Consider the following 57671-nt stretch of genomic DNA (forward strand, 5'->3'; position numbering starts at 1 on the left):
GCCTCTTTCGCTTGGCATCATTTTGAGTATGTAAGGTCTCGCGCCGCTGGGTACCTGACCGCTGGAAAGCTTCGAGTGCATCCTGAGCTTGTTTCAGATCAGCCTGGATCTGGCTCAACGCAGCCTCTGCCAGTTTCTTAGCATGCTGGCGTTCCTCACGCTGACGGTTCACTAAGCGCGCTCTGTCGCCCGACAGTGTTTGTGACTTGGAGTTGACCGCGTACAGTTGAGTCCTAACCTTACTGAGCTCATCTTTCTGAAGTTTCAAAGCAACCAGCGCTTGATCTCGTCTTTCTACCGCAGCTTCACGATTGCTGTGCAGAACCGTAAGCTCGGTCTCAGCATCTTCCAATAGCTGTTCGAGCTTCGATTGATCGGCCGCTTCAGTAGCATCAAGCACGTCCAGATCGAGCTCAATCCCATAGAAAGAGTCCGCGACCGCCGCTAGCTGTGGTGTCAGATCGCTGCGCTGCAGGAGCGCTGGATTGATCACCTTCGCCACATTACCGACCCACTCCGGATGATTGGCCCGTAAGAAGTGGAGGAGGGTGTCAGGCTCAGGAGAATGTGCACATTCGATTTCCTGTATCGAAGCGTGCTGGGCGGATAACTTTTTGTCTATCGCAGTAATGTTCTCCTCGGCCTTGTCGACCGAGGTCTGCCCGTTGTTAGCTTCTTTGTCGTGCGCCTGGACAGCCAATTGAAGCGTAGCCGCCGTATTATTAGCCTCAGTGATCTCCGCGTCTTTGAGCTCTATCAGCTGCAAAATCTCAGGATCATCAGATGGGCGCTCAACTCTGTTTCTCGCAGCCCCCACCTCCTGATTCAGTTGAGAGACGATCTCGGAAAGGCGTGACTCTTCAGGTTTGAGTTCTGCGGCCAAATCCTCCAGATCAATCTTCAGTGTCTCCTGGAGGAGAGTCAGCTCGCGCTGGAGGCCCGCCATGACCGAGCTCTGGTTGTTGTTTGCAGCTCTCTCGACGCTCACGAGCCGAGACTCTTCTTCATTGATCAGCCTTTCATAGCGAGCGCTGATATCGTTATACGCTCCCTGCAACAAGTTCAACTGCGCTTGTGCACTTGTCAAGTCGTTCTTGAATATCTCGAGTTGCCCAGTCCGTGAACGCTTGTGATCGATATCTTGGCTCGCGAAGTCGGCGCGCTTGCTTTCTATGGCAGCCAGCTGTTCTTCGTGGTGCTTGATACGGATATCCAAGGAGGTTAGGCGCCCCTGGATCTCGCTGGCTCGCGCGCTGTGATTTTCCTGCGCCTCTGTCAATTGACCCTGCAATCGGGTTTCTTCAGCGCGACGGGCGGCCAGCGATTCAGTCAGATGATCCTGAAGGAACAGGAACTTTTCTTTTATCTCGCTGATTCCCTCAAGCGTGGCATCAATTTCCCGAACAACCTGCTGAGCACCTTCAACCAAGGGCTCAATGCCCATGATCTCTTTGTAGGCGCGGTGATCCCGTGGCCAAGTCTCAACCTTGCTTCGCTCTGTGTGGATGCCCACAGAGGGTTTGCCTTCAAAGACCCAGTCGGATACTACTTGGCGAAGGTCATCAAAATCGGCCTGACGGGAAAACATTCCCCGAATAAGTTTTTCCAGATGGCGCAATGGCTGACGATACTTAGTGAATCCGTAGTCGTCCGACATACCCAGCAGGTAGCGCCGATGATTGCTGTCGGCATGTGCCGGCTGCCAATACTGGATGATGCAGCGGTAATCCTGATAGGTCTCAACCTGCCTGTCGGCGCAGGAGATGGTGAGCTCACTGAGGCGCCGGCGAAAATCCTTAGTGAGCACAAACTGTTTGTCTTCATTCACGAACATCTCGCGCAAAAAGCCATGCTTCACGAACCGGAAATAAACTTTGTCCCCCGAGCTATTCCCATATGCGACCACCATCCTTCGCCCACCGTCTGGCCGCTCGTATTCGAATGCGATGTAGGAAGTCGGATTGGGCAGGTAATACTCGATGAATGAGTCTTTGCCGCGAGATACCAGAGCCGTTGGTTCCACGCCTATGAACAGCAGAACCAGCGAGAGTAACGACGTTTTTCCTTGGCCATTACGGCCAGTTAACGCGGTGCCACCATCGATCCCCATGGTCTGAAGTCGACCCTTCGAAAGGGAGTCAACCAGGTGGATATTTATCAACCTGAAAAGCTCACCTGACGGACGCTCAAAATCCACATCTAGGGCTACATCGTCTGCAGGCGGTGGCGCGTCAGAAGACATTGCTAATTCGATAGGTGGGCCTGTGGCTATGTCAAGCGACAGGGTGGCCTGATTCTGTTCTTCGGTACTCATCATGATGTCCTAGAGGATTGTCCGGTTAATCCAATTACTGCTGGCGAAGATCGGCTCAGATCTGTGGTCGCGAACGCCGGCACATGCAGCTGCTCGTGACGAACACCGATAATCGCGCATGGCTGCGCTTTAACACCATATCAAAAGTCGGTGTTTGTCCGCGTCTGCTAAAGGATATTCCGCAGTGATTCAGAAATTTCCGTCCAATATTTAGGAAACGCTGACAGAGTGGCTTCTTGGGGCGCGCACTCAATTTAACATAATATACATTATGCGAAGTGTCGGATTGAGACCTATGGGTCTTGGCTCGCATAAATTCGGGAAACGTTACGGTACCAAAACGATTACGCCAGGATTGCTGCCTGTGCCGGTGGCGCGCTCTGAAACGAGAATCACCGCTGCCCACTGTCCGATCTGCTCGTAATACGCCTGCGTGCCGGATGCTACTCTCGGCCATGACGCTGTCAGTGGCATTCGCCTTGCGGTTCTCACTCGCCATGGGCCAAACAGTCCATGCATTTTTGCACAATATATCGGCTTATTTAGGCGTTCATATTTGTTTTATGCATGCATATACTCGATTCAAATCTGGTCCTGAACCAGATCAGTCCCGACAAAAATAAACAAGGGAACCCACCGTGAAACCATTCCTGCTTGCCGTCTCGCCATCATCAGGTCCGCGCAACTATCCCGTACTCGCCGAGTGACTGCTTGGTACTTGCGACCCGCGCCGATCGATACCTTGATTGATGGAGAGAACAATGAATACCAACAGCCACCCCTTCCTCGCCGCTCGCGACCTCCTGCTTTCCCACCGTACCGATTACGCTGCGGCGATGCGTGACTTCCGCTGGCCACAACTGAGCGAGTTCAACTGGGCGCTGGATTACTTCGATGCCATGGCACAGGGCAATCACGCCAACGCCCTGTGGATCGTCGAAGAAGACGGCAGCGAGCGGCGCTACAGTTTCCAGCAACTGGCCTCGCGCTCCAACCAGGTTGCCAATCACCTGCGCGCGCTCGGCGTGCGGCGCGGTGAGCGCATCCTGCTGATGCTTGGTAACGATGTCGCCTTGTGGGAAACCATGCTGGCCGCTTTCAAGCTCGGCGCCGTGGTCATCCCCGCCACCGCCTTGCTCACCCCGGATGACCTGAGTGACCGTATCGAACGCGGTCAGGTTCGCCACCTGGTAGTCGGCAGCGCCCATGTCGACAAGTTCGTCGGCCTGGATGACAGTTGCAGTCGCATTTGCGTCGGCTCGCCTTCCGCCGGCTGGATTCCGTACAGCGCTGCCAGCGAATACGCCGAGCACTTCGAAGCCGAGGGCAACACCCTGGCCACTGACCCGATGCTGCTGTACTTCACCTCCGGCACCACCTCCAAACCGAAGATGGTGCTGCACAGTCACCAGAGCTACCCGGTCGGCCACCTGTCGACCATGTACTGGATCGGCCTGCAGCCGGGCGACCTGCATTTGAATATTTCCTCCCCGGGCTGGGCCAAACATGCCTGGAGTTGTCTTTTCGCGCCGTGGAACGCCGGCGCCTGCATTTTTATTCACAATGTCACGCGCTTCAGCGCACCGGTCCTGCTTGGTGCCCTGGAGCGCTACGGCGTTACCAGCCTGTGTGCACCGCCCACCGTCTGGCGCATGCTGATCCAGGAAGACCTGGCCAGTTACAAGGGGCGCTTGAACCTGCGTGAACTGGTGGGCGCCGGTGAACCGCTGAACCCGGAGATCATCGAGCAGATCCTGCATGCCTGGGACTTGCCGCTGCGTGACGGCTTCGGCCAGTCGGAAACCACCGCCCTGGTCGGTAACACACCCGGCCAGCGGCTCAAGGCGGGGTCCATGGGCCGCCCGCTGCCGGGCTACCGAATTACCATGCTTGACTCCGATGGCGTACCCGGCAATGAGGGTGAAGTAGCCCTGCCGCTGGACGTGCGACCACTGGGTCTGATGTTGTGCTACGAGGACAGCCCGGAAAAAACCGCCGAAGTGATGCGCGACGGTCACTACCGCACCGGCGATACCGCACAGATCGACGCAGAGGGCTACATCACCTTCGTCGGCCGTGCTGACGACGTATTCAAGTCTTCCGACTACCGCATCAGCCCCTTCGAACTGGAAAGCGCGCTGATCGAGCACCCGGCGGTGATGGAAGTAGCCGTGGTACCGAGCCCTGATCCGGTGCGCCTGGCAGTGCCCAAGGCCTATCTGATCCTGGCCCATGACTTACCGGGCAGCTACGAACTCGCCGCCAACATCCTCGCCTTCGCCCGCGAGCACTTGGCGCCCTACAAGCGGGTGCGACGTATCGAATTCGTCAACGAACTGCCCAAGACCATCTCCGGGAAGATCCGCCGGGTGGAACTGCGCCAAATGGAAGCCCAGCGTCGCCAGGGCGACGCACGAGGCCCGCAGGAATACTTCGAAGAAGACTTCCCTCAGCTCAAGGGCTGAATCTAGGGCCGGTGCGCCGGCCCTCCCGAATCAAAACCCGACCGCTCGGCCAACCACACCGAAGGGCCTCGCTGCAGCCCGTTATTTCTCAGCATTTCGCCGTTAGCGCTTCAGCCACTGTTGCCGGCGATGGTGATGTAATCGGTGTAGAGCTGCGGCGCGCCGGAGAAAGACGCCAGTTCACGCCATTCCTCGTACATGCGTTCGCTCTCCTGGTGCTCGCGTACGAAGGTCAGGGCTTTTCCCGTCGAGACGTCCAGCTCCGGATGGAAGGCGTTCAGGGAATCCAGGCTTTCGATTTCCAGCATGACGGCGTACTGGTCCAGGCGGCTGCCGCCCTGCCCCTTGAGCATGTGAAACTTCCAGCCCGGGTAGTCTTCAACGCGGTGAATGTTGCCGGTGATGAAGTCCTCGAAGGTTTCCGGCGCCAGGCCGAGCGCGACGCCGTATTGCCGCCTTCGGTTGGTGCGCGCCTGGCGGTCGAATTGGGCGTGCGGCAAGGCTGGGAGCGCTATATTGGTAGCTGTGGCGACATGCCGGGTTGGCGCGTTTCAGCGCCCCGGCTCCGGTCGATGTCCTGCCGCGCGAATACGGCTTTACCGTTGACCATGTCCGTGCTCGCGCCAAGGCGCTGCTGGCACGGCCTTAGTTTGCCGGAACAAACCCGGAAAGAGGCTCAATCGTGAATAAACAAGACGCCGCGTTCTGCAGTCTCCTGAATAAAATCGCCCAGGGCAAAAGTGAGATCGAGGATCCTGCCGAAGTCGATACGCTGGAGCGGTTGATCAGCTTCAACTATGCGCAAGCCATGGCCGACGTCAGCCATCAGCGATTGGTCTACAGCCATGCGCAAATGACCGTGATGGGAAGAGCTTTCCTCGCGGAATGCAAGGCAGCGGAACATCCCCTCGGATAGAGGGACTTTTATCCAAGTGCCCTCTCTCAAATCCGCGCTACGCTATGTCAGCGGTCGCCATGATTTCTCCGGGCATTTCCGGGAGCTGCGAGCCGTGTTTGAGATATCGAGTCATGAGCCAGATCAGACGCGTAGTCAATAGTCGTGCCCAGGCGCTTTGCAGGCTGTGTCTGCCGGTGTGGCTGCTGGCCTGCAACGCGTATGGCACGCCCTTGCCGATTGATTTTTTTATCCTCGACGCCCCCCCACTGACCCTGGTCGATGATGCCAAGGGCCACGGCATTGTCGGTGACGTGGCCCTGCTGGCCATGGCCAACGCTGGCTATGCCGCCCATATACAAGCGCTTCCCTGGGCCAGGTCGCAAAAATACGTCAGCGAGAAGCAGGACCTCTTGATTGCCCCCCTGTCGCGCACGCCCGAGCGCGAAGATCACTTCACCTGGATCGCTCCGGTGATGACCATGGATCGCGCTTTTTTCAGCCTTGAGCACCGGGTGAGCAGTTTCGCCGAAGCCAAGAGGACTTACCGTGTGGTCGGCGTGGGCCTGGGCAGCGCGCAAGAAGAAATCCTCCGCACGCAAGGCTTCAGCAGCGCGCAGATCCATCCGTTGACCATCGGGGAAAACCCCGCGCAAATGCTCTTGAAAGGTCGTATCGATGCCTGGTTCAACGGTGTCCCCGAGAGCCAATACATCTGGCCAAAAGTGTCTCGACGCAAACTGCTCATGAGTCCGGTCATGAGCAGTGTCGACCTCTATCTGGCCTGCTCGAGGCAATGCTCCGCGGAACTGGTGCAAAGCCTACGCGACGCGGTGGAAAGCCTTCGCCGTGACGGAACCCTGGCACGGATACAAAACAGCTATTTGTCGCAATAGTGCACCCAGAACTCACGGAGCCTTCTTGCGATAGGCCATCGAGTCGTCGATTCTCTTGAGTATGTAGTCCCCCGCCGCCACCGGCGGATACAGGCTCAGCGTCGAATCGATGCCCAGTTCACAAGGATCGACCAGGGCGCCATAGGTCGGATCATAGAAGGTCGCGATGGAGTAACGCTCATGGCCCGAGCGATTGATCACCCGATGCAAGGTCGAGCGAAAACGATTGTTGGACCAGCGCGCCAACAGGTCACCGACATTCACCACCAGGCTGCCGGGAATCGGCGTGGCATCGATCCAGCGATTGGAGCCCAGCTCCCGGACCTGCAAACCACCGCTGTTGTCCTGATACAGCAAGGTGATGCAACCGTAATCGGTGTGAGGCGCAACCCCGAATTGATCGGCATCGGCCTGGGCCGGTTGCGGCGGGTAATAAACCATCTGGGTGCGCTGCAAAGGCTTGGTGTATTTGTCGATGAAGAAGTCTTCGTCAATCCCCAACCCCACCGCCACCACCTTCAACAAGTCTGCGCCGGCCTTGCCGATTTCCTGATAGTACTCCGCCAGGACCTCGCGCAACGACGGCATGAACGCCGGCCACTGGTTCGGGCCGCGCAGCGCCTCGCCGGCGAGTACGCTGGGATCGTCTTCGGCCAGCTCAAGGCCGATACTGAAAAACTCCTTGTGATCGGGTTTGCTGGCTTCGTACATGGTCGCTCCGCCCAGTGCGTGCCAACCACGATGCCGCTTGTTGACGGCCGCCTCGCGCTTGACCTCGGTCGGATAGGCAAAGAACTGCGCGGCGGCCGACATCGCCCTGTCGATCACCGGCTGCGGCACGCCGTGATTGATGATGTAGAAGAAGCCGATATCGCAGCAGGCGCTTCTAATGGCGTCGGCGGCTCGACGAATACTCGCCTTGTCACCTTCGCGAACACCGGACATATCGATCAGAGGCAGGCGGATACTGGTAGACATAGTCACTCCTTGGGCCGTGGTTGAGGGGACATGACACACTTATGAGTCAGCTGTATATACAGCTATAAGCATTTACCGTGCCGCCCCTCTCGCCCAGCACCACTGCACCGCAGGCCAAAGCGCCTGCTCCCTGTTCAATAACGCTGATGGAGGTGACTCCTCCGCGATCATTGATTTCCTTATGCCCCAACAGTGCGCAATGAGCACGTATCAGGTGCGTCTTTCGGTTACATCCTCTGAGACAGCAAGGCCAAGCTGTGTCGGGCGATGACAGCGTTCTCGTCAGTCGCTATGACCCACGCGGAGACTTTGCTCCCCACCTCGGAGAGACAGGCAGACACCGCCAGATCAGGCGTTTCGCTGCCTACGATTTTTCGAGCCACGCCCAACCAGGCACACCCCTCGAGAATCCCATCACGCACCTCATGCGCGTGCTCTCCGATGCCACCGGTGAACACCAGCGCGTCTACACCACCGAGCACCGCGGCCAGCGCGCCGATTTCCTTGACCACGCGGCGCACAAACAACGCCACGGCCTGTTTGGCGGAGTCCGATCGGCTGGCCAACAGCGTACGCATGTCACTGGCCATGCCACCCGAGACACCGAATAACCCGCACTCGTGATACAGCAGGTGTTCGACTGCCTGCACGCTCATGCCGCGCTCACGCAGCAGGTACAGCACGATCCCGGGATCCAGGCTTCCCGGTCGGCTGCCCATGAGCAATCCGTCCAGCGTGGAGAAGCCCATGGTCGTGGCGCGACTGGTCCGGTCATGCAACGCGCATAAACTGGCGCCGTTACCGAGATGGGCGACGATCGTCCGCCCTTGTGCGGCATTGCGGTCGTAATCAGGCAAAACACCGGCAATATATTCATAGGACAAGCCGTGGAAACCATAACGGCGCAGACCCTGCTCGCTCAGGGCCCTGGGTAGCCCGTAAAGGGTTTCCAGCGGATCGAGCGTGTGGTGAAACGCGGTGTCGAAACAAGCCACCTGGGGCAGCTCGGGATACTCATCAGCCAAATGCAGCATCGGCGCCAGGCACAGTGGCTGGTGCAACGGCGCCATCGGCGTCAGCGCCTGCATCTCGCGGATCAACGACGCATCGACCCGCGCCGCCACCTCCGGACGGTTGCCGCCATGCACCACGCGATGGGCCGCAGCGGCAATACGCCATTGCGTGTGGCTGTCGATCCAGCCCATCAGCCGGCTCAAGGTGGCTTTATCCATGCCATCATCGGCACTCGGCCATTGTTCCTGCTGCTGCGCCTGGTGCCGGGAGTCCTGGTAACTCAAGCTCGCCCTGTTCTGGCATACCTCGACACTGCCATGGCCCAGGCAGTGAAGCGCGGACCTGTTGGCGTCATACAGGGAGAACTTGAGCGTTGAAGAGCCCGCATTGAATACCAATAGCGCGGGGCAAGGATTATCCGCCATGACGTACTCCCAGCGTTGACGGGCCAGCTACCTGCCAGGGCCGCAGCCTCAGCTTTCGGTTGCCGGCGTCCATTGCCATTGCGCCACTTCCGGTAAATCCCGGCCGTGTTCGATCAGGTACAACGCATGCTTTTCCCGGGAGGCCCAATAACGCGCACGCGCCGTCTCGACCTGCGGTTGCAAGCGCGGGACCCGTTCAATCACATCCAGGGCCAGTTGGTAACGATCCAGCTGGTTGATCACCGTCAGGTCAAAGGGCGTGGTGGTGGCGCCCTCCTCCTTGAATCCCCGGACATGAAAACGTTCCTGCTGTCCGCGACCGTGCAAAAGCCGGTGGATCAACGATGGATAGCCATGGAAGGCAAAAATAACCGGTTTGTCGCGGGGAAACAGCTCCTCGAAAGCCCCATCCGACAGGCCATGGGGGTGTTCGCTAGCGGGTTGAATCACCATCAGGTCAACCACATTGACCACCCGGACTTTCAGATCCGCTACGTAATCGCGCAGCAAGGTCACCGCCGCCAGGGTTTCCAGGGTCGGAACGTCACCGGCGCAGGCCATTACCACGTCCGGGTCCTCGTCGTCATGGCTGGCCCATGCCCAGCGCCCGATGCCACGCAGGCAATGGCTGGTGGCCGATTCGATATCCAGCCACTGCCAGGCCGGCTGCTTGCCGGCGACAATGACATTGATGTAGTTGCGGCTGCGCAGGCAGTGATCGGTCACCGACAACAGGCAGTTGGCATCGGGCGGCAGGTAAATGCGCACCACCTCGGCTTTCTTGTTGGCCACCAGATCGATGAATCCCGGATCCTGATGGGAAAAACCATTATGGTCTTGCTGCCAGACATGGGAAGAGAGCAAAAGGTTGAGCGAAGCAATGGGTTTGCGCCAGGTCACGCCGGCGGCGGTTTTCAACCATTTGGCGTGTTGATTGACCATCGAACCGACGATATGGATGAACGCTTCGTAGCAGGAAAACAGCCCGTGACGCCCCGTGAGCAGGTAACCCTCCAGCCAGCCTTCGCAGACATGCTCACTGAGTATTTCCATGACTCGCCCATCGGCGGCCAGGTGATTGTCTCCAGGCTCCAGATCCGCCATCCAGGTCTTGCCACTGACCTCATAGACCGCGTCGAGCCGGTTGGAAGCGGTTTCATCCGGGCCAAACAGCCGGAAGTTCGCCGACTTCAGGTTGCATCTCATGACCTCTTTCAAAAACACCCCCAGCACACGCGTCGGTTCCGCCTGCAAGGCCCCGGGCGCTGGCAGCTTGACCGCATATTCCGAAAAACGCGGGATATCCAAAGGGTGTAGCAGCAACCCACCGTTGGCGTGGGGATTGGCGCTCATGCGTCGGTGTCCGCCAGGTGCCAGCTCGGCAATCTGGGGAAGCAAGGCGCCGCTGGCGCTGAACAGTTCCTCCGGGCGGTAACTCTTGAGCCATTCCTGAAGTTGCATCAGATGCCGGGGTTGCTGCAGGTCTGCCAGCGGTACCTGATGGGCACGCCAGGTACCTTCGACAGGCAAGCCGTCGACAAACTTGGGGCCGGTCCAGCCTTTTGGGGTGCGTAGCACCAGCATCGGCCAGAGCGGACGCTCCGGCACCGACTGCTCCGGCTGCCGGCGCGCGGTACGCTGGATTTCGCGCAGGTCCGATAAAATGGTGTCCAGGGTCTTGGCCAAGGCCTGATGCACGGTCTCGGGATCATCACCCTCGACAAAATAAGGCTCATAGCCATAGCCGTACATCAAGGCGCTGAGTTCTTCCTCGCTAATGCGCGAGAGCAGCGTGGGATTGGCAATCTTGTAGCCATTGAGGTGCAGAATCGGTAGTACAACGCCGTCGCGCCGGGGGTCGAGAAATTTGTTTGAATGCCAGCTGGCCGCCAGCGCGCCGGTTTCGGCCTCGCCATCACCAATCACACAGGCCACGATCAGGTCCGGATTATCAAAGGCCGCACCGTAGGCATGCGCCAGGCAGTAGCCCAACTCCCCGCCTTCATTGATGGAGCCGGGCACTTGCGCCGAGACATGGCTGGAGATGCCATAGGGCCAGGAAAACTGTCGAAACAGCTGCAGCAGCCCGTCGGCGTTTTGCTCCACCCGCGGGTTGAGCTCGGTGTACGTCCCTTCCAGATAAGCCTGCGCCATGATGGCCGGTGCGCCGTGGCCCGGGCCGGTGACAAAGAGCAGGTTCAGGTCATGAGTCTTGATCAGGTGGTTGAGGTGCACGTAGATCAGATTCAAGCCCGGACTTGTTCCCCAGTGCCCCAGCAACCGAGGTTTTACATCGGCCAGTGCCAGGGGCCTGCGCAACAGCGGATTGTCCTTGAGGTAAATCTGCCCAACGGCCAGATAGTTGGAGGCCCGCCAGTAGGCATCGAGACCTTCCAATTGATCATTGTTCAGAAAATCACTCATGAGAAACTCCGATGGGTCCGAGCACGAGCATTTACTATCCGGAGCCGGAGCACTTTGCTGCTTGATTTACATCAAGCCAGTCGGCTTCCGCGGCTCATTATCAAGCCAGCAATTCCGGGTGTAATGGATGCGTCACATCATTGGCTTGCACTGCCTTTTGTGTCTGCTCATGCACATTACTGGCCGCAGGAGGCAGTTTGAGTGCAAGCACATTACAGGCCGGATTATCGAGAATGCCCTCAGCAGTGCTCCCGATAGTCGAACTGAGAAGATGGTGATTGGCCGAGCCGATGATCAGAAGATCATAGGCATTACGCTGGACATACCCACGAATGACGTTGGCCGCAGCTCCCACCAGGAAATGCCGGTGTTCCTTGGCGAACCCATATTCGCTCGCCAATGCATCGAATACGTTCCTGCGCGCCTCATAACTCGGCAGCTCGCCACTAGAGGAGGCTGCTGCGAAACCCTGACAGCCCACGGCATTACAGTTGTAGACCGTAATCAGATGCAACGAGGCATTACGGGCATCCGCCAATTGCCGGGCCATACGGATGACCTGGTCATTTTCCGTGGCGCGGCCTTCACCCTCCAGTTCAATATCCACGGCGACCAGAAACTTGCGCAGACGCGGGGCTGGTGCTTGCTTGATATAGAGTACCGAGGTCGGACTGGCGCACAACAAATCCCAATCGAGCGACGATAGCACCAGACGCTTCAAATGAGCTTCTTCATGCAAGTCCTTGATAATCAGATCAGCGTTCATCTGCCGGGCGTAGGTCGCCAGCTCGAAAGCGGACGGTTTGCCCCAGATAACCTCGTACTGCACTTCAATCCCTTTTTCGCGCAACAATACCGCTTCACTGTTCAACCATTGCCGATAAACATCCATCATGCCGTTGCGGGCTTTGTCCAGATTGACTGAATGGCCATGCCCAACCACATCAAGTGCCGCTGCGTGGACGAAAGCAACCAGATGCAAGGCCACATTGAGCGTCTGCGCCAGTACCCCCGCATATTCCAACGCGGGGGTGTGCACCGGCTGGGAAGGTGCGATAAGCAGTAAACGCAATGATCGGATCATGACCCACCTCGGCATTTGGCAGTCCTGCCGTTGAATGACCCATGTACGCCTGTGGTGCGTCATGGCCTGCCTTCATCGTGGACCCAAAGCAGTGGGCGAATTTGATCTCCCTCAACAAGCACGCGGTTGTAGAGCGCCGTCCGGAACAGAATCGATCGTGTATCACAGTGTGTCTCAAGCTTGGGTGATACAAGTGTTTACACCCTCACGGCAATCTTGAAACAGGCCAGATACGTTTCTGCGTTCAAATGAGTGCCAGCCAGAACACCTGACCTTCGTTTGAAAGGACACCGGAACATGAAGACGCCCCTGTTGAAACAGCCATCCGAGAAAAGTCGTCGCCTGGTTGGCTCGTCCATCCTCGCGTTCACGCTGATGCAGTTCGCTGCGCTCGGTATTGCCCATGCGCAAACCAACACCACAGCAGCCCCGGCAACGATGAATCGCGGCAGCACCGGTACCTCCCAGTCCTCCTCGTTCGGCCCGCTCAGGCATATCAACGCCGGTTTGCTGGACGTGGCCTACGCCGAAACAGGTCCTGCCGAAGGCCCGGTGGTCATTCTCCTGCACGGCTGGCCCTACGACATTCACAGCTATGACGAAGTAGCCCCCTTACTGGCGGCAAAGGGCTACCGGGTGCTCATGCCCTACGCCCGCGGCTACGGCGATACGCACTTCCTCTCCGCCAACACCCTGCGCAATGGCCAACCCACCGCGCTGGCCAGTGATGTCATTGACTTCATGGATGCACTGAAGATCAAGCAGGCCGTGCTCGGCGGCTACGATTGGGGCGCACGTTCGGCGGACATCGTCTCGGCGCTCTGGCCGGAACGGGTGAAAGCGCTGGTCTCGGTCAGCGGTTATCTGATCGGCAACCAGGAAGCCGGCAAGACCCCACTGCCGCCCAAGGCCGAGTTGCAATGGTGGTACCAGTACTACTTCGCCACGGAACGGGGGCGTGCCGGTTACGAAAAGAACACCCACGACTTCGCCAAGCTGATCTGGCAGACGGCCTCGCCGAAATGGGCGTTCGATGACGCCACCTTCAATCGCAGCGCCGCCGCCCTCGACAACCCCGACCACGTGGCCATCACGGTCTTCAACTACCGCTGGCGCCTCGGCCTGGTTCAGGGTGAAACGAAATACGCTCCCCTGGAACAAAAGTTGGCCAAGGCCCCTTCCATCGGCGTGCCGACCATCACCCTGGAGGGCGACGCCAACGGCGCACCGCACCCGGCCGCCGAGGATTATGCCAAGCGCTTCACCGGTAAATATGAGTATCGGCTTATCCAGGGGGGTATCGGCCACAACCTGCCGCAAGAAGATCCGCAGGCCTTTGCCAAGGCCATCATTGACGTCGATCATCTGTAATAGCCGTTTGAAGTGACGGGGAGGCGTTTTTCCCCCGGCCTTTCATCGACTGTCAAGATAACGGAACAGTTCTTCCTCCTGATCAAAATGCAAGCGCAAGAGGGTATCCAGGCGAATCAACTGATGTTGGATCTCATCAGCGCAAGCCGTTGCATGAGCGGCACTGAAATCGACGCTCATGCGCGCCAGCAAATGGATAAGGCGAAAAATTTCCCGATGCGCGTGACTCATGGCCGACAAAGGGTCCTCCCCCCGCAGGCTTCGGGTCAACAGCGGATACAGGGTGTTTTCATCTTCCCGTTCATGTCGGACCAGGGTGACTTGCAGTTTTTCAACCAGCGCCAGCAAATCGCTGCGGGCCTGCTCAAGCGGGCGCTGGGCAAAGTCGCCGGCCAGTTGATGCAGGTCGCTCAGGATAGTCGCCAGTTGCGTGTGTTCGTCCTGGAGGTGATCGATATGTGCCGCGGCAAGCTTTCGTTGACCGGGTCCCCACGATGCCGCCAGTGCACGCAACGCATTGATGATGATCAGCACGTCGATGCCTTCCTGCACAATGGCACCGGCAAGCGGCGGCAGATAGCCGCAGGCGGCGATGGCCATCGCCAGCAATGACATGCCCATGCCGACCTGTACACCCCGGCGGGCAATCTGGCGGGTCCGCCGGGCAATATCCAGCGCCTCGACCAGCCGGTCCAGGCGATCCACCAGCAACACGACACCGGCGGCTTGCGCGGAGGCCGTGGCACCGGCCGCGCCCATGGCCACGCCGACGTCGGCTGCCGCCAAGGCCGGGGCATCGTTGATGCCATCACCGACCATCAGCGTGCTGGCACGCCGGCAGCCCTCCTGTACGGCACGTACCTTGTCCTCGGGGGCCAAACCGGCACGCAACTCGTCGATACCGGCTGACAAGGCGATCATCTCGGCGGTTTCCAGGCGGTCACCGGTGAGCATGACGATCCGCTCGATGCCCCTGTGGCGCAATCGACGCAACGTCTGCGGGGTTTCCCGACGCAGGTTGTCCGCAAACACCAGCAGCCCGGCGAGTGCTCCATCCACCTCGATGAAGCTTCCACTGCACGCCAGGTAATCCATGTGGCGCAGCATGGCGACGGCCCAGTCAGTCATGGGCACTTGTTCATGGGCAAAAGACAATGTACCGAAGCGCACCCGCTGGCCATCGACCCGCCCACAAAGGCCCGCCCCCGGGCTTTCTTCTACTTCCCGGGGGACGCTGAGTGGCAGTCGGCGCTGCTGCGCCGCTTCGACAATGGCCTGGCAGATCGGATGCGTCGAAGCCTGCGCCAACGACGCGGCCAGGCCCAGCAGACGCTGCGGATCAAGCAGTCCGTTGACTTCGATCGACTGCAGCCGGGCATGACCGCTGGTCAAGGTGCCGGTCTTGTCGAGAAACACTTGCTTGACCCCCGCCAACGCTTCCAGGGTCGCCCCGTCCTTGATCAGGATCCCGCGCCGCGCCGCCCTCGAGATGCCGGACATGATGGCAATCGGCACCGCCAGAATCAAAGGACAAGGTGTGGCCACCACCAGGACCGCCAGGGCGCGCAATGGATCGCCGCTTATTTGCCAGGCTATTGCGGCAACCAGCAACGTCAGCGGAATGAAGAGCAAGGCATAGCGGTCGGCCAGGCGCACGTAGGGTGCGCGCGAGCGGCGTGCCGCCTCGGCCAATCGCACAACCCCGGAATAGGTGCTCTGCGCGGCCGTTCGCGTGGCCATCAGCAGAAAGGGGGCACCGACATTGGACACGCCGCTGGGCAGCAACTGGCCTTCCCGGCGGGTGACCGGCAACGACTCGCCGTTGAGCGCCGACTCATCGAGAATAGCCACGGCACTCAACAGGCGACCGTCGACCGGAACCACCTCGCCCAGGCGTACCAACAATGTCTGCTGCGGCTGGATCTGCTCGACAGGGACTTTGCGCAAATCATCCTGTTCCTGCAGCCAGGCAAAACGTGGCGCCCGGTCGACCAGCGCGCGCAATTCGCGTTCGGCGCGTTGCTTGGTAAAGAACTCCAGGGTGCGCCCGCTAGCCAGCATCAAGGCAATCACCGCCGCCACCAGCATCTGCTGAAAGGCCAGGGCGGCGGCAATCGACAGCAGCGCAATGAGATCGACGCCGACCTCGCGCCGGACCAGGCGCCCGGCGATCTCGACCAGCAGGACCAGGACCATCAACAGGCTGCCCGCGGCCCAGCACATCGACGCCCAGCCGGGCTCATGGGCTAAATGCGCGATGCCCCCGCCCAGCAGCGCCAGGCCGGTGATCAGCAACAGCAACGGGTCCAGCCACTTGCCTGGCATCGAAGTGAATTCCTCAAGTAATCACTCTTATCGCTCAACACCCACTGCCGATGATTGATAAAACTCAAATGATCGACTGCATTCAGGCGTAGGAATGACAGCAAAGGCCATATGGGCCCACGACGCCGCATGGATCGCCGCCCGAGCTCGCGCCCGGCCTGATGATCGATGTGGTGCTTCGCGGCAATGCACGTCGGCCACTCCACCTTTACCGGATGACGCTCATGAACACACCTTCGCCAGACCTGCAGGATAAGCTTTATGGCTCCCACAGCCACATCGCCCAGGCCTCTATCGCCCCGCTCCTGCGTCAATACGCGGAGCCTTTGCCGGAGCTGAATTCAGCCGCCTTCGGTGAAATGTTCGACCGCTATGCCGATGCGCGCGTGGTGATGATTGGTGAAGCCAGCCATGGCACCAGCGACTTCTATCGAATCCGGGCGGCGATTACCCAAAGGTTGATTGAGCAACATGGCTTCAGCATCGTTGCGGTTGAAGCCGACTGGCCAGACGCCAGCCATGTGGACCGTTATGTCCGGGGACTGGCGCCCTCGGCCTGGAAACGCCATATCTTCAGTCGTTTTCCGACCTGGATGTGGCGTAATACCGATGTAAGAGCCTTCACCCACTGGCTGCGCCAGTACAACCACACGCTGGCCCCTGGGCAGCGCGCCGAGTTTCGCGGTTTGGACGTTTACAGTCTGCGCAACTCCATCCACGAGGTGCTCGATTATCTGGACCGGGCCGACCCGCAACTGGCCCATGAAGCACGGCGGCGCTATGGCTGCCTGACGCCCTGGCAGGATGATCCGGCGCTCTACGGTCATTTTGTCGAGCGCGGCGGCCTGATGCCCTGCGAGCAGGGCGTGGTCGAACAGCTCAATATCATGCTGGCCGAACAGTTGGCCGGGCTTGTCGAGAACGACGAGGGGTTCTTCAATGCGGCGCAGAACGCCCGGGTGGTGCGGGCGGCGGAGCAATACTACCGGGCGATCTATCATGGTTCGAGTGCCTCCTGGAACCTGCGCGACCGGCATATGTTCGATACATTGCAGGCGTTGCTCGAGCACCGCGGGCCCCAGGCCAAGGCCGTGGTATGGGCGCACAATTCCCATATCGGCAATGCCGCCGCCACGGAAATGGGCTGGAAGGGGCAGTTCAATATCGGTCAACTGTGTCGCCATGCCTACGGGCGCGATGTCGTCCTGATCGGCATGAGTACCGACCGTGGCCAGGTGACGGCCGCCGATGACTGGGATGGCGCCATGCTCGTCAAGCAGGTCCGTGCGTCTCGTCCAGACAGCTGGGAACATCAGTTCCTCAAGGCCGGTGTCGCCGCGTCTTTGACCGACTGGCGCAATCCGCAACGCAAGGATCTGCGGCAAGCCCTTTCCGAGCCTCTGCTGGAGCGGGCAATCGGTGTGATTTATCGACCCGAAACCGAGCGTGGCAGTCATTACTTCGAAGCGGTGTTGGCCGAACAATTTGACGCCATGATCTGGATTGAACAGACACAACCGCTGATTGCACTGCCACTGCCGAAAAACCAGGAACTGGAGCCAGGGGACGATACCTATCCGTTTGGTGTGTGAAACCCATCAAAGGATGACCGCCACCTCCCGCAGATATTTCTCAAACCAGCCGCCAGCCAGCCTGGCGACTTCCTCGAGGGCACCGGCCTCTTGAAAAAGATGCGTGGCCCCCGCGACAACCTCCAGGCGCTGCTCACAGTGCAGGACGTGACTGCTTTGAAAGTTCAGGCTGAATACCAGGGGATCCTGTGCTCCAACGATCTGCAAGGTCGGGGCCTTCACCCGAGGCAACACCACGGTTGCCAGGTCGGTCCGACCTCCCCGACTGACCACCGCGTGTACCCGATCCGGGCGTTCAGCTGCCGCCAACAGTGCCGCGGCTGCACCAGTACTGGCGCCAAACAGGCCGATCAGCAAACAATGCAACGCCGGGTCCCGGTCGATCCAGTCGATCACTTCTACCAGTCGGCTGCCCAGCAAGGCGATATCGAAACGCAGTTCACGGGTCAGGTTGTCCAGGCGTTGCTCCGTCTCCGTGAGCAGGTCGAGTAGCAGCGTCCCCAGCCCCAGCCTGGCGAGGGCTTGTGCAACCTGCCGATTACATGGGCAGGTGCGGCCGCTGCCACTGCCATTGATGAAGACCACCAGACCGATTGCATTTATCGGTAGAAGCAAGTCGGCTGACAACTCGACATCCATCAGGTCCAGCATTCGAAACCGAGACTCAAGCATCGGAGTGCTCCCCGCAGCAGCTGCCGGAGGCGGATTCCCGCCGCCAGGCCCGCTGCAACAGATCAATGACCTGTTCATCCGACGTCTGGGAAAAATCGTTGTACCAATAGCCGATCGACATGAGCCAATCGGGGATCAGCGGGCATATCACTTCATTGCCTTCGCAACGCAGGGTCTCCACCGTTTCAAACGGTGCCACCGGCACGGCAACGACGATATGAGACGGCGCCTGCAAACGTACGGCATCGATCGCCGCCCGCATCGAGGCTCCTGTCGCCAGGCCGTCGTCGACCAGAATCACCACCTGATCCCTGAGCTGCACCGGCGCACGCGTTGCCCGGTAAACCTGCTCGCGACGCAACAGCTCCCGTGTTTCCCGGGCGACCACCGCGTCGAACGCGGCCGGGGCGATCGGGTGGGCCCGCAGCGTGTCTTCATTGAGAATCCGTATGCCGCCGCTGGCTATGGCACCCATGGCGAACTCGGGATGTTGCGGAATCCCCAGCTTGCGCACCAGGATCAGGTCCAGGCGGACGTCCAGGGCGGTGGCCACTTCATAGGCCACCGGCACACCGCCACGGGGCAAGGCCAGGACTATGACCTCGGGCCGATGGGCGTATTTGAGCAATGGCTCCACCAGGCTACGACCGGCAGCAGCCCGGTCGGGCAAGAGGGTTTGCGATGAGAGACTCTGGGTCACTGGAAAACCTCCTCAGGCGATTGCGCCTGGCGGCTCGTATCCAGGAGGTTCCTTTTCCGGAATATCGGTCATGGTCGCTTCGGTCAACAGCAGGATACTGGCAACCGAAACAGCATTTTCAAGGGCGATACGCACCACCTTGGTTGGATCGATGATGCCCGCCTCGTACATATCCACATAACTATTGGCGGAGGCATCGAAGCCAATGTTGCCGGGCTCCGCGAGCATTCGCGCAACCACGACCCCGGCATCTACCGCCGAGTTTTCAGCAATGGTCCGGGCCGGCGCTTCAAGTGCCCTGCGCAGGACCTGCAGGCCGGTCCTGAAGTCGCCATCATGCCGTGCCTCCTCGGCGGCGAGAATCGGCACTGCTTTGAGCAGGGCCAGGCCGCCACCCGGAACAACACCCTCGGCGATCGCTGCGCGGGTCGCGGAGATGGCATCGTCCAATGCATCCTTGCGGGCCTTCATCTCGGCTTCGGAAGGTGCACCGACCCGGATCACCGCGACGCCGCCCGAGAGCCTGGCCAAGCGCTCCTGGAGCTTTTCACGATCGTAATCGCTGGTGGTCGTGTCCATTTGCGCCCGAATCTGTTGCAGTCGCGCCTCGATAGCCTCGCGTGTCCCTGCCCCCCCGATCAGCGCAGTGCTGTCTTTTTGCACCACGACTCGATGCGCACGCCCCAACTGGCCCAGTTCCACCTGTTCGAGGCTGATACCCAGCTCATTGGAAACCACGGTTGCGCCGGTCAGGACGGCAATGTCCTGGAGCATGTCCTTGCGCCGATCACCGAAGCCTGGCGCCTTGATCGCCACTGCGCGCAGCACGCCACGGATCTGGTTGACCACCAGCGTGGTCAGGGCCTCGCCCTCGATATCGTCTGCGATCAGCACCAGCGGTTGGCCACTTTTGGCAACCAGCTCAAGTAATGGCAGCAGGTCCTTGAGCACACCGATCTTATGGTCACAGAGCAGCAGATAGGCATCATCGAGCTCGACTTGCATCTTCTCGGTGTCCGTCACGAAATAAGGTGAGACATAACCGCGATCCAGGCGCATGCCCTCCATTACCTCGACCACTGTTTCCGTGGTCTTGGACTCCTCGACACTGACGACGCCTTCAATGCCCACCTTCTCCAGGGCGTCCGCCACCAACTGACCGATAACGGCATCGTTATGAGCCGACAATGTGGCAACCTGGGCCTTTTCCTTGGGTGTACTGACCGGTCGCGACTGGCCCACCAGCGACTGCATGACCAGGGACAGCCCCAGGTCCATGCCGCGTTTCAGGTCGATCGCGCTGGCACCGGCGACGACATTGCGGATGCCGTCGGCGAGGATTGCATGGGCCAGTACCGTCGCGGTACTGGTGCCATCCCCGACCGCATCGCCTGTACGTTCCGCCGCCTGACGCAGCATCTGCGCCCCCAGATTCTCTTCCGGGTCCAGCAGGTCGATGCGTTTGGCGATCGTCACGCCGTCATTGCAGACGGTCGGGTTGCCCCATTTATTCTGAATCAGCACCGATTTCGATTTAGGTCCAAGGGTCACCCGGACAGCATCCGCCAACTGTGTTGCCCCACTCAGGATCTTCTCGCGGGCTGCGGCACGAAACATGACTTTACTGTGGGCCATCAGGTTGTTCCCCATGGTTGGTTCTACAACAACTGTGCCCTTGCAGCTTCCATTAAATGACGGGGGCAACGTTGACGTAGATCAACAAAGGCATAACGTCGCGCAGTCCTCGCGCGCAGTGCCCGACCCTGCGCACGGCACCACCCAGCCTCCGGATGAACGAACCGCGGCGCTTGCCCTTCAATTGATAAAAATCAACTTGCACCACCAGAAACCGAGTCCAAATAAAGTCTTGAAATCCACCGGACTTCAAGCGAGCGCAAGGGATTGGGTTTCGATTTGAAGTCACCGCTACGCGTGAAATCCTTATCCATCTCGTGCGAGGAAAAGACCATGGACAAATACCAGGACAGTCAGAAAAACAAACTGTTCAAAGCGCCAACTCACGATCCCTATTGTCTGCAGCGAGTCGAAGGCTCTGCCCTGTGTCCGCACTGTGGCGCGGTCTATCAAGCCGGTAACTGGACCTGGCACACCCCTGAAAACACGGTGGTTGCCGACGCGAAGACGGTGACCTGTCCAGCCTGTCGACGGACTGAGGACAACATGCCCGCGGGCACGCTGACGCTCTCAGGCAGCTTCCTGCCAGGTCATCGAAACGAAATCGTCCACCTGATCGAACATACCGAGAAAAAGGAAAAAGCCGAGCATGCCCTGGAGCGCATCATGAAACTGACCGACTCGGATGGCACCCTGGTGGTGACCACTACCGGTATTCATCTTGCCAACCGTCTGGGCCATGCGCTGAAAGATGCCTTCAAGGGTCATGCCGACTATCACTATGGCGATAACGAGTATCGATTGAGCGTCAACTGGTCACGCGATGAGTAGCACCTGGCGAGGTTGTATCTGATAGCCAATACAACCTCGCCACCCCGTTATCCCCTGTCGGAGCCATGCCACTCACGATGCGCCAGCCAGAGGCCAGGCAGCATGGGCAGCCAGAAGGTCAGGCCACGAAACAGCAGCGTGGCGGAGAGCGCTACCGCGATGCTCACCCCGACCCAGTGCAACGTCACCACGGCAGCGGCTTCGAACGCCCCGAGACCACCCGGCACAATCCCGATGCTGCGCAACACACTGGCCAACATGAAGCCGGCAAACAAGCCCAGCGGCGGTGCCGATACGCCCAGGGCCCGGACCAACAGCCACAACGTGGCGCTGTCCAGCAGGATAATGGTCAATTCCAGCAAGGTGATGCGCCAGAGCAATGCGCGACTGCGTACCAACTGCCTGTCCGCGCCGGTGAGCAACGAAACGCTCTTGGCGACAATGGCAAAGCGCTGACCCGGCACACGGGCCGCCAGATCGCTATTGCCGGCCAACATGGGGGTCACGACGGCCAGCGCCAGACTGACCGCAACAAATACCAGGCAGGTGATCATGACGGTCGCGGTCCCATGGCCCTGAAACACCACCACCAGCAACGCCAGGCCGACGGTGAGCACATAGGCCAGGAAGTAGGCGGACAGATCCAGCACCAGGCAGGCCAGAACCACCGGCTTGGCGAATCCGAGCCGCACAAAGGAGGCGACCACCGCGAAGGCCCCGCTGACGCCGGAGGATGGCAGGGCCTGGTCGACGAACAACTTCATCAGGCTGAGCTTGCCCGCATCCCAGAGTGACAGGTGTTGCCCCCCGGCCTTGAGCACGACACGAAAGATCTGTCCCTGTGCCGCATAGGTCAGGGCCTGAAAGCCGAAGGCGGCGACCAGCCATAGCGGTTGCGCCCGGGTCAGCAACCGTGCAAAGGATTCGACTTCAGCGAACCGCAGCGCAACCGCAATGACTGTCGCGAGCATCGCCGCGCCCAGCAACCAGGTTATCCAGAGCGCAAAACGACTGTAATGCTGACCTTCTTCGGGCTCTTGCGACTTGGTAAAAGCTGGAGTGGGCGGTTTAACAGACATGCCATGCCCCTGGGCAGTTCAGCGGATGACTTGATTCTGGCCCAGTATCGGCGAGTGTGCTTGATCCATATCAATCACGAAAAACACCATAGGCCAGCACCTCGCCCTCAACGCTGATGGCCACCTCATCGCCCGGACGAGGGCATAAATGGCCGGGCAACCGGACAATCAGTGTTGTCGATACGGTCGTATCGTCCGCGAGACACAGGTGCACACAGGCATCGTGCCCGTAGTAGTCCACTTTCAGCACCCTGCCCCGCGCCCGGCCAGCCCCGCTGCCCAGGCCGTCATGCAGCGCTGCGAGCCTGATCTGCTCTGGCCGCAGCAATACCTGTGCCGGCCCGTCGGGCATTGCCACCATCAGGCGCAAAGAGCCGAGGGCGCACGCGACAGCAGTGCCATTGACGATCCCCGGCAACAGCATGGCATCGCCGACAAAACGCGCCAGTTCAGGACTCACCGGCATCCGGTACAACTGCTCGGGGCTCGCCACTTGTACCAGCTCGCCCTTCCATAACACCGCGACCTGGCTGCCCATCGACAACGCCTCGGACTGATCGTGGGTAACTAGCAAGGCGGTGGCGCCCGCGGCCGACAAGGCCTGCGCCACCGCTTGCCGGGTTTCCACGCGCAACGCGGCGTCCAGCGAGGAAAACGGCTCATCGAGCAGGACCAGGGCCGGCGCTGGCGCGAGCGCCCGAGCCAGCGCTACCCGTTGCTGCTGGCCGCCGGACAATGAATGCGGCGAGCGATTGGCGAAGTCGCCGGGCAAGCCGACCAGTTCGAGCAACTCGGCGACCCGGTGGCGGGCCTTGCGCTGCTGTCGCGACAGGCCAAAGACAATGTTCTGGGCCACCGACAGGTGCGGAAACAGCGCGCCTTCCTGCGGCACATAACCGATATGACGTTTCTCCGACGGCACATATACACCAGGGCCACTGACCTGCCGGCCATTGATCTGAATCGTCCCGGCATCCCCGCGTTCGAAACCGCAGAGCAGCCGCAACAAGGTGGTCTTGCCGCTGCCGGACGGGCCCAGGATCGCCACCAGGCTGCCGGATGCCACCGACAAATCGACGCCACGCAATACCGGGGTGTTGCCAAACGTCTTGCGCAGGCCGCGAATTTCTACATCAGCCATGTCGATCCCTATGATTGGAAGCTACCCAACACCGCCGATTTGCCGAACAACGACATCAGCAGCCAGGTGGAAAACAGTGAAATGCCGACCAGCATGGCGGCATACGGCGCGGCGGCGGCAAACGCCAGCGCCGAGGTATCGACCCAGACCTGCGTGGCCAGCGTGTGGGTGCCGATGGGCGACAGCAGCAGGGTGGCGGTCAGTTCCGTGACAATGCTGATAAATACCATCGAGGCCGCAGCGCCGATCCCCGGACCGGCCAGCGGCAGGATCACCCGCCATGCCGTTTGCCACCAACGCAGGCCCAACGAGCGGGCCGTGTCCTCGAGGCGCGGTTCGATCTGCAGCAGGGTTGCATGCACACCGACCAGGGCCAGCGGCAGGAACAGGATCGAATAGGTCAGGATCAGCAACGCCGCGCTCTGGTAAAGCGGCTGGATGAAGCGGATCGAGATCGAAATCACCGCCAGGGCGATGACAATGCCCGGGACGCCCTGCCCCAGGTAGGCGATACGCTCCAGCAAGGTGCTGATACGGCCCGGAAAACGCGCCAACAAAAACCCCAGCGGCAACGCGAGCAAAGTGGTGAGCAGCGCCCCGGCCAGGCCAAAGCCCAGGGATGCGCAGGTCGTGCTGATCAATTGCTCCGCCGAAAACTCGACCGGCGTCACGGCGGCTTCACTGTGCTGCAGCAGCCAGTAACCGATCATGCCCAGGGGAACGCCCAGGGTCGTCACGGTCAAACCGGCAAACCCGGTGCATACCAGCCACTTTGCCCGGCCCAGTTCGTAGCGGGTGGCCGATCGGCGTGTGCCACGGTCGAGCCGGTCATAACGGCTGAGGCCGCGTACCTTGAACTCTGCCACCAGGCAGATCAGGCACAGCAACACCAGCACGCTGGCGAGCAAGGCCGCACCGGCACCGTCGAAACTGGCACGATATTCAGCATAGATCTCGGTGGTAAAGGTCCGGAAACGCAACAGCGCGAACGCGCCAAACTCGGACAGCACGCTGAGGGCGACCAACAGCACCCCGCCCAGCAAGGCTGGTTTCAGCTGTGGCAGCACCACACGAAAGAAGCAACGCCACGGGCCGAGTCCGAGGGAACGGGCGGTTTCCTCCAACGCCGGGTCCATGCCCCTGAGCGCGGCCGAGACCGGCAGGTAAACCAGCGGATAGTAGGCAGTGGTGACCACCAGCAAGGCACCGGAGAAATCCTGCAGCGACAGGCTCAAGGAGACCCACGCATAGCTGGTGATGAAGGGCGGCATGGCCAGCGGCACCGCCGCGAGCACGGCCCAGGCACTTCGGCCCGGCAGATAGGTGCGTTCGACGAACCAGGCCACTGCCGTACCGATCAGGGCCGAGGCGAGCGTGGCCGCCCCGACGATCAGCAAGGTATTGACCGCCAGTTCCCCGACAATGGGTCGGAACAACAATTCGACCGCGTCATCGTAGCTGAAGCTCGCGGCCTGCTTGAGTGTGAAGGCCAGTGGCGCCAGCACCAGCAGCGCCACGACGACACAGACCAGCAAAAGTCCGAACGGCGTGTGCCGTTCGGACTTGACCGCAATGGTCGGCTTGGCCATTTACAGCAGGCCGGCCTGGCGCAGCAACTTGACCGCGTGGCTATCGTCACCCAAGGTCTTCATATCCAACGCAGGTGGCGAAAGCTGGCTGAGCGGCATCAGCAGCGGGTCCGCAGCCACGCCTGCACGCAGGGGATACTCGTAGGTCACCTTGTTGCCGGCCAGCAATTGCTGGGCACCTTCGCTGGTCAGATAGGCGACAAACCTGTTCGCTGCTTCCTGGTTGCGCGTGGTCTTCAGGACCGCGACGCCCGACACGTTGACCAGCGCCCCGACATCACCGTTGGCAAAGTGATAAAGCGCACTGTGGGTCCCTTTGTCGCCCACTTCGGTGTGCAGGCGCGCCCAGTAGTAGCTGTTGAGCAGACCGACGGCAACGCCGCCACGGTTGACGGCAGCGGTGACGCCTTCGTCATCGTTGAAAATCTGTGAGTTAGTGCGCAGGCCCTTGAGCCACTGCAAGGTGCCGGCCTCGCCCTTGACCGCCAGCATCGCGCTGACCAGGGGCAGGAAATCGGCATCGGCGGGAGCGATGGCCACCTTGCCTTTCCAGGCCGGTTCGGCCAGGTCGAGCAACGAGGCCGGCAATTCAGCCGCGCTGACCAGCTTGGTGTTGTAGGCCAGTACGTTCTCACGGGCCAACACACCGACCCAAGCGCCGCTCGGCGAGCTGTAACGCGCCGGGATAGTCGACAGGGTCGCGGGCTGTACGGGGGCCAGCAGGCCCTTCTCCTCCAGCAACATCAGTTCGGGAGAGTTTTCAGTGAAGTACACATCGGCGGGCGAGGCACTGCCTTCGGCCAGCAACTGCGCCGCCAGTTCCGGCCCCTCACCGGTGCGCACTTTGACCGAGATGCCGGTCTGCTTTTCGAAATCCTTGACCAGTTGATTGACGGTCTGCTCGTGTTGCGCACTGTACAGGGTCAGCGAGGCGGCCTGAGAGACACCACAGGTCAGCATCGCCGCTGCCAGGCAAGCGAATTGGAAAGCGCGCGGCAACCTGTTGTTGAAAACCTTGAAAGACATTCGGAATACTCCCAATACAGCGATGATTACAGGCAAAGGAGCGCATCCCGATAGAGGCTGCGCCCTGCTCGGCAGCGCTTAGCCGGCGAGCCCTTCGAACAATCCGGCACCGATGAACGAACCCTCGCGGGCACCCGGTGGGCAGGCAAAGATCGCGCTCCCCACATGGGTGGTGAACTGGTTCATGATGTCCTGGGTGGCCAGTTTCTTGTTGATCTTGATAAAGCCGCTGCGCGGGTCGCGCTGGTAAGCCACGAAGAACAACCCGGCATCGAGCATCATGCCCTGGCGCCATGGTGGCCAACGCTCTGCGTAAAAACCCACGCCGTCGTTGTAGGAGTAGGCGCGACGCAGGATCTGCGCGCCGTCGTTTTCGGCGGCGGCGGACAGCCGTGCATGGGCGTTGTCCGGGATGACCGGGTTGCCTTCCTTGTCCTGGGCCCCAAGATCCAGCGGGTCGGACTCGTGGGCCTTGCCCAGCGGCGCGCCGCTGGCCTTGTCACGGCCCACCACTTCTTCCTGGAAGCCCCGTTCCGTCCTGTCCCAGTGCTCCAGCGCGATACGGATGCGCCGCACCACGACATAGGAGCCGGCCTTCATCCAGCCGCCTTCATCGCCGACCCAGACCACCTGGTCCATCATCTGGCCGTCGCGAGTGGACGGATTGTTGGTGCCGTCCTTGAAGCCCATCAGGTTACGCGTAGTGCCACCGCCAGCCGGAGGGCTGGTAAAGCCGGACTGCATCCACTTGATCAGGGCCACGCCATCCGCCAGGGCGAGCAGTTCGCGCAGCGCATGGAAGGCCACCTGCGGATCATCGGCACAGACCTGGATGCTCAGGTCGCCACCGCACTTCTCGGCCACCAATTGGTCACCGTTGAATTTCGGCAGATCGACCAGCGCTTCCGGGCGCCGCGATGCCAGGCCATAACGATCCTTGCCGTCGCTCATGAACAAGCCCGGGCCAAAGCCAAAGGTCACGGTCAGGCGAGACGCCCGGAGCCCCTCGGCCGAACCTCCGTCCAGCGGCGCGGCATCCTTGGGTACCGCCAGCGGCTGTGCGGTCTCGCCACGGCTCATGCGGTTGGCGGCAACGGTCCAGCGCTTGAGCAGCGCGATCACATCCGCCCGCTGGGTGGCTTCCAGGTCGAACGCGGCAAACAGCGAGTGGGTCTGCTGCACCGTGACGATGCCGCCCTGGTGCACGCCATAGAATGGCTCCACCGCGGACAGCGCCCGTGGCTTCGCCAGGCGCTCGGCGGCGGCCACGCCACCGCTGCCGATCACGCCCGCGGCAACCGCCAGGCTGCTGGCCGCACCGAGGAAACGACGCCGGGACAGGCCGGGAACGTTTTCGTCGTGGCGGCTCATTTGGCCAGTACCAACATGTTCACATCGTCTTCGACGTAGTAGAAACCGTCACCGCCGGGGGTGATGACCAGGCCAAAGAGATCGCCGTTGCCAGGTGGGACCTGAGCCTTGTTGGCATCGATCCACTGGGCAAAGAGTTGCTTGCCGGTTTGCGGGTCGATCTCCACGACCTTGCCGTTCAAGCCGTTGGTGGTCAGCAGATGGCCATTGGGTGCGGTGGTCAGTGCCAGCGGACGCAGCAACATTCCATCCTTGGTCAGCGTACGGCCGACACCGGCGCTGGTGGTCCGGGTGCTGGCATCCCAGATTTCGCTGATGCGGTTGGCGAGCGTATCGGAGACGTACAGTTTGTCGTCCTTGCCCATCGCCAGGCCGGTCGGCCCAACCAGGAACACGCCTTTGTCCGCCTGGGCGCTGAAGCCGCTGCCGACCACGGTCTGGTTGGTGATCACCGGAGGCTTGCCTTGTGGGATGGACAGGTCCAGGCGCAGTACCGTCGACTGGATCACCACCGGTGGCGTGCCTTTGGCGCTGCCGATACCAAAGCCGGCATTGCTGACGAACAAGGTCGCGGTGGAGCCATTGTCGATCACCGCCATGTTGCCCCACGGGTCATTGATATTCGGCCCGGACCAGACATCGACGACCTTGCCGTTCGGGTCGAGCACCACCAGGCAACCGGCGCCCTTGGTGTCGGTGGTCCCGTCATTGCTCGGGGTGCTGCCGACGATCACCCAGCCACTCTTGAGCATGGTCATCGCGGTGCTGAGGCCTACGCCACCCGGGCACTGCGGCAAGTCATGGGGTAATTGGGTAAACAGCGACAGCTGCTTGGTGGTCGGGTTGTAATCGACAATGGTCGTGCCGACACCCTGCAGGTTGGCGGCGTTGTTGAAGTTGTCGACCAGCACGTCATCCTTCTGGATTTTCCCGGCGGACACCGGTGCCACGGCAATGGCGTAGGGGTTCTGGTCGCCATTGTCCGGGACTGTGGACGTCAGGGTCTGGTGCTTGTGGATGTTCGGCAAAAAGCCCTGGGTGTCGTCCGCGTGGACCGGCAGGACGATGTTGAAGGTCAATAGCGTGGCCAGGGCCAAAAGGCCTTTGCCCAGGCGCGGCAGGCTCGAATACGTCATGCAATACTCCTGATTTCTCGAAGTCGGCAGGCCCTGTCAGGCAGGGCCGCAGTCAAACAAAGCGGATCGGTGCGCTTGGGCGGATGCAAAGCGCCCGGCCAGCGCCCGACCTAGAGAGTGATGTTGGTGCGCAAGCCCCAGACCAGCGTGTCGCCCATTCGCAGCGTCGGATCGTTGGGGTTCTGCCCTGCTCCCGGATTGAGCGTGTACTGAATGTCCGGCTGCAGTTGCAGCCAGGGGGTCAGCTGATACTGGTAGGTCGCTTCAAGAAAAGTCTCGCCATTGCGCACGCGGTTGCCACTGTCCAGATCCAGGCCCGCGGCGCCGCTGCCGACCTTGACGTAGCCCAGCCCGAGGCTGACCGTATCGGCATCGCGGCCTTCGAAAGGCGCGGCGAGGGTCACACCGGCGTTGGCGCTGAAGCTGATCAGGTTGCGATCGCCCGGTGCGCCCATCAGGCGGGTGAACACGCCCACCGAGCGCAGGCTGTCCGGGGCTTGGCGCCAGATCATCTGGTCAGCCACGGCGTAGACGCTGTAGTTGCCCGAGTGCTGGGTCGCGGTGCCATTGCTGTTCGGATCGGCGAGCGACAGCCCGTCGGTGCCGTAGCGCTGGTCGGCGAAGTTCTGGGTGTTGTACCAGGCGCCGAGCTTGTAGGTACCCGGCAAGCCGGCGTTGGCGCTCTCCGTCTGACCCAGCGAGGCCTGGTTGACACCGTACTGCAGCTCGGCGATGTACAGCGCGCCGGTGTGCAGGTCGAAGTTGGTGCCGTGGGCGTTCTGTCGTTGCGGGTCGCCGTCGTTGGTACCGGCCGGGTTACCGTCATAGACGCCCGCGAGTACGGTGATCGCATCGGTCGGATGGACCCGTACACGGATCCCGAGGGCGGACAACGGATAGGCCGGGCCACCGGCCGGCATGTCGTAGGATGGTACCGCCGGCCAGCCGAACATGGTGTTGACGAAGGTACTGGCGTACTGGCTGACCATGAACTCCTGGTCGATGCTTTGCTGGCCGACCCGGAAGTCCAGGGCCTCATCGAGGAATTTCTGCTGGTACCAGGCTTCCCAGAGACGGGTGCCGGTGTCCGCTTCGATGCCGCTGGCGGTCTGCAGGGTGCCCAGTTTGTTCGCGCTGAGGTTTTGCCCGTGAACGTTCACGGCACTGATGTTGAGGGTGCCGCCAGCCAGGCCGAAAAGCTTGAGGGTATCGAGTTTCAGCGTCATGGTAGTGAGACCGTCGTAGTCCCCGCCTCGATTCAAGCCGCCCTTGGCATTGTTCAGGTATTCGCTGGTTTCCGTCAGGCCCAGGGTCACGCCGTAAGCCGCCAGGCTGGAGCGCAACCCGCCGATATCACCGAGCATGTTCTGCCGCGTCAGGAAACCGGTCCACTGGCCGGCAGGCGCCGCCTTGATCGCCAGATCCGCTTCGGGCAGGTCAGCGGGGTTGACGTCGTCGGTCGCGACAGATGGGTTGGCGGCCGGCGCAGCAGCTGCCGCACTGGCGGGATTGACCCATAACCAGGCGACAGAGCAGGCCAATGCGGTCGACAGGACAACACGCTGTGTGGATCGGTGGTACGACAGTGCGCGCATCGATGACTCCAGGAGGACTTGATCCTTGAAGCAGCGCGGCGCTCAGGCGTTCGCCGCGGGCAAAGGATCAAAATGAGAATCGAAATGAGAAACGCTCTCGAATTTGCGCGCATAGTAGTCCCGGAATTTTATTAATACAATTTGTTTCAGATGAAATTTTCCTGGTCAAAGATGAAACTTTTCCCCCTCGCTCCGGGCGGGAGCCGAGTGCCGGAGCACTCGGCGATTGCTTGCGGGGTCAGGGCGAATGCGAGGCCAGCAATGGGCTCACCAACCGATCCAGCAATGGCAGGTCGATTTTCGGGTCGCCCACGCTACCGTCCTTGCGCACTACACCGTGCCTGTCGATGACATAGGTCATCGGCATGCGCCAGATGCGGCCAAATCCCTTGAACTCGGCATCCCGCTGGAAGGCGGCCGGATAGCTGTAGCGTGCCATCACCTTGCGCACCATGGCCTCGTCTTCCGGCTCATCCATGCTGATCGCAATGATCTTCAGTCCCTCGCCTTTGTGCTGCTGGTAATAGGTTTCCATGGCGGGCATTTCCTCTCGGCACGGCTCGCACCAGGAGGCCCAGAAATTCACTATCACCACTTGACCGGCGAGTTTCCGAAGATCGAAGGTTTCACCGTTCAGCGTTTTCGCGGTCAGGTCGGGGGCATGCTCGCCCACATCAACCGCCCGGGCGGGCAGGCAGACCAGGCTGCAACAGAGCGCGAGCCATGGCAGTAGCTTTTTTGCGTCCATCAGGTTTCCCTCCGGGTCAGAACGCGTATCGGGCGCCGATGGTCGCGGTATAGCGCGGAGCAAGCTGCACACCGTTGACATTCTGGTACACCGGCACCTGGACGAAGCTGTACAGCGAGGTTTTCTTGCCGACCGGCACCGTCATGCCCGGGCTGAGGTAAGCCAGGGTGCCACCGGTACTGACGGTGTCGGCATTGGCCCCGACATCGCGCTCGACATGTCGGACATTCACCTGGATCTGCGGCATGACATAGGCGTTACCCATGTAACGCAGGCCGACATTCAGATTGACGCCATCGCCAGGGCGATAGTGATCGCTTGAGTCCAGCGCCTTTTGCAGCATGGCCTGGCCGAAGTAGTCCCAGTTCTTGTTCAGCGTATCCATGTAATAGACCCCCAGGATACCGTCGGTGGTCCCGGTGCCAGGTTGCAGGCCACGATCTATCGCGACCGGGCCCGGGGCGGTCGGATCGGTCGACGCGGCGGTATCGTCGTGGGCCCCCGTGGGCAGTTTCAAGCCGAACAACAGCCCCAGGTTATGCTGCGGTGTAAAGCCCTGATAGCGGCCGATGACCTTGACGTCGCCGAGACTGGAGGTCTTCGAGCTGTACTGACCACCGCCATCACCCGGGGTGGCGCCATCCGACGCCGTGCCCAAGGTGTTGTGGCTGCGAAAGATATACGGTACCTGCAGATCCACGCCCCAGCTCGCATTGAAGCTGTAGTCCAGGCCCAGCGTCAGGTAGTCATTGCGCGTGTACTTCTCCACCTCCTGTGGGTTGCCGTTGTTGGAGACCTGGCTCGCGGCAGCCGGAGAAATGCCGTGGCTACCACTGCGCAATTGGTTCTGGTTCAGGTAGTCATAACGCAGGTCGAGTTTCAGCCCCGACGAGTTACTGATACCGAGGTTGTCCCAGTCGGAACTGAGGGTGCAGCCGCAACTGGCACAAGCCAACGCGAGGTGCGGGAATAAGGCACTGACAGCTAGAACCGCGAACGGCAATACGTTCCGACGGGTACGGGGCATTGATGGCATGACCATGGGGTTGGCATTCCTGGATTGAGTTGCAACGCATAGGGGCAAACCTCCCCGGCAGGCTGGGGAGGACTTGTCATCGCAAGGAAAATCAGGAAAAAGCCGGTGGACCGCGTGGTTCGGCGACCAGCCAGGCAGTGCCGATATAAGGTGGGTAGATCGCCGGCGCCAGCACCACGTCGACGCGGCCGGAAAGCTGCCACTGAACAAGACTGGGCGGTAGACCGATGTCGACCGCATGCACGACACACAGCAGGCAATGGCATTCGTGATATTGATCCGGCGCCGAATCATGGCTGCCGGGGGGCTGGACGTGTCCGCTCATGCCGGCCATGTTGCAGTGTTCGCCCATCGCCATCGGCTGCCCATGGGCAGCCGGCAGCCAGAGCATCACGCTCGGCAGCAATGCCGCGAGCATCGCCAGGCACATGGCAAGCTGACGCAATGAGTGGGGAACCCGGGACACAGACACTAAAGTGACGTCGCTGATTGTTATTGACCGCAAGAGTGACAAACAACGGTCAGTCGCACAACTCGCCGCCATCGATTGCGGCATTGTGCCGCAGCACGCAATGCTTCGCGGAATTGCGCATCACCGCCCGGCCCCCAGTCTGAAAGGGGCTCAGCCCAGGTCCCCCCCTCCTACCGGCAAGGTTACGCCGGTGATATAGGCGGCATCGTCGGAGGCGAGGAACAATATCGCTCCAGCCTGCTCGTCGATGCTGCCGTAACGCTTCATCAGGCTGCTGTCCACGGTCTGCTCGACGATTTGCCGGTACCAGACCTGTTCCTCCGCGCTGGGCGCCTGGGTGTTGCGTGGGATCCGCCGCGGTGGTGCATCGGTTCCTCCCGGCGCCGTGGCATTGACCCGGATCCCACGGCCGGCGGTCTCGAAGGCCAGGCAGGCGGTCAGGGCATTGACCCCGCCCTTGGCCGCGCCATAGGGCACTCGATTGATCCCCCGCGTGGCCACCGACGACACGTTGACGATCGCCCCGCGGCCTTGCTCGAGCATGTAGGGCAATACCGCATGGCAACACCATAGGGTCGGGAACAGCGAACGGCGTACCTCGGCTTCGATCTCGTTTTCCTGGTAATGCTCGAAAGGCTTGGCCCAGATGGTCCCGCCGACGTTGTTGACGAGGATATCGATCCGGCCGAAACGTTCATGGGCGGCGCGCATGACTTCCTTGCCTGAAACATGCTGCTCCAGGTCGGCGGTCAGGCTGAGAACCCGCTCGCCACGCAGCTCGTGGACCAGTTCGGAACGATCCACGGCCACCAGCCAGGCGCCCTCCTCCAGCAAGCGTTCGGCCACCCGCCGCCCGATACCCTGGGCCGCGCCGGTGACCAGCGCGACCTTGTCCTTGAAACGTGGGTTCATGACGATCTCCTCAGGCGGCAGCGCCGGTAGCCAGGGTATTGGCGGTGAATTTCTCGTAGTGGAAGCTGCTCGGGGTCACGCCCTCGGCCTTGAAGTGCTGCCGTACGGCATCGACCATCGGCGGCGGCCCGCACAGATAAACATCGACCGCCCCGCCGTTGAGCACGCCCGGGGCCAGGTGCTGGGTGACATGGCCCTGGCGCGGGTGCCGGGTCTGCGGATCGGAGACACAGGTGACGAAACTGAAATTCGCCAAGCGCTCGCGAAACTCTTGCAGTGCCTCGAGCATGACCAGGTCCAGGTCGCGGGAAACCCCATAGATCAGGTGGATCGGCTGACACTCGTTGCCTTCGGCGAGTACTTCGAGCATCGACAGAAACGGCGCCAACCCGGTGCCACCGGCGATAAACAGCAGCGGCCGGGTGACAGCGCGCAAGTAAAAACTGCCCAGCGGCCCGCTCATCGACAGCCTTTCACCCAGTTGGGCGCGGCCCAGCCAACCGCTCATGAGCCCGCCCGGGACATGCTTGATCAGGAAGCTGGCGTGGTGGTCGCCGGGTAGGCTGCTGAACGAGTACGAGCGGGTCTGTTCACTGCCGGGGACAGCGATGTTCACGTACTGTCCCGGCAGGAACACCGGCGCCTGTTCGAGCTCGAAATGGACTTCCAGGGCCGCGTCGGCATGGGCAGTGATGCCCGCCAGGGTCGCGTCGAACCGCGAGATGCCGGTCTTGCAGGCGCTGGACGCTACCGGCACGGCCAGTACGCAGTCGCTTCCAGGCACCATCTGGCAAGTCAGCACCTGGCGCTGTTCGGCCTCATCGGCGCCCAGGGCTTCCTCCAGATAGTCTTCGCCCAGGTCATAGGCGCCACTTTCGCAACGGCACTTGCAGGTACCGCAAACACCGTCGGAACAGTCCATGGGCAGGTTGATCCCTTGGCGAAAGGCGGCGTCGAGCACCTTCTCGCCGACCTTGCAGTCGATGAAACGAGTGATCCCGTCCTCGAAGCTCAGGGCAATGCGATACGTCATGGGATAGCCCTCAGATATGATAAATATCAATGACTTGGTGAATATAATCGTTCTTGAGTATCACCTTCTTGCGGGTGATCAGTGGTTGCTCGCCACTGACATCCAGGCGATAGAACGAGGTCCCGAAGTAGGAGTCCGTGGTCTTGTAGCGATGGCTGAGGGTGTGCCAGTTGAAACGCAGTTCGACTTCCCGCCCGTCACTCCCCAGCACTTCCAGGTTGGCGATCAGGTGCACGGTGCGCGGTTGCGGAGTGCTGGCGCTGGAGCGTTCGGTCTTGATCCGGAACACGCGGTCTTCCAGGCCGTCGCGGTTGGGGTAGTAGATCAACGAGATCTCGCGCTGCGGGTCTTCGGTCAGGCTGTCGTGGTCATCCCAGGCCGGCATCCAGAACTCGGCTTGCGAGCTGTAGCATTGCAGCCATTCGTCCCACTGGCGGTCGTCGAGCAGCCGGGCCTCGCGATAGAGAAAATCCAGCAAGCGATCACGTGACAGGCTCATACCCGCTCCTCCTTGTCCGTGGCGATCAGATCTTTGCGCTCACGCGCCAGCGCCGTGAGCAGGCTGGCGGCCCAGTGTGCGTGCTGGCGCACGAACAGACCTTCGTCCTCGGTCTTGATGCCGCTGAGCTGCGGGTGCATGCCCATCGCCCGGGCATTCTCGTCGGCGCCCTCCAGCCATTGCCGCGCGCCGCGGCTAAGGTCATTCCAGAGAGGGATCGAGCCCTGGTAGCCGGTCTGGCAGGAACGGAACTCCTCCAGGTCATCGGGCGTGCCCATGCCGCTGACGTTGAAGAAGTCCTCGTATTGGCGGATGCGGGTGGCCCGCTCCCCGGCGCTTTCGCCCTTGGGCGCCATGCAATAGATCGTCACCTCGGTCTTGTCGACCGCGATCGGCCGTACCACACGGATTTGTGTCGAGAACTGATCCATCAGATAGACGTTGGGGTACAGACACAGGTTGCGCGTCTGATCGACGATGAAGTCGGCACGCGCCTCACCCAGACGCTCGGCCAGGGCCTGGCGATGGGCATGCACCGGGCGAACTTCCGGGTTGAGCAGACGGGTCCAGAGCAGGATATGACCGTGCTCGAAGGCATACACGCCACCCAGGCTTTTTGACCAGCCGTTGGCGTCCACGGTGCGCGTGCCCTCGGACTCATAGTTGCGGCGCTGCATGGTGGCCGAATAGTTCCAGTGCACGGAACTGACGTGGTAGCCGTCGGCGCCGTTCTCGATCTGCAGCTTCCAGTTGCCGTCGTAGACATAGGACGAGCTGCCGCGCAGCACCTCCAGACCTTCGGGGGCCTGGTCGACCATCTGGTCGATGATCACCCGGGTTTCCCCCAGGTAATCGTTCAGTGTCGGCACCTGCTCCGACAGGCTGCCGAACAGAAAGCCGCGATAGTTTTCGAAGCGGCCCAGGCGTCGCAGATCATGGGAACCGTCGCAGTCGAAGCTGTCGGGATAGGCGCCGGTCTTGCCATCCTTGACCTTGAGCAGCTTGCCGGCGTTGCTGAAGGTCCAGCCGTGGAACGGGCAGGTGAACGAGCCTTTGTTGCCTTGTTTATGGCGGCAGAGCATGGCACCACGGTGGGCACAGGCGTTGACCAGGCCATGCAGCACGCCCTGCTTGTCACGGGTGATCACCACCGGCTGGCGGCCGATGAAGGTGGTGAAGTAGTCGTTGATCTCCGGGACCTGGCTTTCGTGGGCCAGGTAGACCCAACCGCCTTCAAAAATGTGTTTCATCTCCAGCGAAAACAGTTCGTTGTCGGTGAAGATATCGCGGCGGCAACGGAAAATTCCGCGAGCGGGGTCTTCCTGAACCGACTCGCGGATCTGGCAGGCGAGTCTGTCGAGTGTGTCGGTCATGGGCTGGGCCCTCCATTGTTCTTGTCTCAGGCGCCCTCACCTTATGCCTGCCCCGACCGCCACAATATCCGTCCCCTGCAAATCGCTATCCGCCCAGCGCAAGCGCTTCCCGCCGACGACGCCAGGTGTGCGAGGGCAGCTCGCCAAAGCGTTTGCGATAGGTTTCGGAGAAGCGCCCCAGATGAACGAAGCCATGATCCAGCGCCACTTCGGTGACACTGCGGACGCCCGGTAGCTGCAACAGCGCATGCACCCGTTCCAGCTTGCGCTGGCGCACATAGTCGCGGGGGGAGATGCCGACATGCCGTTCGAACAGTAAGTACAGGGAGCGCTCGCTGACCCGCGCCACCTCGCGCAATTGCTCTATGCCGATCTCATCGCACAGATGCGCCTCGATAAATTCGCGCACCGCCTCGAAGCCGCCGGTTTCCTCGGTATCAGGACTGGCCCGTTGGACATTGCTCGCCAGCAGGGCCAACAGCTTGCTGGCCACGATCCGCTCGTACAGCGCCTGCACCTCGGGCCCCGCGCAGCTCTCGGCTTCGTGACAAATCAGCGCCAACAAGGGCACGAAGCCGTCCAGCCCGGCCAGGTTGCGGCTCTGGCTGTCGAAGCGGATGCCCTCGCGCGGGAGCAACCAGTGCTGGTCCAGGCAGGCATTTTCCAGCAAGCGCACCGGCAGTTTGACGATAAATTTCTCGCAATCGGCCGAATACGTCAGGTTCACCGGATCGTCCGGGTTGATCAGCAGGATCTCACCGGGTGTATAGATCCGCTCTGCGCCCCGGGAACTTGAGCAGCAATGCCCGCTCAGGAGGATCTGCAGGTGATAGATGGTTTCCAGCGCCGGCGACGTCACCTGGACCCGGGCGCCGTAGCTGATGCGGCAGAGGTCGAGACTGGAAAAGGTCCGGTGCTTGATGCTCGCCTGCGGGCGGCCCGTGGGCGGCAGGCGAATGCAATGGCTGCCGACATGTTGATTGACATACTCGGAGACCGCATGGGCATCGGCCTGTTCGAAAATCCGGCTGCGTTCACTCAACAAGGTGGTCATGGGAAAAGCCTCTCTTGTTTTTCTATCAAGGCTGGCTAGACGACAAAAGCCCCGCGGGCGGATGCACGCGGGACCTGTAACGCCTGAACGCGGCGAGGGTCAGGCTTCGAGCGCCCGTACCCGCTCACGCTTGTCCTGCTCCTTGGCGGCGTCGGTCGACTGCAAGGCAAAATCGAAATCGATCTCCGCATGCCGCCCGTTCGCATCGTCCTTGAAGACGATTTCGGCAATCAACTCGTCGCGGGTGGCGTAGGCAAAGTCGTCGTGCAGGTACGGGTCGCCCGCGAGGTTGATCTGCGTGGTCAGGTGACGATGACCCGGCGCGGAAATGAAGAAGTGGATATGCGCCGGGCGCTGGCCGTGCCGGCCCAACTGGTCGAGCAACTGCTGGGTCGGGCCATCCGGCGGGCAACCGTAGCCGGAAGGCACGATGCTCTGGAAGCGATAGCGACCTTCGGCGTCGGTGCGGATCCGCCGACGCAGGTTGAACTCCGATTGCGCCGGGTCGAAGTAGGAATAGGTGCCGCCGGTGTTGGCGTGCCAGACATCGACCAGCGCATGGGCCAGTGGCTTGCCCTCGAGGTCGCGGACCTGGCCACGCATGAACAGCACAGTGCCCGGATCGCGGCCGTCATCCAGCCGGGCCTCGCCCTCGCAGAGTGGCGCGCCGGCCACGTACAGCGGCCCTTCGATAGTCCGCGGGGTGCCGCCGACATGGCCGGCCTGCTCGTCTTCGGCGTCCAGCAACAGGTCGAGATAGTGTTCCAGACCCAGGCCGGCGACCAGCAGGCCGGCTTCCTGACGGCTGCCCAGTTCATTCAGGTAGTTCACGGCCTTCCAGAACTCTTCAGGCGAGATCCGCAGCTCTTCGATCAGGCGGATGCTGTCGCTCAGCACCCGGTGGACAATCTGCTTCACCCGTGGATTGCCGGCAGCCTGGTCAAGGCCGGCGGCGCCTTCGAAGAAGTTCTGGACTTCGGCGGTTTGGGAAATACGAACGGTCATGCTGGTGTTCCTCATCATTGTTCTTGTGGATACAAACCTTGGAAAATCCGGGCTCAGCGGTCGTCGTCATGGACCGATGAGGGGTGCCTGCACAGCGCCATGACCTCGATCTCCATATAGGGATAAAGCGGCAGTTGCATCAAGGTGTCGTGCAGTGCCTGGGCATCCGGCACATCGAACACACTGACATTGGCATACAAGCCGGCAATGCGCCAAAGGTGCCGCCAGGTGCCTTCCCGTTGCAGGCGCTGGGCCAGTTCGCGTTCGTCGGCCTTGAGTCGCGCGGCCTGTTCGGCGGGCATGTCGGTGGGCAGTTTGACAGTCATGCGGACGTGAAAAAGCATGGTGTGAAGGTCCTCTCGGGTCTGGAAGTCAGTGGCGGGCAAACCGCGCCAGGCGCTCTTCATCGATTGCCAGGCCGAGCCCAGGGGTTTTGGGGATCAGTAACTGGAAATCACGATAGGTCGGCGGTTCGATCAGAATGTCTTCGGTCAGCAGCAGCGGGCCGAACAGTTCGGTGTGCCACTCCAGCTTGTCGAGGGTGGCGAAAGCATGCGCGGCCGCCAGAGTGCCGATGCTGCCTTCGAGCATGGTGCCGCCGTACAGGCCGATGCCCGCTGCCTCGGCAATCGCGGCAGTACGCAGCACGGCGCGCGGGCCGCCGGTCTTGGCGATCTTCAAGGCGAAAATGCTCGCAGCGCCCATTTGCGCCAAGGCAAAGCTGTCCTGCACCGACTCGATGGCTTCATCGGCCATCAGCGGGATCGGGCTGTGGGTGCTCAAACGCACCATGCCGGCGCGATCATGGCGGGACAGCGGCTGTTCGATCAGTTCAACCCCGGCATCGGCCAGTTGACGACAGGCGTGTACCGCCACCGCCTCGCTCCAGGCCTGGTTGATATCCACCCGTACGCTGGCGCGCTCGCCCAGGGCGCGCTTGATCGCCGCGACATGGGCGATGTCCCTCGCCGGTTCGCCGGCGCCGATCTTGAGTTTGAAATGGCGGTGACGGCGCAGGTCGAGCATGCGCTCGGCTTCCTCGATGTCCTTGCCGGTATCGCCGCTGGCCAGGGTCCAGGCCACTTCCACGCCGTCGCGCAGCCGGCCACCGAGCAGTTCGGCCAGCGGCAGCCCGAGGCGCTTGCCCTGGGCATCGAGCAAGGCGGTTTCCACCGCCGAGCGGGCGAAGGTATTGCCACGAATGGCCCGGTCGACCCGCTGCATGGCCGCGTTGACGTTGCTGGCGTCCTGGCCGATCAGCAGCGGCGCGAACCAGGTGTCGAGGTTGACCTTGATGCTTTCCGGGCTTTCCCCGGCGTACGCCAGGCCACCGATGGTGGTGGCCTCGCCGAGGCCGACGACTCCGTCGCTGCAACGGATACGCAGGATGACCAGCGTCTGGCCGTGCATGGTGTGCATCGCCAGTTTGTGCGGGCGAATGGTAGGCAAGTCGACAATCTGGGTATCGAACTGTTCGATCGTTACAGCGCTCATGGCGTATCCATCTATGAGGTGTTGGTCTTTGAGCCAAGATTGACGCTCAAGGCGCCGCCGGTCCAATATTGAATAAGTCTCGCTTCATACCCAGGAGGTATCGTGGAGCTTCGTCATTTACGCTATTTCAAGGTGCTCGCCCAGACCTTGAACTTCACCCGTGCGGCCGAGCTGTTGAACATCGCCCAGCCGCCCCTGAGCCGGCAGATCCAGCAACTGGAGGATGAGTTGGGAGTGCCGCTGCTGGAACGCTCGCGGCCATTGCGCCTGACTGCGGCCGGGCGGTTTTTCCAGGAGCATTCCAGCCAGTTGCTCGAACAGCTTGAGCGGGTCTGTGACGATACCCGGCGCGTGGCCGCCGGCCGCAAGCGCTGGCTGGGCATCGGCTTTGCGCCATCGACCCTCTATGGCGCCCTGCCCGATCTGATCCGCCGCCTGCGCAGTTTCGGCGATATCGAGCTGGGCCTGTCGGAACTGATCACCCTGCAGCAACTGGAGGCGCTGAAAAGCGGACGGATCGACATAGGCTTTGGCCGGATGCTGTTCGATGACCCGGTCATCGTCCAGAAAGTCCTCCGCCAAGATCCCCTGGTCGCGGCCTTGCCGGCCGGGCATCCGTTGCTCGGACGGGCGGTCAGCCTGGAAGAGCTGGCCGCGCAGCCATTTATCCTCTACCCCGCCAGCCCACGCCCCAGCTATGCCGATCATGTCCTCGGCGTGTTCGCCGGGCATGGCCTGAGTATCCACGTAGCGCAGATGGCCAACGAACTGCAGACCACCATCGGCCTGGTGGCGGCCGGGGTCGGCATTGCGCTGGTGCCCGCGTCGGTCCAGCGCTTGCACCGGGATGACATCGGTTACACATCATTGCAGGACAGCAGCATCACCTCGCCGATCGTACTCAGTTACCGGGTGGGCGACGTCTCGGAGGTGTTACAACGCTGCCTGCAATTATTGAACAGTCATGAGGAGTAGCAATTTTCCGGGCGCGTTTCATTTGTCTGATCGCGTGGTTGCTTGCAAACTGCCAATCTGCCGTGATCTACAAGGAGCCAGAATGACCGAGCACAGCACGGGGGTCACCCTCACCGCCAAGGGCCTGGTGTTCGAGGATGACTGCGGCGAACCCTTTCTCCAGGACGACGCCGTGCGCGGGTTGCTGGAGAAGGTCTTTGCCGGTAGCGGCGTCGATATCAGCGCGATCCATACCCAGAGCCAGTACAAGAAGGCCCTGCGGCATGTGATGATCAGTTCGATCCAGGGGCCGGGCGGTATCGAGGCAATCCTGGCCATGGCGCTGCAAGGGGTCGAGTTGCTGCATCAGCAATTCGCCGGGCGCGAGGACTTCCAGTCGCGGCTGTGTGCCGGTGCGCTGCAAGGCCTGCTCAATGGCGACCCCGACGGCTTGGCCAAGGCCAAGAGGGCCAGCAGGATACTTTCCAGCGGCTTGCGGCCGGTCGCCAGTCTCCCGGACAAACAGGACCTGTAGGCGCAGAGCCTGCTCGCGAAGGAGGCGCTGCAGATCCGCGGTGAATGGCCGCTTGCAGCGATTCGCGGGCAAGCTCTGCTCCTACAAAGGTATGCGACCAGCCAGGGAGCGTCGGGCCGGCCAGGGAAGTCAACGCTTTGGCCTGTTGAGTACTTCGCACAAGCGATTCACGCACACTGAACCCACCACCGCGAGAATGATCGGCACCAGGAAATCGTGGTCGATCCGGGTGAATTCCGCCACCAGTACAATGGCAGTGATCGGCATGCTCATGGATGCGGCCAGGAACGCTGCCGCGCCGACGATGGCGAAGGCCCCCAGCGCTATACCTGGCCAGGCCAGACTCCATACCCCGCCCAGGAGAATCGCCATCAACGCCCCGATCGCCAAGGCGGGCGTCAGCAACCCGCCTTCGGCCCCCGCCCGCAAGCTGCCACAGGTCACCAGCAGCTTGGCCAGCAACAGGGCGGCCGCCAGCCCCAGGGTCAGTTCACCGTCAAAGCCCAACTGCGCCGGCCCCTTGCCGTTGCCCAGCACCTGGGGCAGATAGACCGCCACGCAGCCGATCAGGGTGAAGTTGATCAAGGACAGCACCGGCAGCCGCCAGCCGCGGGCGGCATTCAAGCGGGAGCGGCCCGTCAATTGCACGAAGCCATAGGCGGCGAGCCCGAAGAGCGGCCCAGCAAGCACCGACCAGATAAGCAGCCCAGGGGTCAGTGGCAGGTTCGGCACCACGTACTGCACCTGAGCCCCCAGTCCGATCCAAGCCACGGCGGCGGCAATGGCCGAGGTAGTCAGCGCAATGATTGCCGCCGGCCAGCTGAAGACCACCATGAGCCCTTCCAGGGCGAACACCGCACCGCCCAAGGGGACGTTGTAGACCGCCGCCAATCCGGCGCCCGCGCCGCAGGCAATCAGCAAGCGGTGCGTATCGGGGTCCAACCTGGCCTTGCGCGACAACCAGGCGCCCAGCAAGGCGCCGATCTCGCGCGGGGCGACCTCACGGCCCAGGGGAGACCCCAGGCCAACGGTGATGATCTGTAACAGCGCATGACACACCGTGGTCCCGGGCGGCATCGTTGGCGCATCGGAGGAGACGGCTTTCCGGATTCCGACCAGCGGGCGTCCGAATCGGTAGATTGCCCACCAGCCCAGACCGGCCACCACGCCGCACAGCGCCAGGACCAGGACCCGGCGCGAAGTCGAGGCGCTGCTCACGCCGATCAGGAAACTTTCATGGCTGGTCAGGCTGTCCTGGCCATAGCCATAGGCCAGGTGCTGGATCGCATGCAACAGCATCGCCAGCAGCGTACCGCCGAGGCCCGCACCAATACCGGTCAGGATCACCACGAGGGAGAGAACGAATAATGCGTGGGCTTTGGAGCGAACCTTGATTTCAGTGTGTAGCGACGATTCCGGCATGGCCATTCAAGACTCCGCGAGGTCGGGTGCACAACGACCGGATGGCCGCACGCCGGAAGTTATTATGTCGCCTGCCGCGACATCTGCACATCCCGCTCTGCCAGCCACCCGGGCGTCACCCGATCCTCAGGTGGTTGCCTCTTTCCCGACATGGGTACCCACCTGGAGGATCTGGCCAGCGATTACCACACGGCAATATGAGAATCGGTGCGCGGTTCGGTACCGCCGCACAACACACCGCTGACCGGGTCGCGCAGGATGATCTGGCCACGCCCATATTCGGTCAGGTCACTGGCGATTTGCACTTGATGGCCGCGCCGCGCCAGCGCCGTCGCCAGGTCTCGTGAAGCACCCTGTTCGATACCGACCTTCATCTCCCCCAACCACTGCCAGCGCGGTGCATCCAGGGCCGCTTGGGGGTTGAGGCCGAAGTCCACCAGGTTCATCACCATCTGCACATGGCCCTGGGGCTGCATATAGCCGCCCATCACGCCAAACGGTCCGAGGGGTTCCGCACCCTGGCTGAGAAAGCCGGGAATGATGGTGTGAAAGGTCTTCTTGCCGGGCGCCAGGCAGTTGGCGTGGCTCGGGTCGAGGCTGAACTCCTGGCCGCGGTTCTGCAAGGCGATACCGCTGTCGGGCAGCACCACACCGGAGCCGAAACCACGGTAGTTGCTCTGGATGAACGAGACCATATTGCCTTCGGCATCGGCACTGGCCAGGTACACCGTGCCGCTGGCATGGGGATCGCCGGGCGCGGGCGGCAGCGCCTGCTCACCGATCTGCCCACGACGCAGGGCGCTGTAGTCGTCGCTGAGCAAGTCCGCCACTGCCACCCGCATATGCAGGGGGTCGGTGATGTAGTGCAGGCCGTCGCTGTAGGCCAGCTTCAGGGCCTCCAGCTGGCGGTGCCAGGTCTGCTGGCTGTCGCGATGGTCGAAGTTGAAACCTTCGAGGATCTTCAACGCCATGAGGACCACCAGGCCCTGGCCGCTTGGCGGGATCTCCCAGACGTCATAGCCGCGGTAGTTGATATGGATCGGATCGACCCACTGCGCGCGATAATCCTGCAGGTCGCTGCTGCGCAGGTAGCCGCCGCTGGCGCGGGAGTGGGCATCCAGGCGCGCGGCCAGTTCACCGCGATACAGGCTTTCGCAAGCCGTGGCGGCCAGCTCTTCGAGGGTCCGGGCCTGGGCCGGGTTGCGGAACAGCTCACCGGCCCGGGGCGCGCGGCCCTCGATCAGGAACGTCTCGAACCAGGCTTCGAGCACGGCGTCGCGATGCGGGCCGAACGCCGCCAGTGCCTGGTGCCATTTATAGGCGATGACCGGCGACACGGGAAAACCCTCGCGTGCCAGGCTGATGGCCGGTTGCAACAGCTCGGCAAAGGGCAACTTGCCAAAGCGTTTCGACAATTCGGCCCAGGCCGACGGACAACCCGGCACGGTCACCGGCGTCCAGCCATGGAGCGGCATCTGCGCGTGTCCCGCGGCCTTGACCGCATCGATGCTCAGGGCCGCCGGGGCTTGGCCGTTGCCGTTGAGGCCGTGCAATTTGCCCTTGCACCAGACCAGCGCGAAAGCGTCGCCACCGAGGCCGCAACCGGTGGGCTCGACCACCGTCAGCGCCGCCGCCGTGGCAATGGCGGCGTCAATGGCATTGCCGCCCTTGCGCATGATCTCGATGCCGGCTTCGGCGGCCAGGGGTTGTGAGGCCGCGACCATGCCACGACGGGCGAACACGCTCTGACGTTGCGACGGATAAGGGTATTCGTGGGCAGAAAACTTCAACATGACAAAGGCTCTTCCAAACAAGGGTTGGTTTCACAACACACGGCTGAGAAAGGCTTGGGTACGCGGAGCATCCTTTAGCGGGCGTCGGCACTGCGCTCAGCCGCAAGCGTATTGGATTCGAGCTCCTCCAGCAGCTCTTCCAGCAGCCGCAGTGCCATTGCGCGCTGGTGCAACACGCTCAGGGGAATGCCCGTGACCATCAGGTCGACCCGTCCGCTCTCCGGATCATAGACCCTGACACTCAGTGAAGCATCGCCCAGCGCGCATTCACAGGCCAGAGGTGCAAAGCCGTTTTCGAGCAAGACGCGTAATTCCATTAGAGAGAGCACACCGGTGAGTCCCGTACCTGATTATTCGTCACGCGGGCGATCCGCCCACGCGTCAGGCAACCATGCTAAGAAAAACCGCGGGCGCCTATACACCCGTATATGCACTGGTGGCACTGATGCATTTGCACCGTCAGCGCTTGGCGATAAACAAGCCACGCTCGCGCGCCCAGACGATCGCCTCGCTGCGGCTGTGGACGTCGAGCTTGGAGTACACCGTGGCCACGTGATTGCGCACGGTATTGAGGGCCAGTTCGAGGCGCGCGGCAATTTCCTTGTCCGCCAACCCCTCGCAGATCAAACCCAGCACGTCGCGCTCGCGCGGGGTCAGCTCGGCGAGGGAAAAACCCGGCAGGTTGGGCGCGCTGACACCTTTCACCGTGGCGAGTTTTTCGATCAGTTTCTGACTGAACCAGGACGCGTCCTGCATCACCGCCTCGATAGCCGTCACCAGCTCCAGCTCCGAACGTTTGCGCTCGGTGATATTGGTCAGCACCAACAGGTAACATCGCGCATTCTGGATCAGCACGGTGTCGGCCGACAGCACGCAATCGATGGGTTCAGCGTTTTTCTGGCGGATCCTGAGGTCCAGGCCCTCCAGGCTGCCGGCGCTTTCCAGGGCCGAGAACAACTGTTCGCAGACCGCCGCGTCCTCGACAAACCCCAGCTCCTGGACACTGCGTCCAAGCAGTTCTTCGGCGGGATACCCGGTGATGTTCAGGAACGCTTCATTGGCGTCCATCAATTGCTGGTTGTCCGCGCTGCAGATCAGGGTCGGTACCGGTGTCAGGCGAAAAGCCTTGGCAAAACGCTCCTCGCTCTGGCGCAGGGCGATTTCGATCTTGCGCCGCGGCTCCAGGTCCATGAAGGAAAACAGCATGCAGTTTTCCGCGTGGATATCCAGGGGCTGGCCGGCGACGATCACCAGTTTGCTGCCACCGTCCGCCAGCCTGATCTCGGCCTGCATCTGCGGGATGGTTGCGCCCTCCCCCAGGCGCTGGATGGCCAGGTCCCGGCGTTCGGCGTCCTCGAGCACGTCCAGTTCGTAGACCGAGCGGCCGATCACCTGTTCGCGGGTATAGCCGGTCATCTCCAGGAAGCCCTGGTTGACCTTGACGTAACGCAGGTCGCTGAGGCGGCAGATCACCGCCGGTGCCGGGTTGGCGCTGAAGGCTTTCTCGAAGCGCTGTTCGGCACTGGCCCAGTCGCTGGCGTCACTGATGATCAGCACCAGGGACTCGGGGGCGCCGGCGCGGTTGGACAGGATCATGCTGCTGATACGCAACACGCACAGGGGGTGCTCCTGGTCGGTCTGGACGCTCATCTCGACCACTACATCATCAAAGGTCTCGCCATTGGCAAGGCGGGCAATGGGGTATTGCTCAGGGCTTAGCGGATGGTTGTTGCGATAACGCAGGTTGAAGCGTTGCTGATACTGTTCGGCATTGGTGCCCAGTTCGCTGAGCTGGCTGACGCCATGCATGGCCAGAGCGGCTTCGTTGGCCCAGAGAATGCTCTGGTCGACCTCGATCAGGATCACGCCTTCGGACAGGCCGGCGATAATCTGCTGCAGTTGACGGCGGTTGGTTTCGGTCGCGAGGACATCCTGGCTCATCGTTTCTCCCAAGTGACATGGCGGTCGATGCCGGGGCACACGTCCTGGGGGAACCGACTTGCCGGCGATGAAGCCCTTGAGCCTTGCCGCGCCCATCCGGACGCCATCGCCGACAAGCCCGCTCCCACAGGTTCTGCGGTGCTCGTTCGGCAGGGTCAAGCATCAGACCCCGGCCAGCGCTGCAAGTGCAATCGGGAAAACAGCGGACCATCAGTGTTGCAATGAAGCATTGATCCAGTTTTTCAGATCCTCGACTTCCGTGGCACTGATGGTGTGCCCGACGCCGGGATAGGAATGAAACTGCGGCTCAATGGACAGCCCCTTCAACACGCCCAGGGCCTCGGTCGCTCCGGCATAAGGTACCTGCGGATCGGCGGTGCCATGACCGATAAAGACTTTCAACCCGGCGTATTTCGCCCCGCTCTGGAGTTCCGTGCGCAGTGCCGGCAGCACCCGCCCGCTGAGTGAGGCGATGCCGCGCAAGATCTCGGGATGCCGGAGCGCGACCTCATAGGTCATCATCGCCCCCTGGCTGAAACCTACCAGGAACACCTTGTCAGGCTGGGTGTGGTATTTCTCGGTGACCCGGGTGACAAAATCGCTGATGGCCGCGGCACTCTGAGTCAGGTCGTCGCTGTCGCCGTCATACTGCGCCGCGCCGACCTTCTTGTGGAACCACTGGTAGGCGCCCAGGTCCAGCTCCAGGCGGCCACGTACCGAGAGCACGGTGTAATTGGCCGGCAGATCGTCCTTGATGCCGAACAGATCGTCTTCGTTACTGCCATAACCATGCAGGAAAATCACCAACGGCTGGTCGTGGCTATCGGCACTGGCCCGGGCCTGGTAGGTCAATGGCATATCGGCGAGCAGTTCGGCCTGTGCCACCGACGCGGTGCAGGCCAGCAACAAGGCCAGGGCCAGGGGTTTGAGCATGGTCGGGGTTCTCCGGGCTATCGGTGGGGCGCCCAGCTTAGCACTGGCGGTGCGCCCCACCGAACCACTCAGTTCTGCGGAACACCCTGCTCCCACGCCTTCCAGTTGCCGAGGATTGCCTGTACCAACGGATTGCCCGCACGGTACAGGTTCTCCAGGGCCGGGACAAAACCACCCTGGTCGGCGTACTTGAGCAGGTTGTCGACTTCGCTGTAGCCAGGGTACGGTCGGTCGAAATCGGAGCCGGCACGCACTACGGCCAGGCGATTGATGTCCACCCGCACGGCCCTGCTCGCCCGCAGCAAGGCTTCGTGTGGGCCAGTCTTTCGGCGCATCCCGCGAGTCCAGTTTCCACTGGGTACCGAGGGCCGGGTTCGACGATGGTTCGTCGGTGATACGCCGATTTCTGCGCGGCGGTATATTGTGGTGTGACACGGATGTGTAGGAGCCGGCTTGCTGGCGATGGCGCCTGGATGGACGCCGCAAGGCTGAACCAGGCCAGCTCCCACGCGGATCAAAGCGCCTGGAGACGCTCGACAATCTGGTTCTTCACTTTCAGTCGCCGCTCCTTCAGCGTTCGCAAGGGATCATCCGCCGCCTGGGCCGACTCGGCCGCCAGCACTTCCTTGTCGATATCGTCGTACTGATCAAGCAATTGGTTGAGCCTGGGATCCTTGCTCCTGTGCTGCGCAAGCGCCTCTTTGTTCAACTTCAGGTCCGCGAGCAAATCGTGCTTGACCGGCATATCGTCACCTCTTGGTTCTGTGGGCAGTACATGAAGTTCCAGAGCCGCCCCTTCATGAAAGGTTCAAGGCGATGCATCCCTAAGCAATAGCACGCCCTGGCCCACCTTGCCTCAAAGCTTCGCTTTTCGCCGACGGAGCCACAGCGCCGTCAGACCGCCCAGTACCGCCAGAACGCCAACCACCAGCGCCACCTTGTAGGGCCGTAAGGCCGAACGCAGTGTATTCAGTGGCTGAGTCAGGTAACGCCGGTTGGCCTGGTCAAAGTTCGGTTCCTGACACTGCTGGCCAAAATTCGTCGCCCAACTCACGTACGGGCCTTGCTCGACATAACGCTGGTACAGCTGGATTTCCTCGTCACTCCCGGCCACCCAGCCCGCCGCCTTGCACAACACGGCGGCGAACGCCTGGCTGCTGTGGGGCAACTGGTCGGCCGCCTGGTTGGCCAGATCCACCGCCACCCAGCGATAGTGATAACGCCGGTCGGGCTTGGCCACAGTGGCCTGCTGCCGCTGGATTTCCGCGGTTTCCAGAAACGCTGCCGGTTGCAACGGGGGTGTTTCCAGGCTGTAGTAACCGTCCAGGGAGCGGTAATCCGGTGCCATCTCGTAACCGAGGATCTCCATGCCCGACTTGCGCGCCAACGTGGCAGCGGCAAACAGCGATTCGGCGCGGCCCGTGGCAGTCCAGCGCGACACCGCCTGCTGGCGATCGCGGCCATACTCACGTGCCGTGGCCTGCAGTTCCGGGCTGTCGAAGTACTTCGGCGCCTCATCGTAGCGCCCCTCGCGCAACAGACGACGCGCCAGCAGCTCGCGCAACCGCGCGGCCACCGGACGCCGCACATAATTGTCCTTGTCTTCGGGCTTTGCCGCCGCCGCGGGCACATGGGCATCGACATAGGTTTTCAGCTCGTCGGAGCTCAGCACTCGCTCGGCCACGGTCGCGGCATCCAGCCAATAGATATCCTGGCTGCGGTAGAGCTGGTCGAACGCTTGCAGGTAGTCGCCACGATCCAGTGCCAGAATCGCGCTTTCGCCCTCTACCCGGCAACCGGGCTGGACGGTCTCGAAGCTCCAGTCAGGCGCCCGTCGCGTACCCCAGGCCTCGTCCTTGGGAAACGCCTGGGCCGCCTTGGCATAAGCGGCCGCGGCCTGGACCTTGTCACCCTCGCGCAGCGCCAGCTTGGCCCGCACCCACCACGCCAGGCCTCCGTCGCCGGCATGCTCGGCAAACGCCTTGGCCGCTGCGTAATCACCCTTCTGATAGCTCAGGGCGGCCAGACGGTCGGCGTTGTCCAGGCTACCGGCGACGCTGGCCAGCAATGCCTTGGAAAGCCGCTGCTGATGCCCCGGCTGCTCATCGAAGGACTCGCCACCCCGGCTCAACACATAGGCGGTCAACAGTACCTGGACATTTTTCTCCTTGAGCAAGGTGTTCAGTTCGGCATCCGGCTTCTTCGCCAACTCGCCGACGACCTGCAGGAGCGAGGAGTACCCCGTGTTGGACCCCAACTGGCTCTGGCTGGCATACAGTGCGATGGCGCCATTCCAGTCGTTATCGAGCAGGGCCAGCCGGGCTTCCTCGCCGAGGCTGGCAATCCCCAACTCCAGCGGGTCGCTGAAATCCCCGGCGCTCAAGGCCCGTGTCTGCTGGAACGCAAGCCGGGCCTGGGCCAGCAACTGGGCGTCGGTAACCACCGCGGCCGGGGCGCTGTCCCCTGGGCTGTCGGGGCCGGCTTCGGCCTGGACACTCAGGGCGACCAGGGCTCGTCCCAGGGAGTACGCGGCCCAGGTGCTGCGCAGCTTGCGCTGGTCAGCCGGCAAGGCCAGGACCTGGCGGAAGTAGTCCACGGCCCGTTGCGCGTCACCGGCCTCGAACGCCACGGCACCGGCGATATACAGGCGCAGCTCGGCCGGCAAGCTCGCACCCTGGGTTTCTACCTGTTGCGGGTCTTGCAGGTTGCGCAGGCGCGTCACCTCGGCCCGCAGGTTTTCCGGCAGTTCGCTGGCCTCCACCTTGTCCCGTTGTTCGCGATAAGGCTTGTTGCTGTCGTCACTGTCCCAGTACGGCGTGAGGGTCGCCTCGGTCGCCTGCTTCAAGCCGGTGACGGCTTGTCCGAAGCGACTGACTTCGAAGGCGAAGTTGGTTTCCGGGAGATCGGCCAGGGACTGGGCCCGATCATTCAACAGGCGCAAGGGAAAGTCCGGACCGCAGGCCAGTGCCGATAGCGGCAGACTGAGGGACAGGCACAGCAGGTGCCGAGGCCAGTTACGGGTAGACATTCCACGCTCCTTGATCGATTCGGGTACAGCGCGCCCAACCGAGCGCGCGTTGGCCACCAGCGGCGATACGCGCGCTGGACTGGCGGGTAAAAATGAGCTGCTTCGAGGTTTGCTGCAAGGTATAGCCATTGATGCCGTCGACGCCATCACATTGCTCGGCGTCCACTACCACGCGCTCGGGTAGCGACCGGTCGAGGTTGCCGAGATTCTCAAGGCGTATGTCGTAGAGGCCCTCGCGGGCCGACAGTGCAACCCGCCATTGACCCGCGAGGACCTCGCCACGGGCCACCGCGCGCAAGGTCGTCAGGCTCCAGGCGCGGCGGTCACCGGGCAGCGGCAGGCGGAACCAGATCAGCCCGGCCAGGTGCGCCGGCGGCTTGGCCCGCAGTTGCTGGGCCAGGGTCGCCAGTTGCTGCGGATCGGCCAGCAGTTCTCGGCGCTCGCCGCCACGGTTAAGCGTGACTTCACCTTCGACCACGGGCCCGCCCTGATCGTCCGGCAACAAGGCGACGCCGTAAGCTGGCAGCGCCAGGTAAAACGGCTTGTCGCTGAGCCGTCCCCAACGCTCGGCCCAGTCCCGGGCTTGCCCTGGATTGAACAGGCCGAGCTTCGGATTGCTCACTGCATGAACCTGCAACACGCTGCTGTCGACCGCCTGCAACAACGCCGGCAACTGCGGGCTGTCGAGCCAGGCCGGCAAGGCGGTGATACTCAGTTTCAATGAGGGCGGCAACAGGCTGCGCAGCCTGACCAGGAAGTCGGTATAGCCCGGCAGGCGCGCGCTGCCGCTGTCATGGTCGATTTCCACCCCGGAGGGCATCACACCACCAACCTGCCAATCCGCCAGCAACTTCAAGATCTGCCTACCCGCCATGTCCAGGTCCAGGGCCGGAAGCTGGCCGTCGAGGCGAATGACCGCGATCACCGGACGGCCATCGGCCGCGAGTTGCGCCAGATCCACCCGCGCCCGGCTCCACCCGGCCTTGGGCTGGGCCTGGAGGGCCAGTACCCGCAAGGTCGAGAAATCCGCCCGACTCCGGGCCAACGCCTGCTCATGAGCCGGGCGCCATTGGCGTTGCCAGATGTAGAGTTGTTGGTCGAGGGCCGTTGTCGGCGCCGGCTGGCAGCCGCTGAACAGCAGGAGCAGGCCGAGGAGAACCAGTCGACGGGCAGAAAAAATCAAGGACATACGAACCCTTATCGAACGCGGCGGGCCTGTTTGGGCGGCATATTATCGCAACCGTGCCGCGCTTCAGAGACTGGCCAGCGGCAACGAACGTGTCGCACGCTCGAGCAGCGTCCGCAAATCGACGTCGCGAGCACTCAGCGCCCGCAGGGTGTTGAAGGTCGCCACTGCCAGTCCACGGGACACCTTCACTTGCGACCCGGCGTGAAAATCCACGCGGCGATGCAGGTTGCGCAAGGTCAATATCGCCAGGCCAATGGAGTGCAGGCAGAAAAACCTCAGGCTGCGGTGCTCGGGCGTAATCAGCAGCGTGTAGTCAAAGGCCCGGCGCAGATGGGCATGGGCGATGCCGATCAGTTCGCCCAAGGCCTGCCCATAACCAGGCTGCGTGCTTGCGTGCAACGCAGACAAGTCCACGCCATGGCGCGCAAACAGGTCCCGTGGCAGCCAGCAGACGCCGCGCTGGCGGTCCTCCCATTGGTCCTTGAGGATATTGGTCAGTTGCAGGCCTTCGCCAAACGACGGCGCCAGTGCCGTCATCCGCGCCTGATGAACCGCCAGTTCCGGCGCGAAGTCGACGAACAGTTCGGTGAACATTTCACCGACCACACCGGCCACACAGTAACAGTAGCGCTTGAGCTCGGCCAAACTCTCCAGCCCCTGCAAGCCGGCGACACGCTGGAACTCGCCCATGCCCGGGCACATCACCCGCAGGCACTGCACAATGGCCGCCTGCTGGGGTTTGCCGAGGGCGCGCAAGACCTCCAGCACCCGTGGCAGCTGGCTCAACAACGCCTGCTCCGCCGGTGAACTGGCTTCGCAGAGCAAGGGGCTCAGCCCATCGCAGAACGCTTGGGCATCGATCTCACCGAGGACCGCGCGGATATACGCCGCTTCATAGCGCTGCTTGTCGGCAATCGACAGCGCCGGATCGTCTTCGATGGTGTCGGCGATCCGACACAGCAGGTAGGCGGTGGTCATGGCCGTGTTCAACGGCGGCGGCAATTGCGGGATGGTGAGGGCGAAGGAGCGAGACACCTGGGGGAAAATCGCCTCCTGATAACCGAGGGCGCTCTGCGCTGCCGATGTTCCGGTTGTGTGCGTAAAGGGCATGTTCAGGCTCGTTGAATAAAAGAAATCGCTCGGGGCGCGTGCATCTTGAAGACTTGAAAGCAGCGACAAGATACCGTCTTGCAACAGATTGTTATAACGAGCCAGCGCCCACAGCAGAAAATATTCATCGGGACCGTAGATGGCATTGACGTTTCATGCGCCAAACCGACAGGCCGCGATTCGTCACTTACCGGTCAAACGCTCACCCTGCCAGCCGCCGCCGAGGCTCTGGATCAACGCGACACTGCCCTGGGCCAGTTGGCCCTGGGTGTCACGCAGACTCTGCTCGGTCTGCAGCAGGATCAGTTGCTGGGTCAATACGCCTTGCAGGCTGACCGTGCCGGCTTTCTGCTGGGCCTGCTGGCTGCCGAACAGTTGCTGGTTGCGCTGGTAGATCTGCTGGTAGGCCTGGGCCTGGGTCTGCAGGTGATTGAGCGCCGAGAGGTTGTCTTCCACGTTCTGCAAGGCACCAAGCACCGTGCCGCGATAGTTGGCGACTTCCTCGTCATAGCTGGCCTCGGCCGCCTTGACCGCGGCCGAGCGCGCACCGCCGTCAAACAGGGTTTCGGCCAGCGCCGGACCGACGCTCCAAATCCGCTTCGGCAACGAGAACAGGCCGCCCAGGGCGCTGCCCGTGTAACCGGCCTGGGCCGTCAGGTCGAGGTTGGGATAGAACGCGGCTTCGGCGACGCCGATTTTCGCGTTGGCCGCTGCCACCGAGCGCTCGGCGGCAACGACGTCCGGACGCCGTTGCAACAGCCCCGACGGCAGGCTCAAAGGGGTGGCCGGCGGGTTGAAGGCAAAACTGTCGAGCGGCGCCAGGCTGAACTGCGCCGGGGCCACACCCAGCAGTACCGCCAGGGCATGCTCGAACTGCTCGCGCGAACGCTGCGAGGTCTGCAAGGCAGCCACCACACGGGTCAACTCGTCCTGGGCCAGCAGCAACTGGTCGTTGGATGCAGTGCCCTGGGTGTATTCGGTCTGGATCATGTCCAGCAGTTGCTGGTTGATACGCTGTTGTTGCTCCAGCAAGCGGATATCCATATCCAGTTGGCGGATGCCGAAGTAATTGCCGGCGACACTGCCGCCGATGGACAGTCGGACTCCGGCCAACAGCGCATCGGAGGCCTGGGCCGAAGCCTGGCTCGATTCGATGCCACGGCGTACCAGGCCCCACAGGTCCGGTTCCCAGCTGGCGCCGAGGGTGGCGCTGACACTTTGCTCGACCGAGCCACTCGAGGTGCTCGTTGTACTGGCGGTACCGCCGCTCCTGCCGACCCCACGGGAACCGGACAGGCCGGCGGTAACCGTCGGCCAGAGCCCGGCCCGGCTCGAGGCGACTTGCGCCTGGGCCAGGCGGTAGGCCGCCTCGGCGGCGACAATCGACTGGTTGGCCCGGGCCGCGCGAAGCATCAGGTCGTTGAGGGTCGGATCGTGGTAATCCAGCCACCACTGGCTGTCCAGCGCACCTTGGGGATTGGCCGCCGCCCGCTGCCATTGCGCTCCTTCCTTGAAAGTCTGCGGCAGTGCGATCGGCGGTTTACGGTAATCCGGCCCGACCATGCAGCCGCTGATGCTCAGGCTGAGCAGAAGGACCAGGTAAGCGGCGCGTCGACCCATCATCATTTTCAAGACTCCTTGCCGCGCCGACGCAGCCGCTCGGAAGCGCTGTCCAGCCACAGATAGACAACCGGCGTGGTGTAGAGCGTCAGCAATTGGCTGAGCAGCAACCCGCCGATAATGGAAATCCCCAACGGACGGCGCAGTTCCGAACCGTAGCCACTGCCCAGGACCAGCGGCAAGGCCCCGAGAATGGCCGCCAGGGTGGTCATCATGATCGGCCGGAAGCGGATCAGGCAGGCGCGATGAATCGCCTCGCGGGCACTGCGCCCGCGCTGAACCCGCTCGGTAATGGCGAAATCGATCATCATGATCGCGTTTTTCTTGACGATCCCGATCAGCAGGATCACCCCCACCAGGGCGATGATCGACAGCTCGGTGCCGGTCAGCAGCAAGGCGATCAGTGCGCCGACACCGGCCGAGGGCAAGGTCGAGAGGATGGTCAGCGGGTGCATCAGGTTCTCGTAGAGCATCCCCAGCACGATATACACCGACAACAGTGCCGCAACGATCAGCAGCGGCTCGCTGGCCACCGACGACTGGAACACCTGGGCCGTGCCGGCGAACTGCCCGACCACGCTGGCCGGCATACGCAACTGCGCCACGGCATTTTCCACCAGGACCGTGGCCTGGCCGATGGAGACGCCCGGAGCCAGATTGAACGAGGCCGTCACCGCCGGGAAGGTGCCCTGGTGGGCAATGGAAATCGCCGTGCGCTGGATGCCGGTATCCGACAATGCAGATAGCGGCACCAGCGTCGGCGGGGTCGCCGGCAGCGTTGAGGCGCCTCCGGCCCGGCTGGACGCTTCAGCCCCGGTCGGGACATAGATCGACTTGAGCGCCAACGGATCGGTCCAGTAAGGCGGCGCCACTTCCATCACCACATGGTACTGGTTGGCCGATTTGTAGATGGTCGAGACCTGGCGCTGGCCGAAGGCGTCGTAGAGGGTCTGGTCGATATTGCCGACATTGACCCCCAGGCGGGCGGCGGCGTCACGATTGATGCTGATGTTCGCCAGCAGGCTGTTGTCCTGCTGGTCGGTGTTGATATCGGTCAGTTGCGCCAAGGTGTGCAGCACGGCCACGACCTTGGGCACCCATTCATCCAGGGTGACCTGGTCATCGGCGGTCAGGGTGTACTGGTATTGCGCCCCGCTCTGCCGACCGCCGACGGTGATGTCCTGGGCCGATTGCAGGTACAGCCGGGTCCCCGGCAGCTCTCCGAGGGCCTTGCGAACCTGGGCGATCACCTGGTCGGCGCTGTCCTTGCGCTCACCGATCGGCTTGAGCGCAATAAACAACTGGCCGCTGTTGATCGCCCCGCCGCCCCCACCACCGCCACCGATAAAACCGCCAACGCTCTGCACATTCGGGTTCTTCGACACCGTCTGGTTGATCTTGCTGAACGCTTCCTGCATCGCCGTGTAGGAAATACTCTGCGGCGCGATGATGCTGCCCTGCAGCCGTCCGGTATCCTCCCGGGGAAAGAAACCCTTGGGCACCAGCACATAGAGCACGCCGGCGAGCACGATGACCAGCACGGTCAGCAGGCCCATCAAGGTCGAATGCTCGACGACCCAAAGCAGGGTCCGATCATAGAAACGATGGAAGCGCGAGTCCGGGTACTCGTGCTCCGAGCCCGTTGCCTGACTCGGGCGCAGCAGGATACTGGAGAGCATCGGCGTCACGGTCAGGGAGATCAGCATAGAAATCAGGATCGCCACCGACAGCGTGATGGAAAACTCGCGGAACAGGCGCCCGACGATCCCCCCCATCAGCAGCAACGGAATAAACACCGCGATCAGCGACACACTGATGCTCAACACCGTGAAGCCGACCTCCTGCGCCCCGGCCAATGCCGCTTGCACACGGGTATCGCCCCGTTCCAGGTGGCGCATGATGTTTTCCACGATAACGATCGCATCGTCCACCACGAAACCGGTGGAAATGGTCAGCGCCATCAGCGACAGGTTGTTCAGGCTGTAACCGAGGAAATACATGGCGCCAAAGGTGCCGAGCAGCGACAGCGGCACGACGACCGCCGGCACCAGGGTGCTGCGCCAGTCGCGGAAGAAACCGAAGGTCACCAGGGTCACCAGGAAAATCGACGCCAGCAGGGTGACCTCCACATCGTGCAACGAGGCGCGGATAGTGGTGGTACGGTCCAGCAGGATATTGAGCTTGATCGAGGCCGGGATCGAGCTTTGCAGGAACGGCAGCGAGGCCTTGACCGCGTCCACCGTCTCGATGACGTTGGCCCCCGGCTGCTTGAACAGCACCAGCAACACCGCCGGCCGGCCATTGGACAGGCCAAAGTTGCGCAGGTCCTCGACATCCTCGCGGATATAGCCCAGGTCGGAGATATGCACCACATCCCCGTTGCTTTGCTTGACCACCAGCGGCGCGTAGTCCTCGGGCTTGAACAGCATGTCGTTGGCGCCGATCCCGTAGGACAGATCGTCGATGGACAGCGCGCCCTTGGGCAGGTTGGCGTTCGAGGAGGTGATTGCCGCGCGAACCTGCTCCAGGCTGACGCCGTAATGGTTGAGCCGATCCGGATTGAGTTCGATGCGCACCGCCGGCAGCGCACCGCCGCCGACGGTAACATCGCCGACCCCGCTGGTTTGCAGCAGCTTCTGCTCGAGCAAGGTCGAGGCCACGTCATACATTTGCCCGGGCGTGGCACTGTCGGAGGTCAGGCTGATGATCATGATCGGCGAATCCGCCGGGTTGACCTTGCGATAGGTCGGATTACCCGATAAATCGCTGGGCAGGCTGCTGCGGGCGGCGTTGATGGCGGCCTGGACGTCGCGGGCGGCGCCGTCGATATTGCGGCTCAGGTCAAATTGCAGGTTGATGCGGGTCGAGCCCAGGTTGCTCGACGAGGTCATCTGGGTCACCCCGGCGATCTGCCCGAACTGCCGTTCCAGCGGCGTGGCCACCGAGGTGGCCACGGTTTCCG

General features: G+C 62.0%; 47 protein-coding genes and 1 pseudogene (1 of these 48 running past the window's edge). 8 read left to right on the plus strand and 40 right to left on the minus strand.

The features are described from left to right. Positions 1–2314: ATP-binding protein (locus tag M5B99_RS01725; protein ID WP_248802350.1), on the minus strand; the 2314-nt coding region annotated here is incomplete at its 3' end. A gap of 761 nt (positions 2315–3075) precedes the next feature. Here M5B99_RS01725 and M5B99_RS01730 point away from each other — a divergent pair. After that, positions 3076–4779 (plus strand): AMP-binding protein, encoded by a 1704-nt coding sequence (locus tag M5B99_RS01730; protein ID WP_248802351.1) that lies wholly within the window; start codon positions 3076–3078, stop codon positions 4777–4779. Between the two features lie 110 nt (positions 4780–4889). Here M5B99_RS01730 and M5B99_RS01735 read toward each other — a convergent pair whose 3' ends face one another. Next, on the minus strand, positions 4890–5279 hold the full coding sequence (locus M5B99_RS01735) for a hypothetical protein (protein WP_248802352.1): 390 nt from the start codon (positions 5277–5279) through the stop codon (positions 4890–4892). 182 nt (positions 5280–5461) lie between these two features. Between M5B99_RS01735 and M5B99_RS01740 the strand changes: the two genes are divergently transcribed. Together M5B99_RS01740 and M5B99_RS01745 are read left to right on the plus strand one after the other, a co-directional pair. Next, the gene (locus M5B99_RS01740; RefSeq protein WP_248802353.1) at positions 5462–5695 is read left to right on the plus strand and encodes a hypothetical protein; all 234 of its coding nucleotides are present in this window, start codon (positions 5462–5464) and stop codon (positions 5693–5695) included. Between the two features lie 113 nt (positions 5696–5808). Then, on the plus strand, positions 5809–6570 hold the full coding sequence (locus tag M5B99_RS01745) for a substrate-binding periplasmic protein (protein WP_248802354.1): 762 nt from the start codon (positions 5809–5811) through the stop codon (positions 6568–6570). A gap of 12 nt (positions 6571–6582) precedes the next feature. Here M5B99_RS01745 and M5B99_RS01750 read toward each other — a convergent pair whose 3' ends face one another. The 4 genes from M5B99_RS01750 to M5B99_RS01765 form a co-directional block, all read right to left on the minus strand. Continuing rightward, the gene (locus M5B99_RS01750; protein WP_248802355.1) at positions 6583–7548 is read right to left on the minus strand and encodes an isopenicillin N synthase family dioxygenase; all 966 of its coding nucleotides are present in this window, start codon (positions 7546–7548) and stop codon (positions 6583–6585) included. Positions 7549–7775: 227 nt separating this feature from the next. After that, entirely contained in the window at positions 7776–8987 is a 1212-nt protein-coding gene (locus tag M5B99_RS01755) for an acetate/propionate family kinase (RefSeq protein WP_248802356.1), read from the minus strand. A gap of 48 nt (positions 8988–9035) precedes the next feature. Then, a complete protein-coding gene (locus M5B99_RS01760) occupies positions 9036–11411 on the minus strand; it encodes a phosphoketolase (protein ID WP_248802357.1) in 2376 nt (791 codons plus the stop codon). 100 nt (positions 11412–11511) lie between these two features. After that, a complete protein-coding gene (locus tag M5B99_RS01765; RefSeq protein WP_248802358.1) occupies positions 11512–12495 on the minus strand; it encodes a universal stress protein in 984 nt (327 codons plus the stop codon). A gap of 297 nt (positions 12496–12792) precedes the next feature. Between M5B99_RS01765 and M5B99_RS01770 the strand changes: the two genes are divergently transcribed. Next, a complete protein-coding gene (locus tag M5B99_RS01770; protein WP_248802359.1) occupies positions 12793–13866 on the plus strand; it encodes an alpha/beta fold hydrolase in 1074 nt (357 codons plus the stop codon). Between the two features lie 42 nt (positions 13867–13908). Here the strand turns inward: M5B99_RS01770 and M5B99_RS01775 are convergent, their stop codons facing one another. Beyond that, positions 13909–16191: a heavy metal translocating P-type ATPase gene (locus M5B99_RS01775; RefSeq protein ID WP_248802360.1), complete on the minus strand. Its 2283-nt coding sequence runs from the start codon at positions 16189–16191 to the stop codon at positions 13909–13911. A gap of 224 nt (positions 16192–16415) precedes the next feature. Here M5B99_RS01775 and M5B99_RS01780 point away from each other — a divergent pair, with 224 nt between their 5' ends. Next, on the plus strand, positions 16416–17783 hold the full coding sequence (locus M5B99_RS01780; protein ID WP_248802361.1) for an erythromycin esterase family protein: 1368 nt from the start codon (positions 16416–16418) through the stop codon (positions 17781–17783). A 6-nt stretch (positions 17784–17789) separates the two neighbouring features. On the opposite strand, the gene M5B99_RS01785 is transcribed toward M5B99_RS01780, so the two are convergent. Genes M5B99_RS01785 through groL form a run of 3 tightly spaced genes read right to left on the minus strand, consistent with a single transcriptional unit; the run spans position 17790 to position 20790 of the window. Continuing rightward, complete coding sequence (locus M5B99_RS01785; protein WP_248802362.1) at positions 17790–18455, minus strand: alpha/beta hydrolase; 666 nt, start codon at positions 18453–18455, stop codon at positions 17790–17792. Beyond that, positions 18448–19155, minus strand: a complete 708-nt coding sequence (locus M5B99_RS01790) for a phosphoribosyltransferase (RefSeq protein WP_248802363.1) — start codon at positions 19153–19155, stop codon at positions 18448–18450. The genes M5B99_RS01785 and M5B99_RS01790 overlap by 8 nt, the downstream gene beginning before the upstream one ends. A 12-nt stretch (positions 19156–19167) precedes the next feature. Continuing rightward, the gene (gene groL / locus M5B99_RS01795) at positions 19168–20790 is read right to left on the minus strand and encodes a chaperonin GroEL (RefSeq protein ID WP_248802364.1); all 1623 of its coding nucleotides are present in this window, start codon (positions 20788–20790) and stop codon (positions 19168–19170) included. A 333-nt stretch (positions 20791–21123) separates the two neighbouring features. Here groL and M5B99_RS01800 point away from each other — a divergent pair, with 333 nt between their 5' ends. After that, the gene (locus M5B99_RS01800; protein ID WP_248802365.1) at positions 21124–21621 is read left to right on the plus strand and encodes a BCAM0308 family protein; all 498 of its coding nucleotides are present in this window, start codon (positions 21124–21126) and stop codon (positions 21619–21621) included. A 47-nt stretch (positions 21622–21668) separates the two neighbouring features. On the opposite strand, the gene M5B99_RS01805 is transcribed toward M5B99_RS01800, so the two are convergent. From M5B99_RS01805 to M5B99_RS01890, 18 genes are all read right to left on the minus strand, one after another. Beyond that, positions 21669–22700 (minus strand): lysylphosphatidylglycerol synthase transmembrane domain-containing protein, encoded by a 1032-nt coding sequence (locus tag M5B99_RS01805; RefSeq protein WP_248802366.1) that lies wholly within the window; start codon positions 22698–22700, stop codon positions 21669–21671. Positions 22701–22770: 70 nt separating this feature from the next. Then, positions 22771–23841 (minus strand): ABC transporter ATP-binding protein, encoded by a 1071-nt coding sequence (locus M5B99_RS01810; RefSeq protein WP_248800207.1) that lies wholly within the window; start codon positions 23839–23841, stop codon positions 22771–22773. A gap of 8 nt (positions 23842–23849) precedes the next feature. Further along, complete coding sequence (locus M5B99_RS01815; protein ID WP_248802367.1) at positions 23850–25430, minus strand: ABC transporter permease; 1581 nt, start codon at positions 25428–25430, stop codon at positions 23850–23852. Beyond that, entirely contained in the window at positions 25431–26456 is a 1026-nt protein-coding gene (locus M5B99_RS01820; RefSeq protein WP_248800205.1) for an iron ABC transporter substrate-binding protein, read from the minus strand. It lies immediately after the preceding gene. Between the two features lie 78 nt (positions 26457–26534). After that, the gene (gene efeB / locus M5B99_RS01825) at positions 26535–27827 is read right to left on the minus strand and encodes an iron uptake transporter deferrochelatase/peroxidase subunit (RefSeq protein WP_248802368.1); all 1293 of its coding nucleotides are present in this window, start codon (positions 27825–27827) and stop codon (positions 26535–26537) included. Beyond that, the gene (locus M5B99_RS01830) at positions 27824–28963 is read right to left on the minus strand and encodes a hypothetical protein (protein WP_248802369.1); all 1140 of its coding nucleotides are present in this window, start codon (positions 28961–28963) and stop codon (positions 27824–27826) included. Before M5B99_RS01830 ends, efeB begins: the two co-directional genes overlap by 4 nt. 110 nt (positions 28964–29073) lie before the next feature. Then, on the minus strand, positions 29074–30558 hold the full coding sequence (locus tag M5B99_RS01835; RefSeq protein WP_248800202.1) for a carbohydrate porin: 1485 nt from the start codon (positions 30556–30558) through the stop codon (positions 29074–29076). Between the two features lie 238 nt (positions 30559–30796). Beyond that, the gene (locus tag M5B99_RS01840) at positions 30797–31306 is read right to left on the minus strand and encodes a TlpA disulfide reductase family protein (protein WP_248802370.1); all 510 of its coding nucleotides are present in this window, start codon (positions 31304–31306) and stop codon (positions 30797–30799) included. A gap of 16 nt (positions 31307–31322) precedes the next feature. Further along, the gene (locus M5B99_RS01845) at positions 31323–32348 is read right to left on the minus strand and encodes a TonB-dependent receptor (RefSeq protein WP_248802371.1); all 1026 of its coding nucleotides are present in this window, start codon (positions 32346–32348) and stop codon (positions 31323–31325) included. 85 nt (positions 32349–32433) lie between these two features. Then, the gene (locus M5B99_RS01850) at positions 32434–32787 is read right to left on the minus strand and encodes a DUF2946 domain-containing protein (protein WP_248800199.1); all 354 of its coding nucleotides are present in this window, start codon (positions 32785–32787) and stop codon (positions 32434–32436) included. 177 nt (positions 32788–32964) lie between these two features. Next, a complete protein-coding gene (locus M5B99_RS01855) occupies positions 32965–33726 on the minus strand; it encodes a 1,6-dihydroxycyclohexa-2,4-diene-1-carboxylate dehydrogenase (RefSeq protein ID WP_248802372.1) in 762 nt (253 codons plus the stop codon). Between the two features lie 10 nt (positions 33727–33736). Beyond that, positions 33737–34759 (minus strand): benzoate 1,2-dioxygenase electron transfer component BenC, encoded by a 1023-nt coding sequence (gene benC, locus M5B99_RS01860; RefSeq protein ID WP_248802373.1) that lies wholly within the window; start codon positions 34757–34759, stop codon positions 33737–33739. A 10-nt stretch (positions 34760–34769) separates the two neighbouring features. Then, positions 34770–35258 carry a benzoate 1,2-dioxygenase small subunit gene (benB, locus tag M5B99_RS01865; protein WP_248802374.1) on the minus strand — a complete coding sequence of 163 codons (489 nt, stop codon included), beginning with the start codon at positions 35256–35258 and terminating at the stop codon, positions 34770–34772. Beyond that, entirely contained in the window at positions 35255–36631 is a 1377-nt protein-coding gene (locus M5B99_RS01870) for a Rieske 2Fe-2S domain-containing protein (RefSeq protein WP_248802375.1), read from the minus strand. Before M5B99_RS01870 ends, benB begins: the two co-directional genes overlap by 4 nt. A gap of 85 nt (positions 36632–36716) precedes the next feature. Then, positions 36717–37685 (minus strand): AraC family transcriptional regulator, encoded by a 969-nt coding sequence (locus M5B99_RS01875; RefSeq protein ID WP_248802376.1) that lies wholly within the window; start codon positions 37683–37685, stop codon positions 36717–36719. 99 nt (positions 37686–37784) lie between these two features. Next, complete coding sequence (catA, locus tag M5B99_RS01880; protein ID WP_248802377.1) at positions 37785–38690, minus strand: catechol 1,2-dioxygenase; 906 nt, start codon at positions 38688–38690, stop codon at positions 37785–37787. A gap of 53 nt (positions 38691–38743) precedes the next feature. Continuing rightward, positions 38744–39034: a muconolactone Delta-isomerase gene (gene catC, locus M5B99_RS01885; RefSeq protein WP_103497458.1), complete on the minus strand. Its 291-nt coding sequence runs from the start codon at positions 39032–39034 to the stop codon at positions 38744–38746. A gap of 28 nt (positions 39035–39062) precedes the next feature. After that, the gene (locus tag M5B99_RS01890) at positions 39063–40184 is read right to left on the minus strand and encodes a muconate cycloisomerase family protein (RefSeq protein ID WP_248802378.1); all 1122 of its coding nucleotides are present in this window, start codon (positions 40182–40184) and stop codon (positions 39063–39065) included. A 102-nt stretch (positions 40185–40286) separates the two neighbouring features. Between M5B99_RS01890 and M5B99_RS01895 the strand changes: the two genes are divergently transcribed. Next, on the plus strand, positions 40287–41159 hold the full coding sequence (locus M5B99_RS01895; protein ID WP_248802379.1) for a LysR family transcriptional regulator: 873 nt from the start codon (positions 40287–40289) through the stop codon (positions 41157–41159). Between the two features lie 82 nt (positions 41160–41241). Beyond that, positions 41242–41673 carry a hypothetical protein gene (locus M5B99_RS01900; RefSeq protein ID WP_248802380.1) on the plus strand — a complete coding sequence of 144 codons (432 nt, stop codon included), beginning with the start codon at positions 41242–41244 and terminating at the stop codon, positions 41671–41673. Positions 41674–41802: 129 nt separating this feature from the next. Here M5B99_RS01900 and M5B99_RS01905 read toward each other — a convergent pair whose 3' ends face one another. The 12 genes and pseudogenes from M5B99_RS01905 to M5B99_RS01960 form a co-directional block, all read right to left on the minus strand. Beyond that, positions 41803–43095: a chloride channel protein gene (locus M5B99_RS01905; RefSeq protein WP_248802576.1), complete on the minus strand. Its 1293-nt coding sequence runs from the start codon at positions 43093–43095 to the stop codon at positions 41803–41805. Between the two features lie 182 nt (positions 43096–43277). Then, positions 43278–44888, minus strand: a complete 1611-nt coding sequence (locus tag M5B99_RS01910) for a gamma-glutamyltransferase family protein (RefSeq protein ID WP_248802381.1) — start codon at positions 44886–44888, stop codon at positions 43278–43280. 74 nt (positions 44889–44962) lie between these two features. Next, entirely contained in the window at positions 44963–45205 is a 243-nt protein-coding gene (locus tag M5B99_RS01915) for a DUF1652 domain-containing protein (protein WP_248802382.1), read from the minus strand. A gap of 142 nt (positions 45206–45347) precedes the next feature. Continuing rightward, the gene (locus M5B99_RS01920) at positions 45348–46829 is read right to left on the minus strand and encodes a helix-turn-helix transcriptional regulator (protein ID WP_248802383.1); all 1482 of its coding nucleotides are present in this window, start codon (positions 46827–46829) and stop codon (positions 45348–45350) included. Positions 46830–47039: 210 nt separating this feature from the next. Beyond that, complete coding sequence (locus tag M5B99_RS01925; protein WP_248802384.1) at positions 47040–47762, minus strand: alpha/beta hydrolase; 723 nt, start codon at positions 47760–47762, stop codon at positions 47040–47042. A gap of 68 nt (positions 47763–47830) precedes the next feature. Next, positions 47831–48076 (minus strand): annotated as a pseudogene (locus M5B99_RS01930) (purine nucleoside permease); the annotation flags it as partial. Positions 48077–48276: 200 nt separating this feature from the next. Continuing rightward, positions 48277–48507 carry a hypothetical protein gene (locus tag M5B99_RS01935; protein ID WP_103497472.1) on the minus strand — a complete coding sequence of 77 codons (231 nt, stop codon included), beginning with the start codon at positions 48505–48507 and terminating at the stop codon, positions 48277–48279. A gap of 111 nt (positions 48508–48618) precedes the next feature. After that, entirely contained in the window at positions 48619–50790 is a 2172-nt protein-coding gene (locus M5B99_RS01940; RefSeq protein WP_248802385.1) for a hypothetical protein, read from the minus strand. Continuing rightward, entirely contained in the window at positions 50777–51979 is a 1203-nt protein-coding gene (locus M5B99_RS01945; protein WP_248802386.1) for a DUF3142 domain-containing protein, read from the minus strand. Before M5B99_RS01945 ends, M5B99_RS01940 begins: the two co-directional genes overlap by 14 nt. Positions 51980–52042: 63 nt before the next feature. Then, on the minus strand, positions 52043–53089 hold the full coding sequence (locus M5B99_RS01950) for a phytoene/squalene synthase family protein (protein ID WP_248802387.1): 1047 nt from the start codon (positions 53087–53089) through the stop codon (positions 52043–52045). A gap of 183 nt (positions 53090–53272) precedes the next feature. Then, entirely contained in the window at positions 53273–54715 is a 1443-nt protein-coding gene (locus M5B99_RS01955) for an efflux transporter outer membrane subunit (protein WP_248802388.1), read from the minus strand. A gap of 2 nt (positions 54716–54717) precedes the next feature. Further along, positions 54718–57671, minus strand: the 3' portion of a protein-coding gene (locus M5B99_RS01960; protein ID WP_248802389.1) for an efflux RND transporter permease subunit. The gene runs 166 nt beyond the window's last position; 2954 of the gene's 3120 nt are visible here — the last part of the coding sequence; the start codon falls outside the window, past its right edge; it ends in the stop codon at positions 54718–54720.

This window comes from Pseudomonas sp. MWU13-2100 (genome assembly GCF_023242365.1).
GTDB lineage: Bacteria > Pseudomonadota > Gammaproteobacteria > Pseudomonadales > Pseudomonadaceae > Aquipseudomonas.

Excerpts from the sequence above, each read along its gene's own strand:
- M5B99_RS01775 (WP_248802360.1), bottom strand. The coding sequence starts at position 16,191 with ATGCCAGGCAAGTGGCTGGACCCGTTGCTGTTGCTGATCACCGGCCTG.
- M5B99_RS01770 (WP_248802359.1), top strand. The coding sequence starts at position 12,793 with ATGAAGACGCCCCTGTTGAAACAGCCATCCGAGAAAAGTCGTCGCCTG.
- M5B99_RS01755 (WP_248802356.1), bottom strand. The coding sequence starts at position 8,987 with ATGGCGGATAATCCTTGCCCCGCGCTATTGGTATTCAATGCGGGCTCT.
- M5B99_RS01900 (WP_248802380.1), top strand. The coding sequence starts at position 41,242 with ATGACCGAGCACAGCACGGGGGTCACCCTCACCGCCAAGGGCCTGGTG.
- M5B99_RS01950 (WP_248802387.1), bottom strand. The coding sequence starts at position 53,089 with ATGCCCTTTACGCACACAACCGGAACATCGGCAGCGCAGAGCGCCCTC.
- M5B99_RS01935 (WP_103497472.1), bottom strand. The coding sequence starts at position 48,507 with ATGCCGGTCAAGCACGATTTGCTCGCGGACCTGAAGTTGAACAAAGAG.
- M5B99_RS01805 (WP_248802366.1), bottom strand. The coding sequence starts at position 22,700 with ATGTCTGTTAAACCGCCCACTCCAGCTTTTACCAAGTCGCAAGAGCCC.
- M5B99_RS01835 (WP_248800202.1), bottom strand. The coding sequence starts at position 30,558 with ATGCGCGCACTGTCGTACCACCGATCCACACAGCGTGTTGTCCTGTCG.
- M5B99_RS01765 (WP_248802358.1), bottom strand. The coding sequence starts at position 12,495 with ATGATCCGATCATTGCGTTTACTGCTTATCGCACCTTCCCAGCCGGTG.
- M5B99_RS01945 (WP_248802386.1), bottom strand. The coding sequence starts at position 51,979 with ATGTCCTTGATTTTTTCTGCCCGTCGACTGGTTCTCCTCGGCCTGCTC.
- M5B99_RS01820 (WP_248800205.1), bottom strand. The coding sequence starts at position 26,456 with ATGTCTTTCAAGGTTTTCAACAACAGGTTGCCGCGCGCTTTCCAATTC.
- M5B99_RS01915 (WP_248802382.1), bottom strand. The coding sequence starts at position 45,205 with ATGGAATTACGCGTCTTGCTCGAAAACGGCTTTGCACCTCTGGCCTGT.
- M5B99_RS01780 (WP_248802361.1), top strand. The coding sequence starts at position 16,416 with ATGAACACACCTTCGCCAGACCTGCAGGATAAGCTTTATGGCTCCCAC.
- M5B99_RS01855 (WP_248802372.1), bottom strand. The coding sequence starts at position 33,726 with ATGAACCCACGTTTCAAGGACAAGGTCGCGCTGGTCACCGGCGCGGCC.
- M5B99_RS01785 (WP_248802362.1), bottom strand. The coding sequence starts at position 18,455 with ATGCTTGAGTCTCGGTTTCGAATGCTGGACCTGATGGATGTCGAGTTG.
- M5B99_RS01890 (WP_248802378.1), bottom strand. The coding sequence starts at position 40,184 with ATGAGCGCTGTAACGATCGAACAGTTCGATACCCAGATTGTCGACTTG.
- M5B99_RS01940 (WP_248802385.1), bottom strand. The coding sequence starts at position 50,790 with ATGTCTACCCGTAACTGGCCTCGGCACCTGCTGTGCCTGTCCCTCAGT.
- M5B99_RS01910 (WP_248802381.1), bottom strand. The coding sequence starts at position 44,888 with ATGTTGAAGTTTTCTGCCCACGAATACCCTTATCCGTCGCAACGTCAG.
- M5B99_RS01810 (WP_248800207.1), bottom strand. The coding sequence starts at position 23,841 with ATGGCTGATGTAGAAATTCGCGGCCTGCGCAAGACGTTTGGCAACACC.
- catC (WP_103497458.1), bottom strand. The coding sequence starts at position 39,034 with ATGCTTTTTCACGTCCGCATGACTGTCAAACTGCCCACCGACATGCCC.
- M5B99_RS01760 (WP_248802357.1), bottom strand. The coding sequence starts at position 11,411 with ATGAGTGATTTTCTGAACAATGATCAATTGGAAGGTCTCGATGCCTAC.
- M5B99_RS01870 (WP_248802375.1), bottom strand. The coding sequence starts at position 36,631 with ATGACCGACACACTCGACAGACTCGCCTGCCAGATCCGCGAGTCGGTT.
- benB (WP_248802374.1), bottom strand. The coding sequence starts at position 35,258 with ATGAGCCTGTCACGTGATCGCTTGCTGGATTTTCTCTATCGCGAGGCC.
- M5B99_RS01845 (WP_248802371.1), bottom strand. The coding sequence starts at position 32,348 with ATGGTCATGCCATCAATGCCCCGTACCCGTCGGAACGTATTGCCGTTC.
- M5B99_RS01840 (WP_248802370.1), bottom strand. The coding sequence starts at position 31,306 with ATGGACGCAAAAAAGCTACTGCCATGGCTCGCGCTCTGTTGCAGCCTG.
- M5B99_RS01955 (WP_248802388.1), bottom strand. The coding sequence starts at position 54,715 with ATGATGATGGGTCGACGCGCCGCTTACCTGGTCCTTCTGCTCAGCCTG.
- M5B99_RS01875 (WP_248802376.1), bottom strand. The coding sequence starts at position 37,685 with ATGACCACCTTGTTGAGTGAACGCAGCCGGATTTTCGAACAGGCCGAT.
- M5B99_RS01730 (WP_248802351.1), top strand. The coding sequence starts at position 3,076 with ATGAATACCAACAGCCACCCCTTCCTCGCCGCTCGCGACCTCCTGCTT.
- M5B99_RS01925 (WP_248802384.1), bottom strand. The coding sequence starts at position 47,762 with ATGCTCAAACCCCTGGCCCTGGCCTTGTTGCTGGCCTGCACCGCGTCG.
- efeB (WP_248802368.1), bottom strand. The coding sequence starts at position 27,827 with ATGAGCCGCCACGACGAAAACGTTCCCGGCCTGTCCCGGCGTCGTTTC.
- M5B99_RS01800 (WP_248802365.1), top strand. The coding sequence starts at position 21,124 with ATGGACAAATACCAGGACAGTCAGAAAAACAAACTGTTCAAAGCGCCA.
- M5B99_RS01750 (WP_248802355.1), bottom strand. The coding sequence starts at position 7,548 with ATGTCTACCAGTATCCGCCTGCCTCTGATCGATATGTCCGGTGTTCGC.
- M5B99_RS01815 (WP_248802367.1), bottom strand. The coding sequence starts at position 25,430 with ATGGCCAAGCCGACCATTGCGGTCAAGTCCGAACGGCACACGCCGTTC.
- M5B99_RS01745 (WP_248802354.1), top strand. The coding sequence starts at position 5,809 with ATGAGCCAGATCAGACGCGTAGTCAATAGTCGTGCCCAGGCGCTTTGC.
- benC (WP_248802373.1), bottom strand. The coding sequence starts at position 34,759 with ATGACGTATCGCATTGCCCTGAGCTTCGAGGACGGGATCACTCGTTTC.
- groL (WP_248802364.1), bottom strand. The coding sequence starts at position 20,790 with ATGGCCCACAGTAAAGTCATGTTTCGTGCCGCAGCCCGCGAGAAGATC.
- catA (WP_248802377.1), bottom strand. The coding sequence starts at position 38,690 with ATGACCGTTCGTATTTCCCAAACCGCCGAAGTCCAGAACTTCTTCGAA.
- M5B99_RS01920 (WP_248802383.1), bottom strand. The coding sequence starts at position 46,829 with ATGAGCCAGGATGTCCTCGCGACCGAAACCAACCGCCGTCAACTGCAG.
- M5B99_RS01830 (WP_248802369.1), bottom strand. The coding sequence starts at position 28,963 with ATGACGTATTCGAGCCTGCCGCGCCTGGGCAAAGGCCTTTTGGCCCTG.
- M5B99_RS01905 (WP_248802576.1), bottom strand. The coding sequence starts at position 43,095 with ATGCCGGAATCGTCGCTACACACTGAAATCAAGGTTCGCTCCAAAGCC.